Origin of the sequence: Paenibacillus sp. FSL R7-0163 (genome assembly GCF_037969975.1) — a bacterium.
GTDB lineage: Bacteria > Bacillota > Bacilli > Paenibacillales > Paenibacillaceae > Paenibacillus_AQ > Paenibacillus_AQ odorifer.
On the sequence record NZ_CP150224.1, the window covers coordinates 4,440,698 to 4,498,368 of the forward strand.

The window sequence follows — 57,671 nt, forward strand, 5'->3', positions numbered from 1 at the left end:
TAATACTCCCTGTACCACAGCCAAGCTCGGCTACAGTTAACGGCTTGCCGTATTTACTCCATGCGGCTTCAGCAAAGGATATCCAATCTGGATACGGCATATCTGCCATAAGCTCATCGTATACATAAGCAAATTTCCCATAGGAAGACACAATTACACCGCTTTCTATAACAACATTTTATAAATTACGTCTATTGAATCGTAAGCTTAATCCGTCGTTTCTTCTTGCCCTTCGGTTGTTCCTTCTTCATTATCTTTAGCAACAAGATAAGTCCAATTCTCTTTTTGAGTAATATGGCCTTCCTTCATCAGCTTCCCAAGTGCACGCTTGAAGGCGGATTTACTGATTCCGAACCGTTGTTTGATAATATCTGGCGGCGTAGCATCCGAATAAGGCATCGCTCCACCTGGACGAGCATTTAAGAACTCCAAAAGTGCGGCAGAATCTACATCCATCCCCACTTCTTTACGGAGACCCATAGAAAGGTTAACACGTCCATCCTCACGGATATGAGAGACACGTGCTTCAAACTGCTCACCAAGACGCAGCAGACGGCTCCGCTCAGATGAATGGACCATACCGATAATCCCAAAGCCTAGAACACCCGCATCCACAAGTACAAAAGTACCCATTTGCAGCGGCTTATACACTCGGGCTGTTACAGTCTGTCCCATCCAAGATTCAGGTGCAGGCAGAGCTAGTGGAGCAAGCTCCTGTTCTCCGGCCAGCTTGGCACGCAGACGCCCCTGTTTATCATGCTCCATGATCGCAAACACATAGTCTCCAACCTGCGGACGCAGCTCTGGAAGCTCTGGAAGCTCACGGATAGGCAGCAGCAGCTGACGTCCAAGACCCATCTCCAAAAAGCAGCCCAGACGCGGATGAATATCAGCCACTTCCAATAACGCCATCTCGCCCAGCGTCAAAAATGGTTTTTTCATCGTTGCCGCAAGACGGTCCTCGGTATCAAAGAAAATGAAAACTTCAACTTTATCACCGGCTTTTACCTTCTCTGTCAGCTCCGTATAATGCAGCATAACATCTTGGTCTCCAGCATTTAAAAAGAATCCGTATGGGGAAACTTCCCGCTCTACATGAAGTGTAACCGTAGTTCCTGCAATCAGGCTCATACAGTCTCCACAACCTTGGCATCGGACCACAGACGCTCGATATTGTAATATTCACGCTCATCGCGGTGGAATATATGAACGATAACATCGCCAAGATCCATCAGCACCCAGCGTGCTGAATCCATGCCTTCAATCCCTTTGATGACTCCGCCTGCTTCATGAACTACTTTACGGACTTCGGTAGCGATCGCCTGTACCTGAATATCCGAGTTACCGTGACATACGATAAAGTAATCACTGATTGGTGAAACATTACGTAGATCTAGTGCCACGACGTTCATTGCTTTTTTATCTTCAACAGCCTTAAGGGCCAGTTCTAACAGCTTGCTTGGTTGTACACTCATATTTTATCCTCCAATATTCTAACTAAATCATTACGCGCCAGTACCGTTAAGGGGAAAATCACCCGGCGTTTCTCCAGTAACAAACTAATCGTAGAATCGAACCCAGCGACTAATCCTTCTTCCAAACTTACTTGTGCCTTCTCGCGTATCTTATCAACCCCGGGAAAATCACGCCCAGGCTCGATGTAGTCAGCTAGGCAGACGATTTTTTCAAGTAAACTCATGTCTTCACGGCCTGAGGTATGGAAACGAATCGCATTGATAATATCAGGATCCGTAATCCCATAGTCTTTCTCAGCTACAAAGGCGCCTACTTCCGAATGCCACATCTGCTTGTCATACACCAGAAGATCCAAATTCAATTGATTTTGTTCAATGATCTCCTTCATTCGCTCAACCGGCCAATACTTGGCCACATCATGCAGAATCGCTGCTGTCTCTGCACGTTCAGGGTCAGCACCATATTGCTTCGCCAGTTGAATAGATGTCTCCATCACGCCGAGTGTATGCTTCCAGCGCTTATCAGGCATCTGTGTGGAGACCGCCTCAATCAGCGCTTCGCGGCCGTATGCCATACAATCCACTCCTTTGAACATAATCGAACACTGCCTCTGGAACCATATAACGAATAGATTTACCTGCTGCCGCCCGTTCTCTTAACATCGTTGACGAAATATCAACCAGTGGCATATCTGCAAGCAATACCTTTTTTGCTATAAAGTCTGGCAATGCATCTAGATCAAGAGGTGTTCCCGGACGACCCACACCAATAAATGTAAGCCGCTGCACCAGTTCTTCAATCTCGTTCCATTTCGGCAAATACTGGACCATATCCGCTCCAATGATGAAATAAAGATCGAAATGCGGATACTCCTCTTGCAGACGTCTTATGGTCTCATAGGTATAGGAGACGCCACCTCTGACAACTTCCCAATCTAATGTGCAAAAAGCTTCGTGATTCTTCACCGCTTCCTGCACCATTGCTAGCCGGTCTTCTCCAGATACACCTGCCTCATGTTTATGAGGCGGGATATGTGAAGGCATAAACCATACCTCTTGCAGACCATAAGTATCTCTTGCGGCTTCCGCTGCCATCATATGACCGATATGAAGAGGATCAAAGGTACCTCCCATAATTCCAACTTTCAAGAGGACGACCTCCTCGGTAAGGTATACTTACAGCTATTAACGCGGCAGCTCAATGGTTTTGTTATCACGTGATTCTTTGTATAGAACGACAGTCTTACCGATCACTTGCACAAGCTCAGAACCCGATTGTTCAGCCAGAGCAGCACCGATTTCCTTGGGATTCTCAATATTATTGCTCAGTATACTAATCTTCATAAGCTCGCGCTTCTCAATAGCTTCTTCAATATGGCGTACGAGGTGATCGTTTACTCCACCTTTGCCCACTTGAAAAATAGGATCGAGATGGTGCGCCAATGAACGAAGATACCGTGTTTGTTTACCAGTTAACATAAATGAATAACTCCTTAATTAACATATATTATTACCTATTATTACCCTAACTTAATGAATCCATTTCTTACTCATTTCCACCCAAACAATCCAGAATGGTCTGCCGCATGATTTCCGTAGGAGCAGGCTGCCCTGTCCAATACTCCAGAGCATAAGCTCCCTGATAGACAAACATACCAAGGCCTCCATGAATCATGCAGCCCCGTTCGAGTCCTTCCAACAATAGCCGCGTGCGCAGCGGATTATAAATCAGATCGCTTACGACCATTCCTTCACGAAGCAGTCCAGGATCTATCGGTGTCTCATCCATATGAGGATACATACCTACGGAGGTAGTATTGATCAACACGTCTACACCACTTAGCATTTCTGCTACTTCGTTCATGCTAATCCCGATGACATTCCCTTTGCTCCGGCACTGTGTCGCCAAGTCCTCTGCCTTCTCAGCGCTGCGATTAGCAATAATGATTGAAGAAGGTTTCTCTTGAAGTAGTGCGGCAACAATTCCTCTTGCTGCTCCACCGGCCCCGATAACCATAATCTTCGCACCAGACAAATCAGAAATAGCTTCCGCTTTGAGCGAACGCACATAACCGATTCCATCCGTATTATATCCGGTGAGCACTCCGTTATCATTAACAATCGTATTGACTGCACCAACGGCTACTGCACTCTCATCTAATACATCCAAATACTCCATCACCGCAACCTTATGCGGAATCGTCACATTCACTCCACGGAAACCAAGCGTACGGATCGCTTGCACCGCATCGCCCAGCTTCTCCGGGTGGATATGAAGCGGTACATAAGCACCCGGAATTCCCAGCGCTCGCAGCGCTGCTTCATGCATAATTGGAGATTTGGATTGTATAATAGGATCTCCCATTACACCGAGTAGAATATTACCGCTATTGTAGCCTTCGACTGCTGTTGTAGACAATAGATTATCCTCCCTCGTTAAATCATCGAAGGGCGGGTAAGCACCTTCACCCCACGCGGAACGTGAATGGCCACAACTGCACCTTCAGTTCCATTAACCTTAATCCAGCCCAGACCCGAAATGTACAGATCGGTTCGGCTGCCCCGATTAATCCGGAACTCATGCCGCTGCCAAGGTGGCAGCTTGTCCATCCGGTCACTTCCCGGTGGAGACAGCATTTCACCGCGATGATCCTGATAGAGGGAATCTGCGCGTTCCAGCTTCGTGCGATGGATTTTTAAAGTACCACTTATAAAGCAAGTGAAGGATTGATGCGGGCCTTGTACGAAATCAAAACGTCCCAGTCCACCGAAGAATAGAGTCTGTCCTTCGTTCAACTGATAGACTGTTGGCTTCAAAGGATTGGCAGGCATAACTGCATCCAGATCCTGACGCTCTACTAATTCACTATAACGCCAAGGATACACAATCCCTGGAGTATCTATAATGTAGTGGCCGTCATCCAATGGAATTTTGACCGTATCGAGTGTTGTGCCAGGGTAACGTGAAGTCGTTAACTCCTGCTCCAAATCGCTATAGTCCGAAATCAGACGATTAATAAGTGTGGATTTGCCCACATTGGTAGCACCCACGACATATACGTCACGTTGGCCGCGCAACTCCGTTACGGCTTCCAGCAAACGGTCAAAACCTTGATTGCGTTTCGCACTGCAAAGTACGATTTCAGCCGTCCGCAAGCCTTCCTCTTTACAGCGCTGCTGCATCCAGTTACGCAACTTGTTCCAGTTTGTAACTTTCGGCAGCAAGTCACATTTATTCACTGCAAGAATAACAGGGTTATTGCCAACAAAGCGCTGCAGGCCGGAAATCAGACTGCCTTCAAAATCGAAGATATCGACAATATGAATAACAAGCGCATTCTTCTCTCCTACTCCACTCAGCAGGCGAAGAAATTCATCCTGATTCACCGAAACAGATGAAGCCTCATTATAATTTTTAATCCGGAAACAGCGTTGGCAAATCACCGGGTCCCGTTCAAGTGCAACCTCCGGAAGGTATCCTGGTTGATCCTTATGCTCCGTCTGAAGCTTGATGCCGCAACCGCTGCACTTCTCAGGACGCCGTGTTTCGCTTTGTTCGTTCATTACTATTTTTCCTCCTCGTGCCACAATCCTTTTTTGCGAAGCCGTGTCAGAGCAACCCGCTCTACCCGGCGATTAAACCTTGTGCCGAACCCCTCATCCTTGACGGAGATTGGCAGTACCAAAACAGTATACAGGCCAAGGCGATTGCCGCCGTATACATCTGTAAGCATTTGATCTCCCACCACAATCGTTTGTTCAGGTGGCAGCTCCATCTGCTTCATCGCTTTGAGAAAAGGAGCATTACTCGGTTTACGAGCCTGGTGCACAAATTCAATATTAAGCGGTGTTGCAAAGCGTGACACCCGTTCCATGTTATTGTTAGATACGATGATGAGCTTAAAGCCCAGTTCCTTCACCTTTTCGAACCATAACAACAGCTCCGGAGTAGCCACAGGCGCTTTGGCACCGACCAGTGTGTTATCCAGATCCGTGATGATTCCGCGATATCCCTGTCTATACAGCTCGTCCAGAGCAATATCGAATACCGTATTCACCCGGAGTTTGGGAACTAACATTTCAAACAATACGTTCACCTCGATTTCATACAAAAAACTATAACATACTCCTTGCGCATCGCAAATAAATCTGTAGCTATACTTTCACGCAAAGTGTTATTTCTTGGATCTCATTTTTCTCCGCACCCACAAAGCTTCAGTATACACGCTCTGCCAGTCTTTGTCTTCAATAACCTCAGGGCTATATTTCGCCTTTTCGAACATTGCTAGTAGTGAGGATAGATGATCAGCCACTGCCGGACGTTCTCCACTCCAGCGATCTACGGCTTCACGCAAAGTTTCGTGCTCTTCTTTTAGCATTCCCTTGCGGTGCAAATACCTTACCCAACGCTCAGTTTCCGCCACTACTTTCTGATCTGGCGTTAAAGGCCGGCCATTGCGCAGCTGCTGCATGAAGAAGCGAAGCTTAAAGCGTCTATGCCAAACTATAAAAATCGTCCAGGACAGCAACACCGCTACAGCTGCCACAACAACCCAAAGACCTACATGAAACCCTTGATCTTCTTGTGCGTTATTCACAGGCGCTGGTGTAGGTTCTGCCTGTTCTTCTTGATCTTCTGACTCGACTTCAGGGGTTTGCTCATTCTGAGTTAAAAGCGGAATATTAAATCCAGGTGTAGCTTCAACTGGAATCCAACCATAATCACCAAAGTAAACCTCAGCCCAAGAGTGGGAATCCGCATTGGTAATTGTATAATTATTATTCACTGTGCCTGATTGCTGTTGTGCCGGATTCATTGGGATTTCTGGCTGTTCCCCAGGTGCGTACCCCTTAACCCATCGTGCAGGGATGTTCAGAGAGCGCGCCATAGTAACCAGTGCCGTAGAATAATAATCACAGTAACCTTCCTTTAACTCAAACAAAAACCCTTCTACAAAATCGTTGCTTGTGACACGTGATATATCTGGATTATTGGTATATGGAAAGGTTTGTTGTAAGTATTGTTGCAAAAGCGCTGTTTTTTCATACGGCGTTTTTCCTTCAGCCGTGATTTCCTCAGCCAGCTCCCTGACTCTTTTAGGAAAATCGTTAGGCAGTTGAAGAAACATTTTCTCCAAATCGTTCCCTTTATATAGCTCCTCATACGTCTTTGTTGTCAATTCTTGAACAGGAATTACAGGAACCTCAGACGTCACCTCAAAGGTAGACGGATAAGCGAGTTTCTTCCCATCCACATCCCAGATCAGCTCGCTGTCCCGGCTTCTCCAGGAGAGTCCATTTCCAGCTTTTTCCCCATTTAAAGAATCCACCGAAGATACTGAATAAGTGCCAAACAGCACAGGAAATTCATTATTATTAAGCACGGTTACTGTTTGTTTCAGTGTTCGTGTATTCACTTTAGAACCCACACTGCTCTCTAAAGATTCACCTACATCCACCGCTTCTAGAGGTCCCCGATTTAACCGATCTCTATCGACCCAGCCTCTTCCGGAATATAATCTGCGCGTTTCTCCCCGCATATAAATACGCAAATCAGAAACCACTGTCATCACCGGTGTATAATCGAAGGTAAAGCCGCCGCCTAGTTGATCATCATTCAGACTGTAACCTGACGAAGTATTGTTAGTAGGGGAGACAGAACCCATCTCAGATTTCGTGGTCCCAACTGTGCCCTTCCCAGAAGACTTCCCAATCCCATTCCATTCTTGCCAAGCGGTATAAGGATCGGTTAGGGTAGGCCTTACCCCAGGCATATTCACTCCAATTAGGATGACCAAAGAGAAGACGATGGCAATATTAATGACAATTTTCGTGGGATATTTCAGCAGATGCACCCAACCACGCGGATAATGTAGCTGGAAGCTTCTCAGATGATGGCTGACCAGCCAGCCCATCCCCGCAAATACCGTCCAGGCTACTTCCTGCCACAAAACGATAGATGTAAAGGAATCCAAGGCAGCAAAAGCCACTATGTTCATTCCTATAAACCATAAAATACGTCTTTTTGAGGATGCCCACCAAGACGACAACAGCAGCAGGGCTGAGGCCCCGAGAGCAAACCAGATATAGGGCACCATATGAACTGCAATATCCTGCAGTCTGTCCGGGAGGGTTGTTGCCCAAGGATCAGCGACGTATATACCATAATTGATAAGTATACGATAAACGATATAAATAATAGCTGCCGCTTCAATAAAGAGCCTTATTTGAACTTTAACAGGAATTATGATTTCCATAACAGTGATCGTTATTAATGCAGCCCACACAACAGCAGTTGTCTGTCTTAACCAGATAGGCTCCGTATAAGAGACCCACTGGTGGGCTATAATCAAAAGCCACAATAGACCTAAAGAACGATGCCATGAGAATTTCATCTGATTCCACCAGTTTTTCATATCAGACTTCCCCTCCTAATACTATGGGAAGCTCTTGCAGTGAATTAATGCTGTAGCCTGTAATCCCCCGAGATCTTAGAACGTCTGTCCAATCTGTGCTGCTGTTCGTTTCTGATAAATTCCCTATATGAATGTGAGACGGAGTCATCCCTCTGCTGTCAGCCCAACGTAATGCATCCAGTACAGGTTGGCCACTTTGAGGACTAATTAGCACGAAGTATGAGCCTTTAGGGAACATACGATATCCTTTTTCCAAACGGGAAATGAGTGGACCATGCCCTTCGGCGTTAAGATCGATCAAATATTGAATCATTTTCTGACGTTCAGCAGCACCTTCAACTGGTGCAAATACCTTCGTGGTCTTATCCAAGCAGCAAAGACCGATCCCTATCCGCTCTCGAATACCGAATCCAAGAAGTGAAGCTGCTACAGAGACTGCGAGTTCAAATTGATTCGAATTCATATAAGCAGAAGCAGAGCCGTCCAGAACTAGAATGGTTTTGGGAATCGACTCATGCTCGAACTCTTTGGACTTCCACGAGCCTGTCTTTGCCGTTGCATTCCAATGTATGCGTGTTAGGCGGTCGCCGTATACGTAGTCGCGTACACCGTTAATTTGGGTGGTCTCACGACGTGATTGAACAACAGAGGTCTGTGGTCCAGAAAGACGGGATTTTCTTTCATATAACTGCCAGCGCGGAACATAGATTGCACGAGGCAACACCTGAAACTGTCCTTCAGCCAGAAAAGTACCTTTATGCTCGACAAGGCCAAAAATATCTTGGCTGATGATATCCGTATCTGAAAATGTATAAGTGCCCCGTTCCAGAACCGGTGTCTGAAACCGCAGTTCCCCATGCCCTCTGAGGCTGGGAATCAGGCTTTCCTCAAATACCCATGATTCGCCATTATGCCGTTTCAGAACTTCCCTTACAACCACATAAGGTAAAGGCAAAATTCCCGGGATTGTGACCTTCAGACCTACACGAAGATACCCACCGGCAGAGAGCAAATCTCCCTTATCCTGTTCGGCATAAAAACTGCGAACACCCTTAGCCCGCCGAACGCCTCCTAAACCTCCAGCAATCAGATATGCAATAAGTACAGAGACCATAATAAACAACATAAATGCAGTTTTACCGCCCTGAAATAGTACATATAAGAGCGTAATACTCCAAATTACAAGGATGCTGGCGAATTTGGTAGGCTGAATGTGAGCTGCCACCGTAGACAAATAACGTCTCATATTATTGCCTCATCGTAACAGGCACATGAATGCTCTGCAGAAGCTTTTGAAGCAGCGAATCTACGCTAATATTATCTAGCCGCGACTCTGGACGCAGCAATATACGATGACCCAAGGCAAATGGAGTAAGCACCTTTACGTCATCCGGAAGAACATAATCCCTTCCCTGTAGGAAAGCATAAGCTTTACAAGCCAGCATAAACGATAACGAAGCACGTGGACTTGCACCTAGCAATACAAGCGGATGCTCTCTTGTCTGGCGTACAATATCTAACAAGTAATTCAGTACAGGATCACTCATATAAATCTCACGAATCTCCTCTTGAATACTAGCGATCTGCTCCATACTAGTGACAGCTGTAAGCCTGTCCACTGGTTGACCTTCTTGATGGCTCAACAATAGATTTTTTTCGGTTGCTGCATCAGGATAACCAAGACTAATTCTTAGCATAAAACGATCCAACTGAGCTTCCGGCAGCGTGTAGGTTCCCTCAAAATCTATCGGATTCTGGGTGGCGCACAACATAAATGGATGCGGAAGCGGATAGGTCTCCCCATCTACGGTTACATTACGTTCCTCCATCACTTCCAGAAGGGCGGATTGTGTCTTTGTCGTGGCTCGGTTAATTTCATCAGCCAGCAGGATATTCGTCATCACCGGACCTGGGCGGAAATGAAACATCTCGTCCCTCGGATGATACACAGATACACCGGTAATATCACTCGGAAGAATATCCGGATTACATTGTATCCGGCGATACTCCCCGGACATTGATCTGGAAAGTGCGCGAATAAGCTGGGTCTTTCCTGTTCCCGGTACATCCTCGATCAGAACATGACCACCGGCAAGCAGCGCTGTTAGCAGCAATTGTATTTCAAATGATTTTCCAAGTATGCAGGATTCTAGATTATTACGGACAGCATTCATGATGTGCATTGATTCTTGACGAACGGGCATATATGATCCTCCTAGGTCAGAATAAGCAGTAATATTTATATTTTACATGATTAGGGGACCCAAAGTACATTGTTGAAGCTTACGAAGTGTAAACAAACCAAAAACCCGCAGGACACAATGTCCCGCAGGTTCTAATCTAAAGCGCTAGAATCCCATTATCCTTTAGGCCGGACAACCAATGCAGCCAGGAAAGAGAACACAATCGCTGACGAAATCCCTGCGCTCGTGATATCAAAAATCCCTGTAACTACACCGATCCAGCCATCCCGTTCCAGCTCTGTCAATGCCCCATGGACCAAAGAGTTACCGAAGCTTGTGATTGGAATGGTTGCGCCTGCACCCGCAAATTTCACAAGTGGATCGTAGATGCCAAAAGCATCAGCAATCGCTCCGGCTACAACTAATGTACTCATCGTATGTGCAGGTGTCAGCTTCAATACATCAAACATCAGCTGGCCTATAACGCAAATGGCTCCTCCGATCAGAAAAGCCCATAAGTAAATCATCATTAAACTCCACCTCCACTTTCTATAGCAACAGCATGAGCCACACACGGAATGCTCTCTCCCTGCTGGTATGACAATGGGGATAATAAGGCTCCAGTTGCCACAATCAGCACCCGTTTAAGCTCACCTTTTTTAATACGCTTGAGTATATGACCATAAGTCACTACCGCGGAACATCCACAACCACTTCCTCCGGCGATCACATACTTCTGTTTCTCCAAATCGTAGATAAGCAAACCGCAATCATCAAAGGTTGTTTGCTCCATTGGAATCCCTTCTTTAGCTAATAAGGTTTTCGCAATGGGCAAGCCTACAGATGCAAGATCGCCTGTTACAATTAAGTCATAATGCCCGGGGGATAGTCCGGTATCCCGAAAATGCGCAGTAATCGTATCCGCTGCCGCCGGTGCCATCGCTGTTCCCATATTAAAAGGATCTGTCAAACCGAGATCCATTATTCGTCCAAGGGTAGCCGAGACCACTACCGGATTGTTGCCAGTCCCATCATTCTGACCTACTACAGCACAGCCCGAGCCTGTGACCGTATATTGCGCTGTTGGCGGCTTCTGTGAACCGTATTCGGTAGGATAACGGAATTGCTTTTCCACCGTACAGTTATGGCTGGATGTTCCCGCGAGCACGTATTTGCTCCCTCCGGAATCAACGATCATAGAGGCAATCGCCAGGCTCTCCATGGAAGTGGAGCAAGCACCAAAGACTCCAAGATAAGGCACACCTAATTTTCTTGCCGCGAAGGAGCTGCTGATAATCTGGTTCATCAAATCTCCGCCAACAAAAAACTCCAGCTTCTCCTTATCGAGGTTTGCATTAATCAGTGCCAGTAGGGAAGCTTTTTCGAAAAGAGCCCGCTCGGCCTTTTCCCATGTTTTTTCTCCCATTTCCAGGGAGTCAAATATAAAATCAAAATCTGACGTTAATGGACCCTCTCCCTCTTCAGGCCCCACTACAGCGGAAGAGCCTAAAATAACGGGACGGCTCGTGAACTCCCAAGTCTGACTGCCAAGCTGTTTCATGTATGTGCACCTCCACCTACGCCTAAAAAGAGATAGACGATACCAATTATGAAAGCAGCGACAGCACCAAATACGATGACTGAACCCGCCAGCTTGAACATATTGCCACCCACACCGAGCACAAGTCCTTCCGCACGGTGTTCCAGAGCTGCTGAACACATACTGTTCGCAAAACCAGTAACCGGAACCGCAGTTCCTGCACCGGCCCATTGGGCCATTTTGTCATAAACGCCAAAGCTGGTCAGAATTACAGAGAGTAGAATCATCGTCGCTACAGTTGGACTTGCAGCTTCTTTGGAGGTCATATCGAATATGGCCATATAAGCCTCCTGAATCCCTTGTCCAATTACACAGATTAGGCCGCCAGCAAGAAATGCTCGCACACAGTTTTTGAATACGGGCCTAGCGGGTACAAAGGGCTTGGACAATTTCTCGTAATCTTGCGGGGTCAGGGTATCAAGCTTCAGCTTGACACCCGATTTTTTCGTTTTCGCCGGCATTGAGAGCACCTCCTGAAAGTTAGGCGAAGGGGGCTGACAAGCATCATAGTAGTACTCACTTTGAGCCCCTCAAGTTGTTTCTTCGCTTAGAAGTTTTCCTTATTGTTTGCCATACCCCGCTTCGTTATGTCCCTCCAATTCAGGAAAAATACAGTAACACAACTATCAGCAGCAGGAACAGCACAAGAATAAGCACCGCTTCCTTTTCCAGAGAGTTGTGGCGCCAGTAACGTCTGCGCGCTCCGCTAACCTTTAGGTTTCTTTTGGAGTATCCTCCCTGCACCCTTCTTTTGGGTACACTACCTGCTACCCTCATTTCCTTCGCATCCTTTCTAAAGCTCCTGCCACCAGAGCCCCTATTGCATTGTATTCGCGGAGCGTTCACCGGGTGTTCATTTGTCTCTTTAGCATGGACAAGTGAGCTCACAATGTTCATACTAAGTGGCAGGAAGAAATAACGTTGTCGTCCATTTTGGATGGCAACCGTTTCTCGTAGAACTATAAGGATGATGTATAACGCAAAGCTTATACGTCCTTATATTTTAATAAAGGAGTGATTTCAAATGAATCAAGAAACATTGAATCTATTCAAAACACTTACCGAATTCCCTGCAGCCCCGGGCTTTGAGCGCGAACTCCGCGCTTACGTCAAGGATTCTATGACACCTTATACCGAAGAGTTCGTGCAGGATCGTCTCGGAAGTCTGTTCGGCGTATTGCGCGGTGAGGAAAACGGGCCAAAAATTATGGTCGCTGGACATTTTGACGAAGTGGGCTTTATGGTCACCGGAATTACTAACACCGGGATGATTCGTTTTCAACCGCTAGGCGGCTGGCTTGCTTCTGCTGTTGCTTCCCAGCGTCTCCAAATCATTACACCAAAAGGCACATTGACTGGTGTTGTTGGCAGCACCCCTATCCATCTACTAAGTGCTGAAGAACGCGGCAAGACGGGCGAAATCAGCAAAATGTATATTGATATCGGTGCAGACAGCCGTGAAGAGGCAGAAAGCTTTGGCGTCAGACCAGGTCAACAAGTACTGCCCATCTGTCCGTTCACCCCGCTTGCCAACCCTAAAAAAATCATGGCTAAAGCGTGGGATAACCGTTACGGCGTAGGTCTCGCCATTGAGCTGGTTAAATCATTACACGGCAAAAAGCTGCCTAATACTGTTTATGCTGGAGCTACCGTACAAGAGGAAGTTGGACTTCGTGGAGCACGTACAGCCGCTAATCTTCTGTCCCCAGACATCTTCTTTGGCTTGGATGCGAGCGCTGCTGCTGATATGACCGGTGATAGCCAAGCCTTTGGCCATTTGGGTAAAGGCGCTCTCCTGCGCATTTTTGATCCAACGATGGTTACACATCGCGGCCTGATCGAATATGTACAAGACACAGCGGATACTCACAAGATCAAATACCAGTATTTTGTCTCCCAAGGTGGAACAGATGCAGGTCAGGTTCATGTAAGTGGAATCGGCGTTCCTTCCGCAGTCATCGGAATATGCTCCCGCTACATTCATACCGCTTCATCAGTTATTCATAGCGATGACTACGAAGCTGCTAAAGAGCTGTTAGTTAAACTCGTAGAAGGCCTCGACCGCACTACACTGCAAACGATTATCGAGAACAGTTAGGTTCTTATTTTTAAAAGAGCAGCAATCCTTTTTGAAGGATTGCTGCTTTTTTTTTGGGGTCGTGGCTTACGGACCTGTGTCACTTGCGCCCCAGTGGTGTTTACAAACCCCGATATTACTTTTAAAAACCAATTGTGCTTATGCTTATCAATCCCATTGCTCGCTGATCCCGCTATAGGTACTACGACGGACCCATGATGCTTACGAACCCACGTTGTTTATTGTTTACGCTCCCAAGTTGCTTGCTTACGGCGACACGTTGTTTATTGTTTACGCTCCCCAAGTTGCTTGCTTACGGCGACACGTGGTTTATTGCTTACGCTCTCAAGTTGCTTGCTTACGGCGACACATTGTTTATTGCTTACGCTCTCAAGTTGCTTGCTTACGGCGACACGTTGTTTATTATTTACGCCCCCCATATTGCTTCGGACTCAGATGACGCTATTTGCTAATTTAGAGCCTTTTGAGTAAAGTTGCGGACCTCAGAGACACTATTCCAGAGAAATGGGCTCATAATCGGTGTCATTTATGCTAATAGCGACTATGGTGTCCGATATTCCTCCAAAAGTGGCATAATTCTGCGTTTAAGATCATCTGTGTCCTATAGAGACTCCCCCTATCTCTTTTCATATAAAAAAAGCCCGCCTCAACGGCGAGCTCTTTGACAATTCTCAGACAGCTATATCAACTCATATCCAGCGGCACTTTCCACGAAGGTATCGGGAAAGCCTCATCCAGCTTCCATCTTTCTTCTTCACTCAGCGTAATTAAACCTGCAGCAGCATTCTCAATTACATGCTCACGTGAAGAAGCTTTTGGAATCGTAATGATGTCCTCCTCGCGGATCGTCCAAGCTAACATAATTTGTAGTGGGGTTGCGTTATGAACACGGGCAATTTCCTGAACCGCCTCACTTTCGATAACCCCTTTGCGGAGCGCGCCTGCTTGTGCAAGCGGAGAGTACGCCATTACGGGCATGCGGTGACTTTTCTGCCATGGCAGCAATTCAGCTTCGATGCCTCTCGACCCTAAATGATACAGCACCTGATTCATAGCACAGTGAGTTCCCCCAGCTATACTAAGCAGCTCTTTCATATCGTCAACATCGAGGTTCGATACACCCCATCTTGCTATTTTACCTTGAGAGACCAGTTTCTCCATGCCTTCCACAGTCACTTCAAGCGGAATATCTCCCCGCCAGTGCAGTAAATAGAGATCCAGATGATCCGTATTCAGTCGTTGCAAGCTTTCTTCACAGCTGCGAATAAGATTCTCGTTGCCGGCATTATGTGGGTATACTTTGGATACCAGGAAAACGTCATCCCGAATACCTTTAATAGCATCACCTACTAAAAGCTCTGAGTTTCCTTCCCCATACATCTCCGCCGTATCTATCAAATCCATGCCTAATTCCACGCCTAATCTAAGAGCAGCAATTTCTTCCTCTCTACGGGAAGCATCATCACCCATATTCCAAGTTCCCTGTCCTATTCTAGGCACAGAGGTACCGTCTGGAAGCAGCATGCGGTTAGCTCGGTTCACTTTCACAATTTCAGCCAAATGCTCGATTGAATCCTTAGTCATTGTAAAAATCTCCTTACCGATAAATTGTATACTTACTTTATACGACCTTTATGACCCTTTCGAAACATCTGAATCGTGTCTAATTTATAACTTATCTTTCCTTTAGGAGAGAAAAAGCAACAAATTGGTTGCTAACTACGCTATCAACTTCAGCCCCACTGCGGCTCCCAGTATCATAAAAATACAGATAACCCGCCGCCAGTCTTTGGCCTCCCCATATAAAAGCATCCCCAAAATTGCTCCACCGGATGCACCGATCCCCGTCCATACCGCATAAGCTGTGCCCATAGGCAAACTTTTCATTGCAAATGATAGAAAAAGAAAACTTCCTCCAAAACCAAGGAAGAGCAGCAAAAACGACTGCAGATTCCGGTATTTATTCAACCTGTTGATCATAGCCACTCCGAACATTTCAAACAATCCAGCAACAACCAAAAATGCCCATGCCATTTAAGACTCCCCCTTTATTTCAGTTTCTTTGATACCTTTAGTTTCGTTAGTTACCATTTTCAGACCTATAACTCCTGCCAGCAAAATAACCACCAGTACCAGCTTCATTAGCTTGAAGGGTTCACCGAATAAAACCATGTCCGCAATGACTGTTCCTGCCGTCCCCAGCCCAACAAATACAGAATATACGGTACCCACCGGTAATTTACTGCTTGCTGAAATAATGACATAGAAACTTATGATTATGGCTACAACTGTGATCAGCCACTCCCACACGCTTGAAGCATGCTTTAAACCTATGACCCACATGACTTCGAAAATCGCAGCGCCAACCACCTTCAGCCACTCTGAATTCTTTTTCATTTCAAGCCCTCCTTCAATTCTCCATAACTTATGATTGCCCACGGACAAACAAATAAGCCCGGAAGGTCATCGCCAAATGGCGATACCTCCCGGGCTTTTATCCCTCCGTGTAGACACAAACTTAATGTTCGTGCGTTTTCCCTCGGACCAGACCAGCTGTGCACCCGCTGCGGAACCCTAGAAAACAAATAAATGATTAAGTTACATCGTATGGTAGCAAATCGGGCGTATAAAAGCAACCTTTTCTATTCCGAGCGTAATTAAATCATAGTATAAAATTCCATAAAATTATAAAATAGATATAAATTTCATTCGATTATCTAGGAAAAGAGGGTAATTCATGTTTCTTTCCAGACATTTTAACTGCGTCCCTCTAGTGGAAGGCATTTATTGCCTTGAAGCGAAGGAGCAAGGCGGAGCCATGAGTAATGCCGGTTTGATAGATATGGGTGATTACACATTAATCTTTGATACATTCAACACTCCACAAGCTGGCAAAGATCTTAGGGATGCCGCTCTGTATTATTTTAATAAACCTATCAAATACATCGTCAACAGCCATTGGCATGGAGACCACGTTAGAGGGAACCAATTCTTCTCGGATGAAGTAATCATATCCTCCAGTAGAACTAGAGAGCTCATGATAAAAACTCAACCAGACTGGCTTGCCCGAATGAAGAAACTGCTTCCTAATCTTGAAGAAGATCTTACGAAGCTTAATACATCTCTCGAGCTCGAACTGAACGATTCCAAACAACGAGAGCTCCTTTCGCAAATAGGTTATTTACAAGAAATCAAAGAGTCTATACTAACGCTTGAAGTAACCCTTCCCCAACTAACTTATGACCGCAAAATGACTATACATGGCTCGGCAAGGACCGTTGAACTCCTATCGGTGGGTACTGCCCATACGGAATGCGATTCTATTCTATTTTCTCCATCCGATTCTTTAGCTTTTGTTGGAGATATTGTCGCAGTTGATAATCATCCATTAGTAGTAGACGGTAATCCCTTATCCTGGTTGGAGGCACTTACTTATGTCGAGCGCTTAGATGTGAACATAATTGTTCCCGGTCATGGGCCCGTTACTCAAAAACATTATCTACAGCAAATAAAACGGTATATAAATGATATAATCCATATTAGCGAATCATTGATACGCGAAGACATGAATGTGAATGTGAACCATATAGAAATTCCCGAGCCTTATCTGGGCTGGAATTATGGGAGTATTTTTTACAGAAATCTTGAGTTTTTGACGAAAGCAGCTAGTAACTAATTTTTGGAGTTGAAAGGAGCGGTTCGTTATGGTTTTTGGGATACTATTTGTAGGTTTTGCTGTATTTATTATTATACAAGCCGTAATACGTAATGGCTCGAGCTCAAACAAAAGTACCTTTGATAGAAATAGGCAAAATGATGCCGCCAACATGTCTTTTATGGCTGCCAGTCATCCGGATCTGCTGGATCCAAACCACTCTAACCACTCTAATCATTCTAACCACCACCATAATCACCACGGAGATCACTCGCATCACCATTCTGGACCTGACAGCGGGGGGCATAGCTGGGGTGGAGACGGCGGACATAGTGGCGGTGGAGACTTCGGTGGGGGTGGAGATGCTGGCGGGGGCGGTTGTGATTAATTGAAAAGAAACGAAAAGGACATCCCTGATCCTTCAGGAATGCCCTTTTTTTAATGCTCATTTATGATACTGAGAATTTTAGCTTGAGTTTGGCTTAATAACTTTTCGGCACGGAGCGCTCTAGCTTATCTTATTGATTAAATTGAAAACGGCTAAGCAGTACCTCACCATTAAAGATGAGATAAACATCGGTAGTTTCAGATTCCACGGACACTTCACCAGTAAGTGTGTTCCACTGCTGCAACACGCCACCCGACGGTACAGTCACAGATCCAACCAGCTTCCCTGCTGGGCTGCCCGTTCTGATCTCAAGGGTGCCTCCTTTTGCAGAGGATACCAAGGCTTCAAAAGCACCTGCCCCTTGCTCGAACAATACATCTTTAAAAGCAATCCAAGCGCCATCTTTTACCGGATGTATGGATGCATCGCCTGCTTTGCACTCGTCCAGATATACGCCTTCGTAGTCATCGTAATTCTCTGCTTTGGTATTGATATACAGATTACGCGACGGAATAACGTCCCCTTGAACTGATAGTTGAGCGGATAATTGGATATCAGCAGATGAACGGCCGATCAGAACCATGTACTCTCCATTTTCCACGCAATATTGCTCACGGGTAACATCCCAGAATGCCAGCTCGGCAACCGGCAACGTAAACTCTATGGTTTGCGATTGACCTGCGGTTAGGTTTACTTTTTCAAAACCCTTCAACTGTTTAATCGGACGTTTCACCCGGGAATTCAGAGCTTGCACATATAGCTGCACCACTTCGTCCCCATCAACAACGCCTGTATTCTCTACTTGAATGGAAATTTTAAACGTGTCATCCGCTTGCAGCTCCTTAGCACTTAGGCTTAGGTTGCTGTAGGAAACTTGGGCATAACTTAAGCCGTGTCCAAACGCATACAGTGGCTCTCCGTCAAAGTACATATATGTTCTTTTGCCTTTGATAATATCATAATCCATCAGCTCAGGCAGCTGTTCTACAGAACGGAACCAAGTCATGTTCAGCTTACCGGAAGGACTGTAATCGCCGAAAAGAACTTCTGCCACCGCATTGCCCAGCTCTTGTCCACTGTGGGAGGTATACAATACAGCCGGGATGTTCTCGTCAATCCAAGTGGAAGTTATCGGGTAACTGCCGACAATGACTACAACTGTATTCGGGTTCGCTTCATAGACAGCCTTGACCAGTCGCTCTTGCTCCTCTGGAAGCACAATATCCGGTCTGTCGATTTCTTCTTTTCCGTTAAGGAGTGGATGGTTGCCCACAAAAACCACAGCGATTTCCGCAGCCTTGGCAGCTTCTACTGCAGCCTCTATGCCGTTAGTTACGATGTTCTTTTTGAAAAGACGTGCTTCCGCATTAGCATCCTGATCTGCCATCTGTAGCGTTCCATCTTCCGGATTCACCGAGATCATTTTATCATTCCAGGTCCGCAAAGATACCGTATCTTCGCTTTCCGGAACGATGTTAATCGATTCTTTTACAAACCAGCCGTAAATTTCATCAGCAGATGCTGTGAGAGTCTCTGCTTCGCTTAAAGTTACATACTGACCGCGACTTGTCGCCTTCAGAGTATTGCTAGTCCAGCCCCAAGCTGTATGTTGGAACAATTCTCCGTGCTCTGCTATGTCATGCTGTACAGCCAGTCTTCCGTCCTCACCTGTGATTCCGATAGCTTGGCCGTTTGCAGCTGAAGTAAGAATGATCTGATCTGCGCCACTCTCAAAAGTAACGTGTTTACCAGGCAGCTTTTTGCTAACACCCTGCAAAGGAGTCACTCCATAAGGTAATGTGCCAGAATACCAATCTCTAAAGGCTTCATCACCAAGCGGACCAATAATCGCCAATTTGCTCAGACTGCTTTTGTTCAATGGCAATGTGCCTTGTTCATTCTTCAACAATACTATAGATTGTTTCGCAGCTTCCAAGGAGAGTGCGGTATGTTTTTTGCTAAGAATAACGGAATCGTCGATTGCATCGTATGGGTTCCCCTCAGCCGGATCGAACTCTCCCAGACGGAAACGAACTCTGAAAGTGTTGGCAAGCGCACGATCCAAATCTTCCTCTGCTAAGAGGCCTTGGTCTAGCGCTTCGTGAAGAACCTTGATTGTCTCTGCGGTTTCTTCTGTTACGCTGTCAATTCCATTTTTGATAGATTCAGCCATCGATTGTGCAAAAGATTCATAATACTTGTGGTCCTTCACGATCCCAAAAAGATCGCCGGCATCGCTTACAATAAAGCCATCCATTTCCCATTCGCCTTTAACCACATCCATTACTGCCGGATGAAGAATAACAGGCACGCCATTCACCGAGTTATAAGCGGTCATCATGGACTGTGCGCCACCTTCTTGAAAAGCAGGCTTAAACGCTTCCAGATAATACTCCCGCATATTTCTCGGATCGATGCTCGCGGAGCAGTTCCCGCGTTCAATCTCATTATTGTTGCCGAGGAAATGCTTCAGCGTTGCTACCGCTTTCAAATAGACCGGGTGATCACCTTGGATTCCCTGCACTAGTGATGTGCTGAGTCGGCCGGTCAACTCTGGATCTTCACCGTAAGCTTCCTCAGTTCTTCCCCAACGTGGATCACGTTCCATATCCACCGTTGGCGCCCATAACGTCAGACCGTTCACCGTTGGATTCTTTTTATAAAAGGCTCTAGCTTCATCTCCGATGGCCGAACCAATTTCCTTCAGCAGCTCTGGATTCCAAGTACAAGCCAGTCCGCTCGGCTGAGGAAAAGAAGTCGCTTTTCCAAGCCAAGAAATCCCGTGCGCCGCTTCCGTACCATGCTTGTAGGCCCCAACACCCAAACGCTCTATGGCAGCTTGATACTGAGGCATCAGGCTTACTTTTTCATCAAGTGTTAGTCTGGAGATCAGATCCTGCACTCGCTCATTTAAAGGTAAATCAATCTGTTGAAATGGATATTTAGCTATATCTGTTCCCATCAAAATCGCTCCTTCGTCTCTTGTTGATAGCGGTTTCATTCATTCCCGAGGACAATCCTTCAAAAAAACTCCTATACGTCCTATCCATCTAATCATAGAAGATTCCCCTCCTCCGCAACACCTTAACAATCTAAATAGAAATCAGGTCATAATTAGAGATTTAGGGGGATGATGTGAGTACGTAGGTTTGCTCGTTATTCGCTCCATCTCCACAATCTACGGGATTTATACCGTTTATTTGCTCACTTCCCACTCCACGCCCACAATCTACGGGATTTATACCGTTCATTTGCTCACTTCTCGCTCCACGCCCACAATCTACGGGATTTATACCGTTCATTTGCCCACTTCCCGCTGTACGCCCACAATCTACGGGATTTATACCGTTTATTTGCCCTATTCTCGCTGCACGCCCACAATCTACGGGATTTATACCGTTTATTTGCCCTATTCTCGCGCCACGCCTCCAATCTGCGGGATTTCTACCGTACATTTGCCCTATTCTCGCTGCACGCACACAATCTACGGGATTTATACCGTTCATTTGCTCGATTTCCGCTGCACAGCTACAATCTACGGGATTTATACCGTTCATTTGCTCACTTCTCGCTCCACGCCCACAATCTACGGGATTTATACCGTTCATTTGCCCAATTCCCGCTCCATCTCCGCAATCTACGGGATTTATACCGTTCATTTGCCCAATTCCCGCTCCACGCCCACAATCTACGGGATTTATACCGTTTATTTGCTCACTTCTCGCTCCACGCCCACAATCTACGGGATTTATACCGTTTATTTGCTCACTTCTCGCTCCATCTCCGCAATCTACGGGATTTATACCGTTCATTTGCTCACTTCTCGCTCCACGCCCACAATCTACGGGATTTATACCGTTTATTCACCACAGCTGAATATCGTTAAGTGAATGTACATATTCATAGCGACAAACCCTCCCACTCACCTGGGAAACTATCGGCTTAAACTTACCTTTCTCACAAAGCGACCTCATACATTTCCTAACTGTACGCAGATCAATGCCAAGCTCCCTCACCAAATCAACAGGCCGAATGTCCCCGTTCGAACGCACCGCAATTTGCAAAATATCACGCTCCAGTCGACTAAACGCCTCCTTCTCTTCTGTCCTCAAAGCGAGGTACGGCATCAGCAATGATCTCAACAAAAAAATAGTATTCTCAGGATTGGCTTCCAGATCATCATATGGTATCGCCACTACCCGATAACCCGCGATTTGTAGATAAGTCTCTCGATTCAATTCCTGCCGATAACGCGTCCGATCTGTGTTTTGCACATGTGGGCCGTAACCTTTTACCTCAAAAGCAAACTTAACCTGCCCAGGCTTCCACGCAAAATCAACAAAATAAGGCCATCCCCGCCAATCCAACACTTCATATTCAGGATGGAGATCATCAAAATGACCCATCATCGGCCACCAAACCTTCTCCGCAAACATTCGCTCACCATGCCCATGTCCCCGCTCCAATCTCCCCCGTCTTTCTCCCGTTCTTCGACTAATATGATCTTCCACCCACTTACGATGTTCTTCCGTAAATCCCATAACGTTCCCCTCCTCCTTGGCATAAAAAAATCCCGCACCCAATTATGGATGCGGGACGTGCTTCGTCCTATTACTCAAAAGTATAGTATTCGCCTTCTTATGCTGTCAATGACACTCTACATTCAACGTTAGCATCGAGCTAAATATACTTGCCTATTAAAAAATCACATTGGTTAGAGTATGTTGCATTAAAGTAATTTCAGCTACAGTTAGATCACTACAGTGAGTTCAGCTAGAATTGGATCACTACAGTGAGTTCAGCTAAATTTAGCTACAGTTAGATCACTACAGTTCAGTTAGTATTAGCTCAGCAAGAGCAATCTCGGTTAAGTAAACTACTTTTGAGTTAGACGACTAGACTTAGCTCAATATAGTATGTTTTGTATAGTAGGTTCAGTTAAAGTAATCTCGGTTTGACTAAGTTCCCCTAGAATAATATTATTCGACCTACCTTTTTGAAATTGTCTAAAATCGTCTCCCATTCTCTACTATTCACTGGCTATCGACCTGTGATTTTTCTATTTAATTGTATTTCATGCAACTATTTAACCCTTATCCCCCTAAAAGTCCATTTAGTTGTACTTTCTACAACTAAAAAAGGAGATATAAGGTAGTTACGCGTAAATGATCAAATTTAGATGTACAAAGTGCAGTTAATTGTTACTTTTCCTAAAACTACTGAAGTTTAGCTGCACAAAATGCAATTAAAACTGAGTTCGAGTGAGGCTGGCTGGATTGCGTCTTAGTTACATCACTTAGCGCCCTAGCTACAACATCGACTTAACTACATTGATTTAGCGACCTAGCTACAACATCGACTTGGCTACATTGATTTAGCGATCTAGCCACAACATCGCGACTTAGCAACATTGACTTAGCGGCCTAGCCACAACATCGCGACTTAGCAACATTAATGTAGCAACCTACCTACAACATTGCGACTTAGCAACATTAATATTGCGACCTACCACAACATCGCGGCTTAGCATCATTAATATAGCGACCTAGCCACAACATCACAACTTAGCACCATTAATATAGCGGCTCAACTAGAGTGACATATTGCTCCTCTTCGCTGCTCTCCCTCACCTAGCAAATGTGCATGCCGAGCGCCTCACCCATAGGCATCATAAGAGATCATTCCAACGACACCCTGACTTCGACACCCTAGCTTCAATCCGAGACGGGAAATCAATGATCATAAATCCATTATCCTTCACAACAACCTTTCACAGAAATGTCGGAGAGCGTTCTTTTGTTCCCTAACAAATCACCGTTTACCGCATATAACTTACGAAATCCCTGCTTATAAAGAATTCGCGCAGCTTTATTTCTTTTGTAGTAACTTCCTGCAAGAATTAATATTGAATCGCCTGGAGATAGACAGTGCTGCCAGACATAGGGTAACCGCCCCAGCGATATATTTATCGAACCACGGATACTGTCCTTCTGGTAATCAACGGCATCCCTGACATCGAGCATTTTCATAGCCAATGATTGATCCGCTAATTCGCGAACCTCACGGACTTCTATATAAGTAAGTGAACGAACAGGCCATGCATAACGTAAAAACCTCAAAATACTAAAGACTATTACGATACTCAGTAGGATCCGTACCATCATGCTCATGCCATTACTCCCGTACCAAAAAATCATCCGTCCAAGCGCCTAATCCACCCGTCATGTTCACAACGTTATACCCCTTTTCACTCAGCAGCTCACAAGCCAGTCCACTACGGCCACCACTTAAGCACATCACAATTATCTCTCCATGAGGATCCAGTTCATCTATGCGCATCAATAGCTGTCCAAGCGGAATATGCTTAGCACCCATTACATGTCCCTCCACCCATTCGGCTGGTTCGCGTATATCCAACATGGTAGGAGTCTCGCCATTCTTCAAGCGTTCCGCAACTTGCTGTGGGGTAATTTCCTTTGAAATTTTAAAAGACATCGAGCATCTCTCCTTCACCTTTATAAAAATAACTTGATTTCCATATCACTATATCATAATATTACGATATAAGGATATTGTAAAGCGAGGTGTTCGTTACCATGGACAAAAATTTTAAAGCTTATAACCAAACCGCCGAAACCTTAAAGGCTATAGCTCATCCCGTGCGCTTATGCATCATCAAAGGACTTCTGGAAAAGGGCAGCTGCAACGTGAGCTTCATGCAGGACTGTCTCGACCTTCCCCAATCTACGGTGTCCCAGCATTTACAGAAGCTTAGATCACTAGGCATCGTTGAAACCGAACGTAATGGGCTAGAAATTAACTATTCTGTTAAAGACGAAAAAATCAAACATCTGATTCAGTTATTTTTAGGGGAGGAATAAGTCATCATGAGTAAAAAAGTATTGATTGTTGGTGGAGTTGCAGGAGGCGCATCAGCAGCAGCCCGACTTCGGAGATTAGATGAAGATGTGCATATTGTAATGTTTGAGCGTGATCCGTACATTTCTTTTGCCAATTGCGGACTTCCTTATTATATCGGGGGTTCCATTCAGGACCGCTCCAAGCTGCTAGTGCAGACACCGGAGGCGATGCATAAACGTTTTAACATCGATGTTCGAATTCAAAGTGAAGTAGTGTCTATCGACCCCGTGAACAAAAAAGTGCGAGTAGAAAGTATAGAAAAAGGCTCCTATGAAGAGAGTTATGATGCGCTTATTTTATCGCCAGGTGCTAAACCGATTCGTCCGAATTTGCCTGGTATCGAGAGTTCCAAAATACACATGTTGCGTAACATTCCCGACACTGACAAAGTCAAAGCTAAAGTCGCTGCGGAAGGCACACGTTCGGCCGTGGTGATCGGTGGTGGATTTATCGGTGTGGAAATGGCTGAGAACCTTAGAGAAGCTGGTCTGGAAGTTTCCTTAATTGAAGCAGGACCACAAATATTAGCTCCATTCGATACTGAAATGTCTTCTATTTTGGCAAAAGAACTTGACGAGCATGGTGTTAATCTTATTTTTTCCGATATGGTCCAAGGGTTTGCTGAGGTGGGAGAACAAATACAGGTGCAATTAGCAAGTGGCACTGTACTGCAAAGTGATATGGTTCTGCTGGCTATCGGCGTTTCTCCGGATACCTCTTTCCTGAAGGACAGTGGCTTAGAATTCGGTCCCCGTGGCCATATTGTAGTCAATGAGCGGATGGAGACAAATCTGGATCAAGTGTACGCTGTAGGTGACGCGGTTGAGGTGGTTGATTTCGTAAACGGAACAAAAACTGCCATTCCACTAGCTGGTCCTGCCAATAAGCAAGGGCGCATTGCTGCGGACAACGTCAGTGGTCTCGGCACAACTTACAAAGGATCACAAGGGACTTCTATTATTAAGGTTTTTGGAGTCACAGGTGCTTCTACTGGAAATAACGAAAAAACACTACAACGTTTGGGTCTGCCGTATCACGTGATTTATATACATCCAAGCTCACACGCAACCTATTATCCGGGGGCAACTCCGATATCTATGAAGCTGATTTTTGATCCAAAAGGTACGGTGCTAGGAGCACAAGCTGTGGGTTACAGCGGTGTAGATAAACGTATCGACGATATCGCTACAGTTATTCGTTTTAGAGGTACGGTCACTGATTTGACGGAGTTGGAGCTATCTTATGCCCCTCCTTATTCTTCCGCAAAAGATCCGGTGAACATGGCCGGCTTTGCCGCTGAAAATATTTTGCAAGGTTTGACTACGGTATTCGTCCCTAAGGATTTAGAGGGTCGTGACAAAAACAACACCATTTTAGTTGACGTACGTTCGGAAATCGAACATGCCAACGGTCATATTGAAGGGTCCATTAATATCCCTGTGGATGATCTGCGTGGTCGGCTAAACGAGCTTGACCCTAGTAAAGAAATTTGGGTGTATTGCCAAGTTGGACTCAGAGGCTACACCGCTTCCCGGATTTTGCAGCAAAAAGGTTACCGTGTGAAGAATCTGACCGGCGGTTATAAAACCTATCAGATGAGCCAATTTACGCCTAAAAAAAAAGATAACTTGACGCCAAACGTTGATACAGCCGTAGCCATTAAAGAAATCGCAGCAACGGGAGCAATGACGGAGCCTGAGACTGGGACTGGCACAGTTACACCAACCGTCAATGCTACAGCTTTCACTGCTAACTCCAGCACAATAGGTGCCCCTTCATCCAAAATAGAAACGGAACTAGCACCTGATTCCGTGCTTGATGCCTGCGGACTGTGCTGCCCAGGGCCGCTGATCCAAGTTAAAATGAGCATGGACCCGCTCTTGGACGGCCAAGTCCTGAAGGTAACTGCTTCCGATCCCGGATTTTATGAGGATATCAAGGCTTGGGCTCGTATGTCCAACCATACGCTTTTGCAGCTAACAAAGCTGCCTACTGGTATGATCGAAGCTTATCTGCGCAAAGGAGTTATCGAGGCTTCAGCATCAGCACCAACCGGAGCAGGCGAACAAGTAATTCAAACTAGCAACGCAAGCACAATGGTTGTTTTTAGCGGGGATTTGGATAAAGCGATCGCTTCCTTCATCATTGCCAACGGAGCAGCATCCAGCGGCAAAAAAGTCACGATGTTCTTTACCTTCTGGGGCCTCAATATTATCCGCAAGGATGAGAAGGTGCATGTGAACAAGAACTTCATCGGTAAAATGTTCGGTGCCATGATGCCACGCGGCAGCCGGAAGCTGACGCTTTCAAATATGAACATGATGGGCATGGGTTCGAAGATGATCCGCTCTCTAATGAAGAGCAAAAATATCTCTTCCTTGGAAGAATTGATTCAGATGGCTATCGACCAAGGTGTGGAAATCGTCGCCTGCCAAATGTCCATGGATCTTATGGGCATCACTCGTGAAGAACTGATTGACGGTGTCGGAATCGGCGGCGTTGGTTATTACCTCGGCCAAGCCGATCAGTCGGGTCATAATCTATTTATCTAAATACCTTAACATCGCAAAGGGACTCCTCTATTTAAATAGAAGAGTCTCTTTCTTATATAAAAATGAACTCACGAGAATCGGTGATATAGATTTGAATAACCAAAATGCAGAAATTGGCTGGATCTGGATACAGAATCTAAAACCTGCTATCCTATTTAATAGGCATTCATCCGAACAACGACCTATTTTAGGTGGAAAAAGGAGATTAAATGAATAACCCGATACATATTCTTGTTGCTGAGGACGACAGCGACATCAACCGATTGCTGTGCAGCATTATTAAGAAAAGCGGCTACATTCCCCAACCCGCTTACTCGGGAACGGAGGCACTTCTCTATCTGGAGCAACGTCAATGGAGCATGCTGCTACTGGATCTGATGCTGCCTGGCATGTCGGGAGAGGAACTACTTGAGAGGATTGCCGGGCGGGACGATATGTCGGTAATTATCATTTCCGCCAAGGGTGAGCCCCAGACCAAGGTGTCTGCCCTACGGGCGGGGGCGGATGATTTCATTACAAAACCCTTCGATGTTGAAGAAGTCTCTGCACGGATCGATTCTCATCTACGTTTGTATTCGCGGATTGCGCAATCGGCTTTGCCTAACGTGCTCCAGCATCAGGGCCTTGTACTTCATCGAGATGCGATGTCGGTTACGGCAAATGGTGTGGAACTGACGCTCACAGCTCTAGAGTTTGAAATTCTCTCGTTACTTTTGTCAGCCCCCAAAAAGGTGTTTACGAAAGCGAATTTGTATGAAAGAGTCTGGCACGAGCCATATTTCGGGGACGACAATACGGTCAATGTCCATATGAGCAATTTGCGCAGCAAGCTAACCAAGGCCGCACCAGGAAGCGAATTTATCGAGACGGTATGGGGCATAGGTTATCGGCTCAAGCCTTAAGACATTCTTAAGATTTGGCTTTAGCTCTTCTTATGTTTTCAATTCTATACTTGGTCTATCACGAAAAGGAGGCCAAGACGAGATGTACGAGTATGTATTAAAAACAAATCAGCTATCCAAAAAGTTCAAGGGCCATACAGCGCTGGACAAAGTCAATTTGTCAATCCGTAAAGGCTCTATTTATGGTTTTATTGGACAAAATGGAGCCGGAAAATCAACATTAATCCGGATTGTGACCGGACTTGCTTTTCCGACTCAGGGGACGATCGAGCTGTTCGGAGCCAGTGAAGAGCAAGCCCTGATCCAGGCTCGTAAGCGAATCGGCTCGATTATCGAGAGTCCCGCTTTATTCCCCCATATGACTGCGAGTGAAAATTTAGAAGCAAACCGGATTCTACGTGGTATTCCCGGCAAAGATTGTGTTCCTAGAATGCTAGAGCAAGTTGGACTGCAGGGCGCCGGAAAGAAGAAAGCCAAAAATTTCTCACTTGGAATGAAGCAGCGGTTAGGTCTTGCCATCGCCTTACTGGGAGATCCCGAATTTCTGATTCTGGACGAGCCAACTAATGGGTTGGATCCGATGGGTGTCGTCGAAATGCGCGAACTGCTCAAGCGACTAAACCGTGAGCTAGGCATTACGATAATGATCTCAAGTCATATTCTAAGTGAGCTGCATTTAATGGCAAGTCATTATGGCATTATTCATCACGGTCAGTTGCTTGAACAACTCACTGCGGAGGAATTAAACGAGAAATGTCAGCAGTATTTATTTATCAAAGTGGATGATCCGGGCAAGGCAACAGCCGTCATTCAGAACGAGCTGGGTACGGCCGATTTCGAAGTGATGCAGGATGGAACCATCAAGTTGTATAGCCGTATTGAGCAGCCAGGCAAAGTATCAACAGCTTTATTCAATGCCGGCCTCGAGATCGAGAAGTTTATGCCTATGGGTGAAGACTTGGAAAGTTATTTTACAAAGCGGATTGGGGGGAACCTAAATGTATAATCTGATCAGAGTGGAGTTTTTCAAGCTCCGTAAGAATAGATCATTTTGGACTTTTCTATTGGCACTTTCCGTTCTCTCGCTTGCTTACCCATTGCTATATTATTTTGATCATCGGTCCAATGGGGAACCTCAGATCACCGGCGCTGAATTTCTGACTACCTTTATTTCAAGCAATGCCTACATTATTAAATTCGGCGTAGCCATTCTGGCTGGATTCTTTATCTCTAACGAATATTCCACAGGAGTCATGAAGACGATCGCATCTTCGGGCAACACCAGAGGGCGGCTGTTCGCAGCAAAACTAATCGTATTCGCAGTTGGAGCCATGGCGATTTCGCTCGTCTTTCCTATTGTCAGCACAGTCGAAGTCACGCTGCTTTCGGGCTTCGGTCATCTGCCGGAAGGAAGCACTACACTTTTCATACCGCGAGCTCTCGGGCTAACGTTATTGTACACGGCTGGTTACGCAGCCATCGGGGCGCTGTTCACCGTAATCCTAACCGACAGCGGCAAAACTATCGGCTTCTCAATGATTTTCTTCCTTATGATCGATACGGTTTTGGCTAGTATAGGTTCGAAGATCTCTTTCTTTAGTAATTTGTACGATTATTCCATCTTCAAACGGGTGAGCGATATCGGTAAGCCCAGTATCGACAGCGGAGATTGGCCAGCGCTTCTACTCGTGCCGTTGTTGACAATAGCCGTTTCCGGGGTACTCGGTATTCTCGTATTCCACCGAAAAGAGATCAAATAACAAATGGGGGGTGCAGGAGAGTGTTGCTTATTCTGACAATCATATTGTTTGCGGCAGGAGCTCTCCTGCTTTTCCGTTTCTTAATGTTAAGGCGAGAACTAGGGCGGATAACAGAGCAATTGCATACCTACAACGAGCGAGCATCCGGTAAAAAAATTGATGTGGCTCTATTCGACCAGAAGCTTGAGGCGCTTGCGGGACAAATCAATCGTCAATCTGATTTAATCGTCGAAGCGGAAGCCCAGCGAAAACGTGTCGAACAAGAATTCCGTCAGGCTGTGGCGAATATTTCACATGATATCCGTACACCCCTCACCTCCATCTTCGGTTATATTCAACTGTTGGAGGATGAGTCAATTACCCCTGATGAAAAGCTTGAATATGTTGCCATCGTTAAAAATCGGACGAAACGGCTGCAGGCGCTGCTGAATGATTTTTTTGAGCTTTCCTTGATCGAATCGCTAGATTATCCTCTACATACGGAAAAGCTTGGGATGAGGGCTCTACTCTCGGAAATACTGGTCGGATTTTACGATTCTTTCAACGAACGCAATATTACACCGGATATACGGCTACCTGAGGAAAATGTATCCGTATACGCCGATGAATCCGCTGTGCGGAGAGTTGTCGAAAATTTACTTGTCAATACGGTCAAACATGCGACTGGGTATGTAGAAATCCATTTCGAACGACAGCAGGAAACAGCTGACTTAACAATAGTAAACGATGCGAAGGAACTAGTCGGAAGCGATATTAACCTCTTATTTGACCGATTCTATACCGCAGACCGTACCCGATCTTCTCAAGCTTCCGGGCTGGGTCTCTCCATCGCCAAAAGTCTAATGAATAAAATGGGTGGCACGCTGACAGCCGAACTGGAGGATGATCAGCTGATAATGACCTGCCGTTGGAAACTAGGTGATGCCGGCATTAGCTTGGCTACTTAATTCATTTTATATTTGGTCTAGACTAACCATTGTTCTAACCCGTTTATGGAATGTAGCCCATTCCCGATAGCCAATGGCCTGCAGGTTTTTCCGGACTTCTTCGAACTGATCTCCCACCCGTTCGGGTTCATGTGCATCTGATCCAATCGTGACCTTCACACCATGAAACAGAGCTCTTTCTAGAAAAGCCGTATCTGGGACACAGTTATCGTCAGAAGTATTAATTTCGAGAACTACGTCACTTGCTGCAACGGTTTGCAGGGTGAAATCCAGCGCTTCTGTCCACAAGCCGGAATAACCGGGAAAATACCGCTTTAAAGCATCCACATGGCCTAGTATGTCGTATAAGCCACTTTTAGCCGATTGAGAGACATAATCATAATACAGATTTTTGGTCGCAAGTTTCCCCGCCTGATCCAATCCGTCCCAGTATTCTCCATCGTAAATGCTGATTCCGCCGAAATTATGAATCGAACCAATCACATAATCAAAGGGATAACTGGCGATGACACTACGATATATATCCAGGGAATCAGGCAAAAAGTCCGCTTCAATCCCCAGCATTACATCAATCTGTCCCGCAAATTCTTTTTTTAAAGCTAGAACCTCATCCACGTATGCAGGAAATTCACTCTTCGCCATAGCTCCTCCGGGCCAGGGCAGGTCTTCCTCCAGCGCAAATGCAGGAGTATGATCTGAGATTCCAATAACCTGTAATCCCTTTTCAATGGCTGCAATTACATAATCTCTTACTGTTCCTGTTGCGTGCCCGCAACGATTATGATGTGTATGATAATCAAACTTCATAAGTTCCCTCCAGGTAATAAACTTTTTTATGATTCGCGTTAACCTTTCGATCCAGAAATAACAATTCCTTGAATAAATACTTTTTGAGCAAAAAAGAACAATAACAGCAACGGAAAGACGGTTACCACAGATGCTGCCATCAACAGATTCCATGGTGTTTGTCCATATGCGGCTGTGAAATTTGCTAATCCTAGTGAAAGAGGATATTGACTGCTTTCACTTAAATAAATAAGTGGACCAAATAAATCATTCCAACGGGACATGATTTCTAGAACAGCCGATGTAGCGAGCGCCGGTGCCGACAAGGGCAGGAGAATTCTCCAATACATGACCAGATGTCCTCCACCATCTATCTTAACTGCCTCATCCATTTCCCTAGAGATCCCAAGATAGAATTGGCGTAGCAAAAAGATAACAAATGCACTGCCTGTAAATGCCGGAACGATAAGCGGCAAATAAGAATTTGTCCAATGAATTTGATTAAATAACAAATATTGAGGAATCAAAGTCACTTGTGACGGGATCATCATTGTGCTGAGTACAAGCACAAACAGAAGCATATTTCCACGGGCACGAAGACGAGCGAACGCAAACGCAGCCATAGAGGAGGCAAGCACAGTCCCAAATACTGAGATACATGTGTAGCCTACCGAATTCAATAAATATCGCCCCATTGGAGCATCTATGAAAATTTGCTTATAATTACTCCATTGAATAGAGGATGGCAGCCATATCATCGGGACTTTATGAATGTCGCCCATGGTTTTTAGCGAGGTGACCAACATCCAGAATAACGGGAATGCGAAAAGAATAACGCCGCCATAAAGGATTAGATATAACAGTATCTTCTGAATGGGCTTCAGCTTGCCGTGTAAAAAACTTCGCTGTCTCATGATGTGAATCCCTCCTATCTTTTAGAGTCATATTCATAGTGGACAAACCGCTTCGAACTCCACATGAATACAAGAGTCAGTGTAAAAAGGATGATAAATAGAATCCAGGCCTGAGCAGAGGCATAACCCATCCGAAATTGTTTAAAGGCTGTATCAAACAAGTAGTATACATAGAAATATGAACTCCAGTCCGGTCCGCCTTTCGTAATGACGTAGGATTCAGTAAATACTTGCAGGGAAGCGATCATTGCAATAATCGTATTGAACAAAACCACCGGCGAAATGAGCGGAAGTGTAATTTTGTAGAACTTTTTCCACACACCTGCTCCTTCAATTGACGCCGCTTCATATAGATCACTCGGAAGAGATTGCAAGGAAGCTAGGAATATCACCATGGTTGAACCTGACGCCGTTAACTGCATCAGAACCATAGATGGGACGACCGTCCCCGGGCTCGTGAACCAGCCTGGACCTTCCACACCAAACCAGTCATAGAGTAAGGAATTGACTACCCCGAAGGTCGGGTTAAGCAGCCAAGACCACAGGAAAGACACCGCCACCCCGGAAATAACACTTGGCGCATAATACAGCGTACGAAGTAATGACTGTCCTCGAACCTTCTGATTCAGCAGCAGGGCAATCACCAACGAAGATACAATGGTAAAGGGTACGGACAATAAGGAATAATAGATGGTGACAGATAACGATTTGTAGAACAGCCTATCCTGAAATAACAGCCTGAAATTATCAAACCCTATAAATTCAGGAGACGAAATTACATTGTATTCGGAGAAACTTAACATCAGCGACACGATGATCGGTCCGCCAGTAAACAATATGAAACCGATAAACCACGGCATAATAAACATCCAGAAGGCGCGTTCCTCCCGCTTACTCTCAGTTGCCATTCGCTTCATGAATCATCCTCCTTACGCGGCCGGCTAGTCTGCGATTAGCGGCCGCTTATCCTTCCAGTTCTAGTTAATCCAGTTTGAGTGAACGGAGGTTCTGATCCACTTCCTTCAGTCCATCTTTCAAATCTTTACTTCCATTCCATACAGAAGACATGGTCTGGTTCATGGTTTCTAGAATCGTATTGAACTTTACGATCAGATGATTTTCAGCTTCACGTCCATACTTAATAGCACCCTCATGGACTTGTTTGAATTCCGCTTTATCCATCCCAATCTGCGAGGATATTTTTTCGTACCACAGTTCAAACAAGCTGCTGTCCGCTGGCGTTCTACCGACATCATTCATATAGCGATAGGCGCCTCCATCGGTTTTGGGATCGGCCAGATATCTGACAAATTCCCAGGCTTCATCCGGATGTTTACTTGAGTTTGAGATGCTCCATGGGTCCACAAAAAGTGTCACTTTGCGGCCATCATGGTAGGGAACAGCTGCGACACCCCAGCGAAAGTCCGCTTTTTCATAAGAACCCAATCCCCAACCTCCATTAATGTACATGGCAACTTTCCCCGTCATGAACACATCTCCAAGCTGAGCCGCGGCAGACACAGTCTGTTGGTCCGGTGCAACCTTATACTTGTTAATTAAATCGAGGTTAAATTGTAACGCTTCAATATTTTTGTCATTAAGTAGATCCGGCTCCCCCATAACCCCTGAGGTATACGCTTCTGGCTTAAAAAAATCACCGCCAAATGACCAAGCCATAGCATTCGGACTAAGGCCGCTTGCAAATCCGAATACCTGCTTGCGTACATTACCTACATCATGAGAAAGCTTTTGAGCAATTTCTAACATTTTATCGTAGTTCCATGAAGTGTCATCCCAGTCCGTTGTTGGATAAGGAATACCCTGCTGATCGAATAAATCCTTATTGTAAAACAGATACGTCGCATTGCTGACAAGCGGAATTCCGAAAAATTTATCATCAATTTTATATACATCCAGCAAATCCTTATCCATCGTATCCAGCTCTGGAGCCCCTTTTTCAATGTAAGGCGTTAAGTCCTTCAGGGCACCCATCTTCATATAAGTAGCAAAACCGCTGTCCGCCTGGTTCGGATTCCACACATCAGGAGCGTTGCCGCTTGAGATCATAGTGGTCAACTTCTGATCGAACTGATCATACGGAATATTCTCAAGATGAACTTTAATATTAGGATGAGTGGCTTCGAACGAAGCGATCGTCTCGTCTTGCCAAGCTTTTTTATCCGGATCTGCAGCCATCACCCAATTAATCTCTACTGTCTCTCCCTTATTACTCTGCACACCTGAAGGGTCGATAGTAGATTCCTTATCACCAGATCCGGCACATGCCGACAATGACATTCCGAGAACTGCAACGGGTAGAAATGTAGAAAGAAGGTTCTTTTTTAAGAATTGAGATTTCATTTTATGTCCCACCTTTTTTCATTTTTCGTTTAAAATCGTTCAAAGCATCTCTAATTTCAGCATAAGTTTACATATAGATTACACAATTCGATAATTTAGATAACATTCTAATTTTCTCTTCACACCCCCTTTGCTAAACCATTCGGAACAACTTCATCATAGCGTCTAAAAATATGATTTTCAGCACATATATTCACTAAATATATTGTTTTTCTGCATATATTCTTGTTAATATAGTTGACATATAACTGAATTGGGAGGGATAGCAAATGGAAACCAATTTTTATGAAGTACAAAAATTCGACATCAGTCGAGAGAAAAAAAGTCAATCCAGCATGCCTACACGACATTACCATAACGGTTATGAGGTTTTTTACATGGTTTCGGGGGATATTTGCTATTTCATAGAGGATAAGGCTTATCAGGTTGTCGGGGGTTCTCTATTGCTGATTGACATCAATAAAATTCATAAGCTTGTCAATTCGAGTGGGGAGACCTTTGAACGAATAACACTTGTATTTAAACGCGAGTTCCTCGAAGATCTGTTTCCGAACAATAAGACGCTTGATTTGCTGTCCACTTTTACACGAGATTGTCATCTGCTGCGATTTAATGGTTCTGAACAAAACTTTATCGAGAAATTATTCAATAAAATGGTCTCTGAATTTACGAAGCAACCTCCCGGCTATGAATTCTATCTAAAAACACTAATGTTTGAGCTGCTTATTTATATTTATCGCCACCAGGAAGCGATGCCTCCTGCAATCACTGAAGAAATCAGTGTAGTGAACAAAAAAATATTTGAAATTGTTGACTATCTCAACCGTTATTACGACCAACGTCATTCCATACGCGATATTGCCAACAGATTCTATATCAGTCCTTCCTACTTCTGCAAAACTTTTCGTGATAGTACAGGCTTCACCTTTACAGAATATTTGAATAATGTGCGGATAAAGGAAGCTCGTGCCTTGTTAATTAATACTGCCTTTAAAGTAGCCAAGATAGCTGAAAATGTTGGATTTGATAATATGACTCACTTTGGTCGGGTATTTAAGGAAATCACCGGGCTTTCTCCATTAAAATACCGCCAGACTTATAAAATAGAGAGTCCATGATGTATCTACGAAAAAGGAGCAGCTGCAATCATTTTTATTACAATATCCACACCAAAAAGACTCCTCTATTTATATAGAAGAGTCTTTTTTTGTTGCGACAGGCTAACGGATTATGTTTAAAATCTAACTCAGTAAGTTTAGGCTTGCTTCTTCAAGCGATGGTATAAGAAATTTATGATCGATTGGCGATGACATCACGATTAGAATCGTGTAGGTACCGTATTTATCACATTGATTTCCGAACTCCTCTAGGGCTCGTGTAGAGTCGGTTACTACTTTCAATAAGTAGTTGTGTTCCCCACTTATACGGTAACATTCGACGACATCAGGACTTGAGCGGCAGAAATCAAGGAATGCATTACAATCCCTAGAATGAAATAACATGTAGGCAGCAGCATGTTTCCCAATCTTTTCAGGAGAAATTATGGTGCGATATTCGCTGATGATGCCTTTTTCCTCCATACGCCTAACTCTCTCCGTAACCGCAGGTTGCGATAAACCGACACATTTCCCCAGCTCTGTCATAGAAATTCTTGCTTGATTTTGAAGATGGAAAAGAATTTGCTTATCAACATGGTCCATCAAAATCGCCTCCTTTAAATTTAAGGTGTTCTATATTAACTAGCTTGTAATTAACCGTTATAAGGCTAATTTAACTTAGTTGCCTTATGTAATCAAGATAACTCGTTATATATAATAACCCTACAATAGTAAAGTGTTCCTGGCTTTAACTATTCCGAAGGGATGAAGACAGATGAGTATATTGGATTCAAACAAAATAAATACAGAATGTTTATCAGGTCGCATCGATAGAGTAATCGATCGAACCCTCGCTGACAAGCGTTTGGTCGGTGCTGTCATTAAAGTGATGATAGATGGGGAACTGGTTTATAGCCGTGCTGCCGGTTTTGCCGACCGCGAGATAGGCCGACTTATGCGAGAAGATGCCTTATTCCGGCTAGCTTCAGTTACTAAACCTATCGTTTCAACGGCAGCCCTAGTATTAGTTGCGCAAGGTCGTCTACAGCTGGACGACCGCGTTGATCGTTGGCTTCCAGAGTTTCAGCCGCGTTTGCAGAATGGCGAGTTCGCGACCTTGACGATTCGTCATTTGATGACGCACACCGCAGGCCTGTCTTACCGATTTTTTCAAGAAGAGAAGGGTTCCTATCAGTCAGCAGGGGTATCAGATGGTATGGATCAGCCCGGCATCACGTTGGAAGAGAACCTGCGTCGTCTTGCCTCTGTCCCCCTCCTTTATACGCCAGGTACCGAGTGGAAATATTCCATCGCGACAGATGTGCTGGGAGCAGTAATTGCAAAGGTCACAGAAACACCGCTCAGTGAAGCTGTACATTCACTCGTGACAAAGCCGCTTGGCATGAGCGACACGGGTTTTATTGCAGTTGACCGAGAACGGCTGGCCACTTCCTATGCCAATGATACTCCAGAGCCACGGCCCTTACTTGAGCCCGACAGTATTGCCTTTGTGGAGGGAACGGCTGGGTTCCTGCTTGCCCCTAGCCGAGCATTTGACACTACTGCCTATCCTTCTGGAGGATCTGGCATGGTCGGCAGCGCCGGAGACTTTTTGCAACTGCTGGAAACATTACGTAAGGGCGGAGCGCCGCTGCTACCGGAGTCACTGGTTCACGATATGACGACCAACCAGATCGGTGATCTGCCAATGGCCTTCTGGCCAGGACGAGGCTTTGGCCTAGGCATTACGGTACTAAAGGATCCTGTCGCCGCAGACACTCCGGAATCCCCGGGTACTTGGCGCATGGGTGGCACTTATGGTCATTCGTGGTTCGTCGATCCGAAGCAACGCCTCAGTGCCGTGGCTTTCACTAATACTGCACTGGAAGGCATGTCGGGTCAGTTTACTGTTGACCTTTGTGATGCCATTTATGATAGACGTAATAAATAGAGCAAGAACACAAGGTGCCTGGGTCCGGAATGAACCGGCCTAGGCTCTCTGTCTAGTAGACCTATTCGTCGTGTGTATCATTGAGTTTGCTAAAATTATATAAGAGAGGGGCTTCTCTATGAGCCAAAACACATCTTCTGCCACACAAAGTGCCTCCAGCACTCCCTCTTCTGAACGTCTGCCATGGGCTGGATTACTCGCCCTAGCCATGACGGGGTTTATCTGTATTCTTACCGAAACGATTCCGGCCGGCTTGTTGCTCCAAATAGGTGAGGGGCTTGGAGTCTCCGAGGCCCTTGCAGGTCAACTTGTCACTTTGTACGCCCTGGGTTCACTGTTGGCGGCGATTCCCTTAACTACCGTGACGCGTGGATGGCGGCGGCGACCACTGCTACTAATGTGCATCCTTGGTTTTCTCATATTCAACACCGTCACCACTTTTTCTTCCAATTATATACTTACGCTGACAGCTCGGTTCTTCGCAGGCGTATCCGCTGGAGTCTTATGGGGGATGATAGCAGGTTACGCCCGGCGCATGGTTCCGGAGTCACTCAAGGGACGAGCAATGGCCGTAGCCATGGTTGGCACGCCTCTCGCTCTGGCACTCGGTGTCCCTGCGGGAACACTTCTTGGCACCCTTGTAGGCTGGCGCTCTATCTTCGGGATCATGTCGCTATTGGCTCTGATGCTAATCGCTTGGGTGTTTTGGAAGCTACCGGACTATCCAGGAGAGGCCCCTGATAAGCGACTCCCTCTCTACAAGGTTTTTGTTATTCCGGGGGTACGGCCGGTACTGTTTGTTGTTCTGGCATGGGTACTGGCACACAACATCTTGTATACCTACATTGCCCCTTATCTTACTCAGGCCGGGCTAACCCAGCGCGTTGACTTGGTACTGCTTATTTTTGGCATTACAGCGCTTGTTGGCATCTGGGTCATCGGTATTTTGATCGACCGCAAGCTGCGTCCATTGGTTCTGATCAGCCTCGCTGCTTTCGCCTTATCATCCATTGTACTAAGCATTAGTAGCAGCCAGCCCGTAGTGATCTATTTAGTGGTTGGTGTATGGGGGTTGACGTTTGGAGGAGCGGCTACTTTGCTACAGACAGCCGTTGCCGAAACCGCTGGCGAAAGTGCAGATGTGGCCCAATCGATGTTGGTGACGGCATGGAACCTAGCTATTGGCGGTGGCGGCGTGATGGGAGGGATTCTTATTGAAACACTTGGTGTCCGCTCCTTCCCGTGGGTAATGTTTATACTATTGATTCTTGCGCTGCTAGTAGCGTGGCGTGCTAAAGATTACGGATTTCCTTCAAGGAAGCGTTAAGCACACACATAAGAAATCCTGCCACAATCATCGAGTTTACAGATAACAGTAGCTGAACAAGAGATTTTTTAAAAAATAAGCCAGTGGTGCATATTAGATAGGACTAATATATGCCACTGGCTTTCTTATATTAGATTTTATAAAATCAACCCTTGATAAATTCTTGCAGATCCTTGGCCGAATTACAGATCTGTGATCGCTGCCAGAACGGTATTATTGAAATAATCAACATACATATTTTTAAATGGCTTCTGGTGATCCAGCTCTACGGATAAATGAACCGTCACCGTCTGATAAATCGGATCCACACAGAGGAATGGACCTGCCGCCCCCCAGTGTGAATAGGCATCAGGAGAGAGCAGATCTCCGCCGTCACGCTTCGTGCCATTAATCGCCCATCCGTATCCCCAGTACGCTTCAGGAAAAACTTCATCTCTATATTGTGAGGATACGCCCGGAATTTGATTGCGGGTCATTTCTTTTACTGTTACCGGACTAAGGAATCGTACTCCGTTATAAATTCCACCGTTAAGGAACATCTGGCCAAAAACAGCCAAATCCATAGCCGTTGAGTAAGCGCCGCCCCCCGCAGATACAGAATTCAAATTGTATTCGCTGTCTACCCATTCCGCGCATGCTGCCTCAGGAGCACGTCTAACTACTCTGTTCCGCACTTCCATTGGCACATGATAATATGTATTTTCCATTCCCAGCGGTTTAAAAATGGTTTCCTTTACGAATACATCATAAGCTTGTCCACTAACACGCCGTATGATTTCACCCAACAGCTCATAACCATATCCACAGTAAGACATCACAGTACCTGGCTCATGGCTAAGTGGTGCATCATAACCGCCATATAAGTAACTATGCAGTTCTGGATCTTGATTAGGTTCGTGTGGAGGATATTCCTCTTGCGCCTGTTTGGCAATTCCATTAGAACGAATCACATCAACCTCAATTCCAGAGGTATGTGTCAACAAATGATGTACGCATACCTTTGTTTTGTTTTCCCCTGTAAATTCGGGGATGTAATCAGAAACCGGCCTATTTAGACCCACTTTCCCTTGTTCCACTAACATCATAATAGCGGTTGCAGTAAATAGTTTTGTTATGGAACAGAGTGGAAATATAGCATCCGCGGTTAATTCCGCTGCGTCTGCTTCAGGGCCTGTTTTTCCATTCGCTTGATGGACCAGCAGCGTCCCCTTTCTCGCAGCAACAATAACTTGCGCAGGTGTGATATTGTCTTCAACCATTTGCGCGGCGGCTGTACGAATGCGCTCCACACCAAAGGCCGAGACACCCGCCTGTTCTAAAGAATTAAATACTAACCCTCTCATCGGTAGCCCTCCAATATGATTCATTTAATACATATATAAACTATTATACAAATATATTAAATAATCCTGCTAGCTTACTATTATCCTGTGCCTGAATTGTTGCTAAAGCTGACCCCGGCTTCTCCCGAAAATCAGCTTAGCTTTGTTTTACTAATTGACCGCTACCTTAAAAGCATCCACATTAAATGTTGTCCCGTTGATGGATAATGTGGCATTGTAATAACCCCGATCGCCATTTGTTTTGCATTTATATTCCCCGGAACATCCGCATACAAAAAATTTAGTTTTGTTGTAACCGGGATATATATTACTAAGTTTTTGGTAAAACAGATGTCCATGATGCGTAAAAATAGCTAGCACCTTATCTCTCACTTTTGTAGGAATGGATGAAAAAAACTTATTCGTCTCCGATGCGCTTAATACATGGGTTGGGTCCACCGTAATCCCGCTCACTTTGAGGGGCCAATGAAAATCTATAATATAATAAAAACTATCATCTAAATTTTTCAACAAATTTATACTACCCGGAGTGAACCGTCCAAGCGCACAATTAAGCCATACATACTTGACCTTCCCCTGAGTACCCGGGAAATTCATTTGCCCTTCATCAGCACCTAAATATTGTCTGAATAAGGACTGTGTACTTGCCTCCCAATTTCCTATAGATGCTTTATAAGGAATACTCCCGAGCGTGCTTGTTACCGTATCCTTGAAGTCCTTGTAGTAAGCATTCGCATTATTTCCATGATTAGCTCCCGCTTGCGTATTATCTCCTCCAAAAATAACAAATCTCTTATTCCCGCTATTCACAGCTTTAGGCAAAAGATTCCTAAAAATGCTTGCGCTGTTTCCATACCCCACATGACTATCACCAATAACCGCAAAGTTAATGATTTGTGCTTTTGCCTTAAGAATTAAACTACGTTTAGGCTGCAGTCTGGAGGCAGGTCTTCTTCTCCTACTAGGTTTCACCTGTCTTTTCATCTTAGATTCACCTCTTTTAAAATGGATGAAGGATCATAGTAGTATTTATATTCGCTTTACCTTAGGGACTCTTGGACCAATGGATTCATCTAGGAGATTAGTTCCTCTTATACTTTGTGGTCATTTATGCGGCTTGTCCCAAACTGGAGATTATAATTAGTCCCATAGAAATGAATAATATAATACCATTCATAGACTTATTTATTGATTAAGAAATAAATAAGCATATAGAAAAATCAAAAAGAGGTAACTCAGAAGCCACGAATGGCTATTGAGTTACCTCTTTTAGTTAGAACACTCTTACTTAAATCTTCATGTCCTTACCCGTATAATCTACAAACATGAAATGACCTTCCGGTGTTGTCCGCTTCTCGATCAAGTCCATGATGCCCTCAGCACTTTGGGTCGGATTCGTTGGCGCCTCTGCCCCGCCCATCTCCGTATGCATCCAGCCAGGATGTACGCCGAGTACTTGTACCCCGCGTTCTTTTAAATACACATGCAGCTGCTGTGAGAACATATTAAGTGCCGTTTTGGAGATGGAATATGGATAGTCTCCCGAATAAGCATTAGTAATGCTGCCTGCTTCCGACGATATATTGATAATCGAAAGTTTGGGTTCAGTGAGCAGCGGCAAGAAATGCTTAACCACCCGCATCGGTCCGTAAAGATTAATATCCATCGTGGTAAGCATATCTTGGAAATCCAGCTCTTCAATCTGTGTGTCCCTGGCGGTCAGCACCGCCGCATTATTAATAATGGCACCAAGTGTCCGGCCTTGTCCTTGCAGATTCGCAGCAAGCGCCGCGATTCCTTCTTCATCCGTCACGTCCAGCGCGGCCACAGTCAGCTTCTCGCCATAGGTCGCAGCAAGCTGGGATAGTGCTGTTTGTTCCTGATCAGGACGGCGAACCCCGGCAATGACTCCATGCCCCCGCTTCAATGCCTCAGCCGCCAGCTCATAACCCAATCCACGTCCGGCACCAGTAATTAGTATATTCACTATAAATCCTCTCCTTTATCCTTATCGTTCTCCAGCAGTTCCACAATCATCTTTAACTCCTTGAACGTGTCCAGATAAGCATAACGCCCCCCGGTATACTCACCCTTTTGCTGGAGTGGGAACCCTTTGCCTTCGAGCAGCGTAATCTTCTCCTTCATTCCTTCAACCACAAAAGCAATATGATGAGGTCCCTCACCATGCTCATTCAAATAATCACGCCACGTACTGGGCTGCTGATCTGGCTCAATCAGCTCAAGCTGCAGGGAGCCCATATCAAAAAAAGCCAGCTTAGCCCGCGCCACCGTCGCCTCGCCATTATACCGAGTCTGCGCCTTATCTTCTGTATCTGTAACGATAATTTCCGGCTTCTCCATTCCAAAAAATTCCGCATAAGCCGTGCTTACCTTTTCAACATCATTCACCAAAATTCCAATCTGCGTAACAAAATGATTCCCCAGCCATCCTGACATGTACTCTACCTCCCATTTGTCTGACAAGTCCACCATACCGATTCTTTGAAAAGGCTGTCAAGCCTGAAAATAAATCGCTCCGAGCCAGTGAAAATTATCCAGAGAAAGTCCAGCCGACTTCGGCGCTATCATAGGCATTTATACCTCTCCAGATGCCGCAACTGGTTAAGAATATTTGGTGCGTGATGTTACTTTTTGTTTCGGTTAATGACCAATTCGGTTATAGAATGAAAAGTTTAAATTAACAAAAGGGGTGAGGAACGATGGACCATAGAAAAAGATCACGCCTGATGCAGCAGTTTATTTTTGTCGGGCCAACTTCCTTGTTTTTCTTTATTATTGTGCTGATTCCTTTCTTTTTGGGACTCTATTATTCATTTACCAGCTGGAACGGAATCTCGCGGCATGTCGAGTGGACCGGACTGCGGAACTATCTACATATTTTCACCAAGGATCCTTCCTTTCTTAATTCATTCTGGTTCACGGCGAAGTTCACTTTCTTCGGTCTAGTGCTGACCAATCTACTTGGCTTCGCACTCGCTTATGTGCTGACGCGTAAACTGTTCACACGTAATGTCCTGAGAACGGTATTTTTTGTACCGCATGTCATTGGCGGACTTTTGCTCGGGTTTATTTGGCAGTTTATTTTTGTCAGAGGATTCTCCTCTATTGGGCAGGCCACCGGCTGGTCCTTCTTTAATCTTCCATGGTTAGGCACCGGAGGGACAGCATTCTGGGCGATTGTTATCGTATTTGTCTGGCAAAATGCGGGATATCTGATGGTGATCTACATCTCTGCTATCAACAATGTTCCCCAAAGCCTAATTGAAGCGTCCAAAGTGGATGGAGCCGGACGTTTTCAGGCCTTGCGCCATGTCACTCTTCCACTGGTCATGCCCGCTGTAACTGTTTGTCTATTTCTATCTATCTCTTGGTCATTTAAGCTGTTTGACCTCAACCTGTCGCTGACCAAGGGTGGACCCTTTAAAGCTACCGAATCTGTAGCCTTGAATATTTACAATGAAGCCTATACCATCAGTCGGTTCGGAATGGGCTCGGCCAAAGCGATGGTTTTCTTCGTCATCGTGGCTTTGATTTCCCTATTACAGGTTAGAGCAACCAAGAAAAGAGAGGTGGAGCTGTAATGGAGACTACCGCCAAGAAATTTAATGTTCCCCTGCTTCTCATCGAAGTGATTGTAATCCTGCTGGGACTTCTATTTTTAGTGCCATTTTACTTTTTGCTGGCTAACTCAGTGAAAAGCTATAGTGAAATACTATCAGACTCTGCTGCGCTGCCTTCAGCACTCCAGTGGAGCAACTACGCGGAAGCTTGGAAAGCTACCAATTTCCCTCGCGCTTTCCTGAACTCTTTTATCATCACGGTGATTAGTAATATTCTGCTAGCATTCCTTTGCTCCATGTGCGCTTACAAAATGGTCCGCAACAACAGCTTGTATAACCGTGTGCTCTATATTGCATTAGTAGCCGCCATGGTTATCCCATTTCAATCTATTATGATCCCGCTGGTGCAGGTCGTCAGCGGCTTGGGCGTTATGGATTCAACCGCCGGTTTGATTTTAGCGTATCTTGGGTTTGGCGCCCCGATGACTGTTTTTCTATTCCACGGCTTCGTCAAATCGGTACCTCTCGATATAGAGGAAGCTTCAAGAGTAGATGGAAGCAGTCCTTATGGTACCTTTTTCCGGATTGTTCTTCCGCTTATGCAACCGATTATCGTCACCGTCATCATACTGAACACCCTGTGGATCTGGAACGATTACTTGATGCCATCGCTTATTCTGCAGGATCCGGTGCTCCGCACCATTCCCATCGCCACTTATAGCTTTTTCGGACAATATACGAAGCAGTGGGATTTGGCGCTTCCAGGACTTGTGCTCGGGATTACGCCGGTGGTCATCTTTTTCCTAGTAATGCAAAAATATATTATTGAAGGCATTGCCCAAGGCTCCGTAAAGGGCTGACGATACATGTTGCTTTCAGCCAGAGAGGATGAATGAATATGAGAACAAAATGTGGAATTCTCCTCGCATGCTCCCTGCTGCTGGCTGCTCTGACAGCCGGTTGCGGACGCAGCAGCGACAATGCAGATGGAGTAAAAACCGTGCATATCTACCAATTCAAGGTTGAAATATCCGAAGCGCTGGCTTCGCTCAAGACCGAATTCGAGAAAGAACATCCCGATATTAAGCTTGAGGTGCAAAGCGTGGGAGGCGGGACCGATTATGGCGCCTCGCTGCGTGCCAAATTCTCTTCCGGAGATGAGCCGGATATCTTCACCATCGGCGGCAACAATGAACGTGATATGTGGCTGGAATATCTGGAGGACCTGAGCGGCGAAGCTTGGGCCAAGGATGTAAAGCCACTCGCAGCAGAACAAATGACCATCGATGGCAAACTCTATGGGATGCCGATGAATCTGGAAGGATACGGCTTCATCTATAATAAGGATCTATTTAAGAAAGCCGGAATCACCGAGAAGCCATTGACGCTAACCGCTCTGCGCGAAGCCTCCGAGAAGTTAAAAGCGGCAGGCATCACACCTTTTGCGAATGGTTACCAAGAATGGTTCGTGCTTGGCAATCATAATGTAAACGTACCTTTCGCCCAGCAGCCTGATCCGGAGGCATTCATCGCCGGACTTACAGACGGTTCCAAAACCTTCGCCGGAGACCCTATTTTCTCCAAGTGGATCGATCTACTTGACCTTACTGTAGAGTACGGCAATAAGAACCCGCTCTCGACCGACTATAATACTCAAGTCACTATGCTAGCGAGCGGCGAAGCTGCGATGATGCAGCAGGGTAACTGGACACAAGGACAGATCGACGGCATCGATCCCAATCTTAATCTGGGCCTCCTGCCCATGCCCATTGACGACACTCCCGAAGACAACGACAAGCTTTATGTAGGCGTACCCAGCAATTGGGTTATCAATAAAAACTCTCCCGTTAAGGAGGAGGCCAAGGTCTTCCTGAATTGGCTCGTCACCTCCGAGACCGGAAAAAAATATATCACCAAGGAATTCCAATTCATCCCTGCGCTCGACAACATTAAGGGAACCGAAGAAGATCTTGGAGCACTAGGTGCTGAGGTGCTGGCCTATACCGATAAAGATCAAGCGCTGACCTGGAACTGGACCCGTCTGCCGAACGGGATGCCACAGGAATTATCCAGCAGCATACAAGGGTATCTCGGCGGCAAGCTGACCAAAGAAGGGATGTTGAAGGAATTCCAAGTCAACTGGGATAATCTCAGTGTGCAGTGATTTACCTGCTCTAAATACGACAAACAGCCGCGCAACGATGCGTGGCTGTTTGTTCGTGTTCATTTAATTCCTCTCCGTTCATTAGTCGGAACCCGTTGCTAGTTCGCACGCAGCATACTAATTTGTCTGGCAAGATACACAGGCGTATAGGGCATGTCATCTCGGAGCCAAGAAATAACCGTGCCGATTAGAGCTGCTGAACCGTACCAAACGGCAATGTCCTTTTGTATCGGCGTCTTTGAATGATCAGCAGTCCCCTCCTTTTTCTCCTGGTGCGCAGAAATGATTTCCGCCATCAAATTAAACAGGCGATCTGTAAAAATCGGGCTTCGTTTGGATGTGAGTATGACCTTGTAGAATTTTGCATTTTCCCCAATATGCTTAAGCAGACTTTCTAATATCCTCAAATTCTCTTCATCAACCGACTGGTGATGGTTGTCATCGTTGTTCACCACTTGTAGAATGTCCTCCACCATCTCATCCGCCATCTTTTCCAGCATATCCGGGAGATCCCGATAGTGCAGATAAAAAGTAACCCGATTGATTTTAGCCCGCTCTGCAATACGATTTACTGATATTTTCTCAATATCCATTTCCTCAAGCAATTCAATCACAGCATCTCTAAGCAATTGACGTGTTCGAAGTACCCGGGGATCTGTACGTTGCGTTGTGTTATTCATCTTGTACTCTCCAATCTTTTACTTTCATATTGTAAGCTACATATTTTAGATAATTGTTGTTTTTTAAAAAGAAAAAACTACATTTTCAGAACGAATGTAAACTACTTTACATTTTTTCGCAAATTGTTGCTTGATTACATGAAAATTTCATTTATAATCTAATTCATGCATTGTAAACTATACAACACACTGTAAATTTAGTCCATGATCGACGAGTTGAAAGGATGGAGTGGAGTGAGTACAAAGACAGAAGTAACAAGCAGTTCCGTGAAAAAGGGCCCCATCTTATTCATTATGATTTTGGGCGCCTTTCTTGCGACACTGAATCAAACGGTAATGAGCGTTGCCGTTCCGGAGTTAATGCATGATTTTAATATCTCGGCGGCTACAGCGCAGTGGCTGACAACGGGGTATATGCTGGTTAATGGTGTTCTTATTCCAATTACAGCTTATCTAATGCAACGATTTACGACGCGAGAGCTTTTTCAAGCTTCTATGTTTATATTTTTGGCTGGAACGATCGTATCGGCCCTCGCGACAAACTTCCCTGTTCTGTTGACCGGGCGTATGATTCAGGCAGCTGGTGCCGGGATTATCATGCCACTGCTCACGAATGTCATCTTGACCCTGTTCCCTCCTGAAAAGAGAGGGGCTGCCATGGGGATGGTAGGGCTAGCCATTATTTTCGCACCTGCGATTGGACCTACTCTGGCTGGATATATTTTGGAACATTATTCTTGGGAGACTATGTTTTATGGCATGATTCCTTTGACCGTCATTGTAATCATATGCGGATTTATTTATTTAAAAAATGTATCAGAACGCATCTTTCCCAAGTTGGACATTGTTAGCGTAACTCTTTCTACCATTGGTTTTGGAACCTTGCTGTATGGCTTCAGCCGCGCTGCCAGTGCAGGCTGGTCGAGCGCAGAAGTGTTATTGTCTTTAGCAGCAGGTGTGCTTTCCCTTGGCTTATTTACTTGGAGACAGCTGGCTTCCCAAAATCCACTGCTTGATCTCCGGGCCTTTAAATACAATATGTTTTCCTTAACGACTGTCATCAGTATCGCAGTTACAATCGTGATGTATGCGGATATGATGCTGCTGCCTCTGTACCTGCAGAATGCCCGCGGTTTTACAGCGATGGAGTCCGGTTTGCTGCTGCTTCCCGGTGCACTCGTAATGGGATTGTTGATGCCGGTAACCGGAAAGCTGTTCGACCGGTTCGGAGCGAAATGGCTCGCCATCATCGGATTGTTAATTACAATTGCAACGACTCTAAGCTTTGTGAACTTAACCGACTCAACCAGCTACATGTATCTGGTATACATGTCAACAGGCCGCCGGATCGGGATGGCTCTCCTTCTCATGCCTATACAAACCTTGGGTCTAAATCAACTACCCGCCAAGCTTAGTGCGCATGGTACAGCGATTTCAAATACCATTCGACAAGTAGCTGGCGCCGTCGGGACTTCCCTGCTCGTCACCGTAATGACGAGCCGTACTACAACGCATATGAAGGATATGCTGGCCTCTGGCAGCACACAGAACGGAACACAGGAACATATGATTATGGAAGCATCCATTCAAGGGATCAATGATTCCTATCTAGTGATTGTGGGAATTGGCATCCTCGGTCTGCTGCTATCTTTCTTTATTAAACGTGTTGGGCAAGCGCCTGATCCTGAGCAAGAACCCAAAGTGAAGCTAAAAAAAGTCATTGCCAAAGAAGCTTGATATATAGAAGTTATCAGCACTGTTTAAGAATCATAAAAAAGAGATCAACGATGAATGACATCGTTGATCTCTTTTTAGTTTGATCTTTATTACAACAATTAGCGACCAAACCATCTGCTAACTTGCATAACTATTTCAGTTTAAAATAGATGGACCTTTTGTCGGACTCAAGCTTGCTATCGTTTCTATAAAGAACAAGGTTGTTCTCCTTGCCTTTGATTATTGGCAGAATAACTTTACCCGAAGCTTCAAAAGAACCTGGTTTACTTGGGGTGACTTCAGGAAAATCAGCTAACAACTTTTCGATATTTTCTCCGAGAGATCCCTCAAAATAATCACTAGAGCCACCAATATAGTATTGTCCACTGGATGTTTCTACCCCCCAAATGGTAGGTGTAAAACTTGAAAGGAACTTCCGCCCTTGGTCCTGACTACCTTTTACAAGAGTGGCGTTCTTCACCTTAAGCGTTACATCAAGCAGGACATAATCTACAGCTACATCGGGATCAGTGACATGTTCCTCAAACCCAAGAGCATGTAATTGTCCGAGAGTAGTCGACGTAACCTTATTGATAGTGAAAGTATATTGAACAGATGTTGAATCACCTTTAGGGCTATAATTGTTATCAAGGTCCGTATAAGTAAAAGAAGTACCTAACTTCACTGCATCTGCAAACGAAGCGCCGCTGTTACTGGAAGTCGTAGCGGAAGATGAGGCAGCAGGCTTTGGTGTTGCCTGCGGTGTGGACTCGGTTGCAGGCGGAGTAGATACGGTTGCTGGCTTCGCAGTAGCTTGTGCAACGGTATTGTCCTTATCCGGGACAACGGATGTAGATGTTCCGCCGTTCGCCGATGTGATCACAACAGCTTGACGACTGTTATCCCATTTCACGGTTGCCCCCAGTGCTTCAGATACAGCCTTGGCGGATACATAGCTATGTCCCTCATAGATAATTGGGTACATTGTTCCTTCACTACTTGACAGGTTCACTTTCTGATTATCCACTTCAATGCTGATGGCCGCATTCTGATATGCAGAAATCTTCTTCAATGTCGTGTCTGCGTAAGCGACTGCACCCACAGCCAACAGCATTGAGCTAACTGTAATAAATGACATGACTTTTTTACTTGTTACCTTTAGCATCTTACACTCTTCTTTCATGCTTATGTATATGAATCTCGAAAATTATATAACTTTATATCGAATATTGTAAATATTGGAATGATAGGATATTCGTTCTTTATTTGTGAATACTTAAAAAAGACACATTTCCATTGCCAACGCCACATTTCGCTTTTAATCTCCTAAATAGCGTGAATACTATAGATCTTTATACTCAAACCAAAAAGCAGCCCTGGGGGCTGCCTTAATCAAATTAATTAGTAAGTGTCTTAGAATCATTCTACGCCGAAGCTTCAATGATCTGTCCTGCCAAAGCAATCAAATCCTCCTTGGTCAGGTGTCCACCGGTTTCCCGAATAATATAATTGACACGGGTCTTTGGATTCATCCATGCAACTGACTTGTACTCCATCTTATCAATAGGTGTGTATACCACCTCTTGGCCACTCACTTTTAGCTTCTGCGACTGTGCATTTGCTGGTTCGGATTCAACAGTCGTATCCTTAGGTCCTGCAGGTTCGGCAGCGATGGCAAGAACTCCTCTTTTACCATTTTTCTCTGTGGTCATATTATAGATGATGTTGATAGCTGTACGCTTCTCCTGCAATTTCTTTACATATATTTTCTTATCGGACGCCTTACCCTCGGCGATCACTTGATAGTATATCTTATCCTGTTCTTTTTTCGTCATATATGGAGAAACAATTGCCCTGAAAAAATTGTAGCCTTCCGGAGGCTCTTGCAATTGCAGTGGCATGGAGGTATTGCCGGCAGCATACTTTTCCACATATTCATTATACGTATTAAACGAAAGGGAATAATATGCACCCGCAGTGGGTGATCCCTTAGCATAGGCTTGATATTCCTTGTCATTAATATACACATATCTGATTTCTCCAGGTTTAAGCTCTTCACTTAATGCTTTCTGCTGCAGATCTTTGAGATTTTTGAATTTTTTTTGTTCCTGATCTGTTTTCGCTTTGGCAGCTTCATCGATGCCCTGAGCTATATATTTGACTTCCGCCTTAATGGCGGTTTCTTCCACAGACTGAGCAACAGACTTCTCGGCGTAAGCTTCTCCTTTGAAGCCATAACCTAAACCGAACATTAGGGTCATACTGGTCATGGCAATGAGTGTTTTTCTATTATTCATTAAAATACCTCACCTTCCTGTATATGTAGTACTCTTACATAACACTTACGTTACCGGATTTGTGACATCAAATTTCTATACTTATTTCATCATGTCGGCAGCAATTCGGATAACCTCCTCTTTGGTTAAAGAAGAAGACTCCGGTGCAGCAGTCATATCGTATACTACATTTTGTTCTGGATCCGTCCAGACAAGTCTGTATCTATACCCCAACTTTATTTCATTGTTTGTAGTTTCCGTATAGATCAGTTGGGTTCCGTTAACAAGAATATTCTGTACGATTGTGGTGTTCGTCCTTAGTAAGCTTTCCACCGTTCCGGACTTTGCCTTGATGTGTTTGGCATTAATTCTTACCATACTCTCCCCTTTTTTGTATCTCATCGACGAATAGTCATAATTAATACTGGCCGTAGCTTCTTTTTTCCACATAACCCGGTAACCGCCTTCCAGCTTTATACCATCAGTAAGGGCAAGCAGTTCCTTCTCGTTGACCTCAAAATCAGGTTGTATCCATGCTTGATCAAAAACATACCCTTCTGGCAGATACTCCGGACGTGGCAAATATGGCACCTTATACTCTTCTGCTTTGGCTAAATAACTGGAATAATCATTAAATAGCATCGCAGGAATAACTCTACCAAGCTGAGGACGTTCATCTCCAGCACCTTCCTTTTTTAACACGTAAGAAGCGCCCTCTCCCGGTAGTAATAATTTCTCTACAACTCTATATGCCTCTAAATTTTTTTCACTCAGCAGCTCTTCTTCTTTGGTCGCCACTCTCTGAGGAATTTTTACCTTTGAAGGAACTAACGGATTCTTAGATACTTCAATCGTCCCCCCTTCCTTCGTTGCAAGAAGCGGCTCGTATGGCAGCACCTCATATTGAAATTTGGCAGCTTGCCAGGGACTCTCCTTAAACAAGGAATAGCTGCCTCCTACCAAGACAACCAGGATCAGCACCGCTGCCCATCTCCTTACAGGCCTGCTCCACATGCGCTTACGGTATCGTTTGGCATAGGTTTCTGGCTCCACTCTATGCATAATATCTGGGATGTCCCCCTCCTGCTGGTGAGGTACAGGCTTAACAGCAAGGCGACCATTACCTAGCCCGATGGCTTGCATTACAGAATCATGAACATCAACCAGCGGAAGTTTGGCAGAATTACCCCCCTCCTTCAGAAACAACTCTTCGGAAGTCAATTCGTCCTTGCGCATAGTTGTTTCTCCTTTCTTTCAATGACTTCTCTGAGCTTGCACCTTGTCCGCTCGTACCGTTTCCTAACTGTGACCGTACTTTTACCCAGAATTTCACTAATTTCTGCAAATGATTTATCTTCAAAAATGCGCAAAATCAACAGATTGCGTTCCTCCACGCTAAGCTTTTCCAGGGCAGAGGCCACGGATTCACTGAACAACTGATTTTCTACCATTTGTTCAGCGCTTTTAGTGGTTACATCCTGTCTGAGTAACTTTCGCAGCTGATTTTGAAATTTCTTCCGGCGCAGTTGATTCAGGCAATGATTATAGGAAACCCTGTAGAGCCATGAGTTAAAACTCACCTGAGACTCAAAATGGCCGATGTTCTGATAAGCCTTAATAAATATGTCCTGAACCGCATCCTCGGCTTCTTCCTTATTGTTCAACAAGCGAAAGCAGTAGAGGTATATCCGTTGTTGGTAGAGTCTGATAATATCTGAAAAAAGGTAGACTTCCCCCGCTTGTACCCGCTTTATCTTTTCTTCAATAGAGTCCACGACTGTCTCCTTTCTACTATCAGTACAGTTATAACACTTGAGCGGTCTGTTTCGTGACATTTTTTTCCGTTTTAGCTCCGATTTAACGGAACATACACAAAAAAATCGCTGCTCCTCTCCGCAGGGAGGTGAGCAGCGATGCTTAAAACAGAAGAACGCAAGGGATGGTTATACACGTATTTCCGCTCTTCAGATTAAAAATGAACATGAGCTAATTCAGAGTTTTTTTCTCTGCTGCCGGGACTACAGCTTCCAGATACGGTACAGGATGACTGCCGCTTCAGCACGGGTAAGCGTATCGTTCGGCGCAATTCTATTATTCTTTCCGTTTACGACTCCGGATTTGATCAACAATGATGCGCTGTCTTTTGCGTAGCTGGATATACTTGCTTCATCTAGATAAGCAGCTACAGTACCGCTCGCCTTAACTTGCTTGCCGGCTGCCGCCAGCGCGCGTGCTGTCAGCACCATCATATCTTGTCTGGAGATATTGCTATTGGGTCTGAACGTATCATCTTTAAAACCTGTAGCAATTCCCAGTTCCTTCGCGATGACCAGTTCATCATAATAATAGTCCGTCTTTTGGACATCGTTGAACATTATTGCACTTTTGCCCGTTCCCTTCAGTTCAAGCGCTCTTACGAGGAGAGCAATGAAATCCGCTCGTTTGATTGAATCTGCAGGTGAAAAGCTGTTCACCGACGTTCCTTTGATGATATCGCGAGCCGCCATAACGCCTATAGCTTGTTTAGCCCATGACAGATTCTGCAGATCTCCGAAGTCTTTCTTTACGAAGGTTACTGCATAAGTGCTGAAGTGGGTTGTTTGAAAGACAACCGTTTGGGTTGCAGCATCATATCGACCGTTCGGAACCGGCATTACGTTGCCTTTGCCATCGATGTACCAAACGACGATAAGCTCTGGATGGTTAAGCTCCTCCGCTGTCGGCACGTAAGGAATGGCTATCGTTACAGGTGCGTTAGGGTTATTCCAAGGAATAACTTTGTCACCTGCTACTAAGCTTAGACCGATAATTGGATGGTTGCCAATCATATTGCGGGTAGCTGCTTCCAAGCTGTCCGTGGTGACTTTATTTATTCGTATGGATACTTGTTCAGCACTGTCTGTTACATTGGACAACATATTGCTTGGAATTTGAATTGTGGTTTTTTCCGTCTTAAGCAATAGTTCATAGTTTTCTTTCCCCATTAGACTTTGGGTCGGTAATTGTATATCATACCCTTTCGTGTCCGTTTGCTTTGGCACTTCAATGATAATTTGTTTCTTGCCGTTTGCCGCTACACTAGCCAGTTCAAGCGCTTTTTTCATGTTGTCGCTGGAGATCGTACCTATGACATACCCATTATCGGACTTTACCTCCAGTTTAATCGTAACAATACCATCTTTGTTTGTAATGGCTCCAGGTTGTGGAGTTGATACAACATTACCGGTGCTGCTACCCGTTGGTGCATTTGTTGGCGCTGGCGTCGCTGTTTGAACAGGTGTCGGGGTTGCCGATGGTTCCGTTGGGTTTGTTGGATCCGTTGGATCTGTTGGGTCAGTTGGGTCTGTTGGATCGGTTGGGCTCGTTGGTGTCGGTGTCGGTGCTGTTGTCGGCGTTGGGGTTGGTTCCGGACCGGCAGATTTCCCCTTTAAAGTAAGCACACCATAAACGGATGTGTCCATATACCCAGTTCCACTCGTATCGTTCCAAGCCGCGACACTTTGACGTGAGCCCTCTTTAGCATCGTTGATCTGTACATCGAAACCAAGCTTTTTATCGTTGTCCGGAGTGATCCCTTGAAGTGGAATCTTCACTTCAACCGTATAGTTTGTTCCGGAAATCTGGGTTGCCGATTCGAAGCCGGCTGCGATACTTGAAGGATTAAATGAAGTCTCGTTGTCAAAATTGACTCTGTACTGGCCATCATCATCTTGATAAAACGTCGTTTTCCCATTATTTTGGTCCACGAAGATTTCGACCGAATCCTGTTCATGTGCATTCACGCTGCTCTTATCAAGCTGCGTATCACTCACCTGGACTAGGACATATAAATATTGATCATCCCAGAGTGCTTTTGCTACTCCACTCGCTCCTTGCCAAGCGGTTTGATACCGATTGACCGGAATCTCAGCGGTTTGGCTCCAGATCTCGTCAACTGTTCCGTCTATAACAGGTGCAGCGAATTTGGCAGTAGATTGATTGGCTTCTACTGATTCAGGTTCATGCTCTTCAATGAAGGTATCAGGATCGATAACGCCATAGTAAGCCGGCTTAGCTTGCAGATTTTTATCGAATAACAACGGATTGGATGAAGCTCTCCAGCTTGTGTTATCATCCATTCCCCAGAAGGTAACACGTTTGATAGAATCAGCGTGATCCCTGAAGATATTTAACAACTGTGCATACAGATAACCCTGCGCATTAGCAAGCTTTTCAGAAAGCTGATAGTTGCTTCCGGCCTGAATGTCCAGCTCAGTTATGCTTACTTCGACACCCAAGGAAATGAACTTTTCCAAGGATAGCTTCACATTCTCTGGGTTCGTATTGATGCTGTAGTGCCCCTGCATGCCAACCCCGTCGATAAGCAATTTGCCAGGGTGAGTCAGCGCGTACCTATCATTGATTTCTTTGACCATACTGTAGATGGCCTGCGCTTTATTCTGATTGTCTTCGTTATAATCGTTGTAATAGAGCTTAATATCCCAATCTGGATGCGTGTCCAGCACTTCTCTTGCCGCCAGGAAGGCTTGCTCTACGTAATCTGCTCCAATAGCACTTTTCCATGGGGCGGAACGCAGCGCAGTTTTCCAATCTGTTGGGTTGGATGGGTTATCGCTCATCGCCTCATTTACAACATCCCAGGAGATCACCTTGTCACCAAAATGCTCCATAACGGTTTGGATATGGGTCTGCAAATTCATAAGAGCTTCATCCCGTCCCAAGGGGATCGTGTTGTTAGCTGCGTCTGTTGTTGTATTCAGCCATGCAGGCGATTGTTGATGCCATACCAACACATGTCCATGCATCTGCATGCCCTCAGCCAGTACTTTATCTACAATTGTATCTGCCGCGGTAAACGTGAAGTTGCCCTTCGTAGGCTGCAACGCGTCCGGCTTCATGGCATTACCTGCCGTAGCAACATTGTGATGCATTTTCAGAAGCTCAAGTCTGACACCTTCCAGATCCTCAGCGGTTATCGCATTTCCGATCAGAAAATCACTCTGGTAAGCATCCTTAATCGGCACAAGATCTTTTTCGATATCAACCGGGCCAGAGCCTACTTTTTCAAAATTAATATCATCGATATAAAATGAGGCTGCGCTATTACTGGAGCTTTCCACATAAATGGTCAAATACTCACTGCTTACATTGTTATAACGGTAAGTTCCCTCGAACTGAATCCAGCCATCGCTTGCGCTGATGGTTTTAGGTGCGAGCTGCACATAATTGGCGCTGCTTCCATCGCCAACCTGCGTGGACAGCTGAAGCTGCGAGCTTGCAGGCTGGATCAGCTTGACCCATAACGAAATTTTATATTCGTAGCCTTTGTCCACATACTTCTCCACACGTAATGTCGGCCCATGCCATGTACTGGTTCTGCCCTCAACCTTCAAAGCGTATAAACCACCATCTGTATGATTCGCTTCATTAGTAACCGTAAGCGTTTCAGTACCTGCTCTGCCTTCAAAACCACCTGCCGTTTGATCCTCAAAAGTAACAGTGGTAAAAGGTAAAGCTGGGTCTCTAGGTGTTTCTGGTGTTGGAGTTGGCTCTACTGTAGCCACCTTTTCTGTGACCAATACATCCCCAATGTAGAACGGAACCGTTTTCCCGTCATCGTTGGATTGAACACGCAGTGTTGTATCTTTGTCCGTATCCACGGTAAATTCTTTCGTCAAGGTGATTGCTTTGCCTGCTTCATAACTCACATTTGCCAAAAGAGCGTAGCTGCCTATCGCTTGAAGATAAGCTTGGGCACCACTAGGTACAGTCACATCAGCGTCTACATACACGGATGCAGTTACCGTGTAGGTTTTGCCGTTTTCTAGGCCCATATCCCTGAATTTAAAATCAACCGCGTCCCAGTTATTCGCTCGGTTGCTTACATATAAAGCTGCCCCGTCAGCATTGCCAGTAAAAACTTTATCGGTGACAGGGGTTAGGTTAGCGCTACCTGATTGTGAGGCTAAACCTTTGCCACTCGCAAAAGTTTCGTGATAGATTTCTTTATCCGTTTCCGTCACTGCTTTTTTTGCTGTAATGAGGAGCTCCCCAATGTAGAACGGAACCGTTTTCCCGTCATCGTTGGATTGAACACGCAGCGTTGTATCTTTGTCCGTATCCATGGTAAATTCTTTCGTCAAGGTGACCGCTTGGCCTGCTTCATAATTCACATTTGCCAAAAGAGCGTAGCTGCCTATCGCTTGAAGATAAGCTTGGGCACCGCTAGGTACAATCACATCAGCGTCTACATACACGGATGCAGTTACCGTGTAGGTTTTGCCGTTTTCTAGGCCCATATCGCTGAATTTAAAATCAGCCGCGTCCCAGTTATTCGCTCGGTTGCTTACATATAAAGCTGCCCCGTCAGCATTGCCAGTAAAAACTTTATCGGTCACAGGTGTAAGGCTAGCACTGCCTGCTTGAGCTGCAATACCCTTGCCACTCGCAAAAGTTTCGTGATATACCGTTACCGTATCTGATGATACTGTCGTATCCTGCGCCGCAGCTTCAGTAACCGGAGCGATCCAGCTTGTCGGAATAAGCAAGGCAGCTGCGAGTAAAATCGAGATTACTTG

The 57,671-nt window shown here is 45.2% G+C and carries 55 protein-coding genes and 1 riboswitch (2 of these 56 running past the window's edge); of the genes, 17 read left to right on the forward strand and 38 right to left on the reverse strand.

Annotated elements, in window-relative coordinates; genetic code table 11:
• From NST45_RS19640 to NST45_RS19715, 16 genes are all read right to left on the reverse strand, one after another.
• A protein-coding gene (locus tag NST45_RS19640) for a class I SAM-dependent methyltransferase (RefSeq protein ID WP_036675696.1) crosses the window boundary here: on the reverse strand, positions 1-151 show its beginning. The gene continues 620 nt to the left of window position 1, outside the view; the window shows 151 of its 771 coding nt (coding positions 1-151); the start codon lies at positions 149-151; its stop codon lies beyond the left edge, outside the window.
• Between the two features lie 56 nt (positions 152-207).
• Entirely contained in the window at positions 208-1,131 is a 924-nt protein-coding gene (locus tag NST45_RS19645) for a S1-like domain-containing RNA-binding protein (RefSeq protein ID WP_036675697.1), read from the reverse strand.
• On the reverse strand, positions 1,128-1,475 hold the full coding sequence (gene rsfS / locus NST45_RS19650) for a ribosome silencing factor (protein WP_036675699.1): 348 nt from the start codon (positions 1,473-1,475) through the stop codon (positions 1,128-1,130). The genes NST45_RS19645 and rsfS overlap by 4 nt, the downstream gene beginning before the upstream one ends.
• Entirely contained in the window at positions 1,472-2,050 is a 579-nt protein-coding gene (gene yqeK, locus NST45_RS19655) for a bis(5'-nucleosyl)-tetraphosphatase (symmetrical) YqeK (RefSeq protein WP_036675700.1), read from the reverse strand. The genes rsfS and yqeK overlap by 4 nt, the downstream gene beginning before the upstream one ends.
• A complete protein-coding gene (locus tag NST45_RS19660) occupies positions 2,022-2,624 on the reverse strand; it encodes a nicotinate-nucleotide adenylyltransferase (protein WP_036675702.1) in 603 nt (200 codons plus the stop codon). The genes yqeK and NST45_RS19660 overlap by 29 nt, the downstream gene beginning before the upstream one ends.
• A gap of 36 nt (positions 2,625-2,660) precedes the next feature.
• Positions 2,661-2,954 (reverse strand): ribosome assembly RNA-binding protein YhbY, encoded by a 294-nt coding sequence (gene yhbY, locus NST45_RS19665; RefSeq protein WP_036675703.1) that lies wholly within the window; start codon positions 2,952-2,954, stop codon positions 2,661-2,663.
• Positions 2,955-3,021: 67 nt separating this feature from the next.
• On the reverse strand, positions 3,022-3,894 hold the full coding sequence (gene aroE / locus NST45_RS19670) for a shikimate dehydrogenase (RefSeq protein ID WP_076297819.1): 873 nt from the start codon (positions 3,892-3,894) through the stop codon (positions 3,022-3,024).
• A 17-nt stretch (positions 3,895-3,911) separates the two neighbouring features.
• A complete protein-coding gene (gene yqeH, locus NST45_RS19675; protein WP_326047456.1) occupies positions 3,912-5,039 on the reverse strand; it encodes a ribosome biogenesis GTPase YqeH in 1,128 nt (375 codons plus the stop codon).
• Positions 5,040-5,041: 2 nt separating this feature from the next.
• Positions 5,042-5,563 (reverse strand): YqeG family HAD IIIA-type phosphatase, encoded by a 522-nt coding sequence (locus NST45_RS19680; protein ID WP_076213420.1) that lies wholly within the window; start codon positions 5,561-5,563, stop codon positions 5,042-5,044.
• A gap of 87 nt (positions 5,564-5,650) precedes the next feature.
• Positions 5,651-7,891, reverse strand: a complete 2,241-nt coding sequence (locus tag NST45_RS19685; RefSeq protein WP_076141202.1) for a transglutaminase domain-containing protein — start codon at positions 7,889-7,891, stop codon at positions 5,651-5,653.
• A 1-nt stretch (position 7,892) separates the two neighbouring features.
• Positions 7,893-9,137, reverse strand: coding sequence for a DUF58 domain-containing protein (locus tag NST45_RS19690; RefSeq protein ID WP_076317308.1), 1,245 nt, complete (start codon positions 9,135-9,137; stop codon positions 7,893-7,895).
• Position 9,138: 1 nt separating this feature from the next.
• Entirely contained in the window at positions 9,139-10,095 is a 957-nt protein-coding gene (locus NST45_RS19695) for a MoxR family ATPase (protein ID WP_036675712.1), read from the reverse strand.
• 155 nt (positions 10,096-10,250) lie between these two features.
• Positions 10,251-10,601, reverse strand: coding sequence for a stage V sporulation protein AE (gene spoVAE, locus NST45_RS19700; protein WP_036675923.1), 351 nt, complete (start codon positions 10,599-10,601; stop codon positions 10,251-10,253).
• Positions 10,602-10,603: 2 nt separating this feature from the next.
• Positions 10,604-11,635: a stage V sporulation protein AD gene (gene spoVAD / locus NST45_RS19705; RefSeq protein WP_036675714.1), complete on the reverse strand. Its 1,032-nt coding sequence runs from the start codon at positions 11,633-11,635 to the stop codon at positions 10,604-10,606.
• Positions 11,632-12,135: a stage V sporulation protein AC gene (gene spoVAC / locus NST45_RS19710; RefSeq protein ID WP_036675716.1), complete on the reverse strand. Its 504-nt coding sequence runs from the start codon at positions 12,133-12,135 to the stop codon at positions 11,632-11,634. Before spoVAC ends, spoVAD begins: the two co-directional genes overlap by 4 nt.
• 139 nt (positions 12,136-12,274) lie before the next feature.
• Entirely contained in the window at positions 12,275-12,451 is a 177-nt protein-coding gene (locus tag NST45_RS19715) for a hypothetical protein (RefSeq protein ID WP_155288103.1), read from the reverse strand.
• A gap of 247 nt (positions 12,452-12,698) precedes the next feature.
• On the opposite strand from NST45_RS19715, the gene NST45_RS19720 reads away from it, so the two are divergent.
• Complete coding sequence (locus tag NST45_RS19720; protein WP_076141200.1) at positions 12,699-13,772, forward strand: M42 family metallopeptidase; 1,074 nt, start codon at positions 12,699-12,701, stop codon at positions 13,770-13,772.
• Positions 13,773-14,456: 684 nt separating this feature from the next.
• Here NST45_RS19720 and NST45_RS19725 read toward each other — a convergent pair.
• The 3 genes from NST45_RS19725 to NST45_RS19735 form a co-directional block, all read right to left on the reverse strand.
• A complete protein-coding gene (locus NST45_RS19725) occupies positions 14,457-15,356 on the reverse strand; it encodes an aldo/keto reductase (protein WP_076098851.1) in 900 nt (299 codons plus the stop codon).
• A 135-nt stretch (positions 15,357-15,491) separates the two neighbouring features.
• A complete protein-coding gene (locus NST45_RS19730) occupies positions 15,492-15,806 on the reverse strand; it encodes a multidrug efflux SMR transporter (RefSeq protein ID WP_076125196.1) in 315 nt (104 codons plus the stop codon).
• Positions 15,807-16,169, reverse strand: a complete 363-nt coding sequence (locus NST45_RS19735) for a multidrug efflux SMR transporter (protein ID WP_076141199.1) — start codon at positions 16,167-16,169, stop codon at positions 15,807-15,809.
• A gap of 84 nt (positions 16,170-16,253) precedes the next feature.
• Positions 16,254-16,361, reverse strand: a riboswitch (guanidine-I (ykkC/yxkD leader).
• 148 nt (positions 16,362-16,509) lie between these two features.
• Here NST45_RS19735 and NST45_RS19740 point away from each other — a divergent pair.
• On the forward strand, positions 16,510-17,448 hold the full coding sequence (locus NST45_RS19740; RefSeq protein WP_076141198.1) for an MBL fold metallo-hydrolase: 939 nt from the start codon (positions 16,510-16,512) through the stop codon (positions 17,446-17,448).
• A gap of 28 nt (positions 17,449-17,476) precedes the next feature.
• Positions 17,477-17,815 (forward strand): hypothetical protein, encoded by a 339-nt coding sequence (locus tag NST45_RS19745; RefSeq protein WP_076141197.1) that lies wholly within the window; start codon positions 17,477-17,479, stop codon positions 17,813-17,815.
• A gap of 130 nt (positions 17,816-17,945) precedes the next feature.
• Here NST45_RS19745 and NST45_RS19750 read toward each other — a convergent pair whose 3' ends face one another.
• On the reverse strand, positions 17,946-20,777 hold the full coding sequence (locus NST45_RS19750) for a glycoside hydrolase family 3 protein (RefSeq protein ID WP_076141196.1): 2,832 nt from the start codon (positions 20,775-20,777) through the stop codon (positions 17,946-17,948).
• A 187-nt stretch (positions 20,778-20,964) separates the two neighbouring features.
• Here NST45_RS19750 and NST45_RS19755 point away from each other — a divergent pair, with 187 nt between their 5' ends.
• Positions 20,965-21,705, forward strand: coding sequence for a hypothetical protein (locus NST45_RS19755; protein ID WP_339192786.1), 741 nt, complete (start codon positions 20,965-20,967; stop codon positions 21,703-21,705).
• On the opposite strand, the gene NST45_RS19760 is transcribed toward NST45_RS19755, so the two are convergent.
• The 3 genes from NST45_RS19760 to NST45_RS19770 all read right to left on the reverse strand — a co-directional run bounded on the left by NST45_RS19760 (position 21,679) and on the right by NST45_RS19770 (position 24,310).
• A complete protein-coding gene (locus NST45_RS19760) occupies positions 21,679-22,356 on the reverse strand; it encodes a winged helix-turn-helix domain-containing protein (protein WP_036675732.1) in 678 nt (225 codons plus the stop codon). The two genes, NST45_RS19755 and NST45_RS19760, sit on opposite strands and share 27 nt — an antisense overlap.
• 1,209 nt (positions 22,357-23,565) lie before the next feature.
• The gene (locus tag NST45_RS19765; RefSeq protein ID WP_076141195.1) at positions 23,566-23,985 is read right to left on the reverse strand and encodes a rhodanese-like domain-containing protein; all 420 of its coding nucleotides are present in this window, start codon (positions 23,983-23,985) and stop codon (positions 23,566-23,568) included.
• 4 nt (positions 23,986-23,989) lie between these two features.
• Positions 23,990-24,310: a rhodanese-like domain-containing protein gene (locus tag NST45_RS19770; RefSeq protein WP_076141194.1), complete on the reverse strand. Its 321-nt coding sequence runs from the start codon at positions 24,308-24,310 to the stop codon at positions 23,990-23,992.
• A 101-nt stretch (positions 24,311-24,411) separates the two neighbouring features.
• Between NST45_RS19770 and NST45_RS19775 the strand changes: the two genes are divergently transcribed.
• The 6 genes from NST45_RS19775 (at position 24,412) to NST45_RS19800 (ending at position 30,897) form a co-directional block, all read left to right on the forward strand.
• Positions 24,412-24,696, forward strand: coding sequence for a metalloregulator ArsR/SmtB family transcription factor (locus tag NST45_RS19775; protein WP_036675735.1), 285 nt, complete (start codon positions 24,412-24,414; stop codon positions 24,694-24,696).
• 6 nt (positions 24,697-24,702) lie between these two features.
• Positions 24,703-27,288 carry an FAD-dependent oxidoreductase gene (locus tag NST45_RS19780; protein ID WP_076141193.1) on the forward strand — a complete coding sequence of 862 codons (2,586 nt, stop codon included), beginning with the start codon at positions 24,703-24,705 and terminating at the stop codon, positions 27,286-27,288.
• A 209-nt stretch (positions 27,289-27,497) separates the two neighbouring features.
• The gene (locus NST45_RS19785; protein WP_076141192.1) at positions 27,498-28,190 is read left to right on the forward strand and encodes a response regulator transcription factor; all 693 of its coding nucleotides are present in this window, start codon (positions 27,498-27,500) and stop codon (positions 28,188-28,190) included.
• A gap of 82 nt (positions 28,191-28,272) precedes the next feature.
• Positions 28,273-29,196, forward strand: coding sequence for an ABC transporter ATP-binding protein (locus NST45_RS19790; protein ID WP_076141191.1), 924 nt, complete (start codon positions 28,273-28,275; stop codon positions 29,194-29,196).
• Positions 29,189-29,950 (forward strand): ABC transporter permease, encoded by a 762-nt coding sequence (locus tag NST45_RS19795; protein WP_076141190.1) that lies wholly within the window; start codon positions 29,189-29,191, stop codon positions 29,948-29,950. Before NST45_RS19790 ends, NST45_RS19795 begins: the two co-directional genes overlap by 8 nt.
• Before the next feature lie 20 nt (positions 29,951-29,970).
• A complete protein-coding gene (locus NST45_RS19800; RefSeq protein ID WP_249267682.1) occupies positions 29,971-30,897 on the forward strand; it encodes a HAMP domain-containing sensor histidine kinase in 927 nt (308 codons plus the stop codon).
• Positions 30,898-30,903: 6 nt separating this feature from the next.
• Here NST45_RS19800 and NST45_RS19805 read toward each other — a convergent pair whose 3' ends face one another.
• The 4 genes from NST45_RS19805 to NST45_RS19820 all read right to left on the reverse strand — a co-directional run bounded on the left by NST45_RS19805 (position 30,904) and on the right by NST45_RS19820 (position 34,958).
• Positions 30,904-31,704, reverse strand: a complete 801-nt coding sequence (locus NST45_RS19805) for a histidinol-phosphatase HisJ family protein (protein WP_036675745.1) — start codon at positions 31,702-31,704, stop codon at positions 30,904-30,906.
• A gap of 38 nt (positions 31,705-31,742) precedes the next feature.
• On the reverse strand, positions 31,743-32,597 hold the full coding sequence (locus tag NST45_RS19810) for a carbohydrate ABC transporter permease (RefSeq protein WP_036675746.1): 855 nt from the start codon (positions 32,595-32,597) through the stop codon (positions 31,743-31,745).
• 14 nt (positions 32,598-32,611) lie between these two features.
• On the reverse strand, positions 32,612-33,514 hold the full coding sequence (locus NST45_RS19815; RefSeq protein WP_036675748.1) for a sugar ABC transporter permease: 903 nt from the start codon (positions 33,512-33,514) through the stop codon (positions 32,612-32,614).
• Positions 33,515-33,578: 64 nt separating this feature from the next.
• Positions 33,579-34,958, reverse strand: coding sequence for a sugar ABC transporter substrate-binding protein (locus NST45_RS19820; RefSeq protein ID WP_036675749.1), 1,380 nt, complete (start codon positions 34,956-34,958; stop codon positions 33,579-33,581).
• A gap of 269 nt (positions 34,959-35,227) precedes the next feature.
• On the opposite strand from NST45_RS19820, the gene NST45_RS19825 reads away from it, so the two are divergent.
• Entirely contained in the window at positions 35,228-36,076 is an 849-nt protein-coding gene (locus NST45_RS19825) for an AraC family transcriptional regulator (protein ID WP_036675751.1), read from the forward strand.
• Between the two features lie 123 nt (positions 36,077-36,199).
• On the opposite strand, the gene NST45_RS19830 is transcribed toward NST45_RS19825, so the two are convergent.
• On the reverse strand, positions 36,200-36,658 hold the full coding sequence (locus NST45_RS19830) for an Lrp/AsnC family transcriptional regulator (protein ID WP_036675753.1): 459 nt from the start codon (positions 36,656-36,658) through the stop codon (positions 36,200-36,202).
• 172 nt (positions 36,659-36,830) lie between these two features.
• Between NST45_RS19830 and NST45_RS19835 the strand changes: the two genes are divergently transcribed.
• Entirely contained in the window at positions 36,831-38,006 is a 1,176-nt protein-coding gene (locus tag NST45_RS19835) for a serine hydrolase domain-containing protein (protein ID WP_339279643.1), read from the forward strand.
• 118 nt (positions 38,007-38,124) lie between these two features.
• The gene (locus tag NST45_RS19840; protein WP_076104732.1) at positions 38,125-39,333 is read left to right on the forward strand and encodes an MFS transporter; all 1,209 of its coding nucleotides are present in this window, start codon (positions 38,125-38,127) and stop codon (positions 39,331-39,333) included.
• Between the two features lie 182 nt (positions 39,334-39,515).
• Here the strand turns inward: NST45_RS19840 and NST45_RS19845 are convergent, their stop codons facing one another.
• The 4 genes from NST45_RS19845 to NST45_RS19860 form a co-directional block, all read right to left on the reverse strand.
• Positions 39,516-40,676, reverse strand: coding sequence for a serine hydrolase domain-containing protein (locus NST45_RS19845; protein ID WP_076098874.1), 1,161 nt, complete (start codon positions 40,674-40,676; stop codon positions 39,516-39,518).
• A gap of 150 nt (positions 40,677-40,826) precedes the next feature.
• Complete coding sequence (locus tag NST45_RS19850; protein WP_076098875.1) at positions 40,827-41,660, reverse strand: metallophosphoesterase; 834 nt, start codon at positions 41,658-41,660, stop codon at positions 40,827-40,829.
• Between the two features lie 304 nt (positions 41,661-41,964).
• Entirely contained in the window at positions 41,965-42,663 is a 699-nt protein-coding gene (locus NST45_RS19855) for an SDR family oxidoreductase (protein ID WP_036675756.1), read from the reverse strand.
• The gene (locus tag NST45_RS19860; protein ID WP_076144491.1) at positions 42,663-43,133 is read right to left on the reverse strand and encodes a VOC family protein; all 471 of its coding nucleotides are present in this window, start codon (positions 43,131-43,133) and stop codon (positions 42,663-42,665) included. Before NST45_RS19860 ends, NST45_RS19855 begins: the two co-directional genes overlap by 1 nt.
• Before the next feature lie 263 nt (positions 43,134-43,396).
• Here NST45_RS19860 and NST45_RS19865 point away from each other — a divergent pair, with 263 nt between their 5' ends.
• From NST45_RS19865 to NST45_RS19875, 3 genes are read left to right on the forward strand one after another with little or no spacing between them, the layout of a single operon-like run.
• Entirely contained in the window at positions 43,397-44,278 is an 882-nt protein-coding gene (locus NST45_RS19865) for a sugar ABC transporter permease (RefSeq protein WP_036675760.1), read from the forward strand.
• Complete coding sequence (locus NST45_RS19870) at positions 44,278-45,117, forward strand: carbohydrate ABC transporter permease (protein WP_036675762.1); 840 nt, start codon at positions 44,278-44,280, stop codon at positions 45,115-45,117. The genes NST45_RS19865 and NST45_RS19870 overlap by 1 nt, the downstream gene beginning before the upstream one ends.
• 38 nt (positions 45,118-45,155) lie before the next feature.
• A complete protein-coding gene (locus NST45_RS19875; RefSeq protein ID WP_076098876.1) occupies positions 45,156-46,421 on the forward strand; it encodes an ABC transporter substrate-binding protein in 1,266 nt (421 codons plus the stop codon).
• Positions 46,422-46,519: 98 nt separating this feature from the next.
• On the opposite strand, the gene NST45_RS19880 is transcribed toward NST45_RS19875, so the two are convergent.
• Complete coding sequence (locus NST45_RS19880; RefSeq protein ID WP_076098878.1) at positions 46,520-47,101, reverse strand: TetR/AcrR family transcriptional regulator; 582 nt, start codon at positions 47,099-47,101, stop codon at positions 46,520-46,522.
• Between the two features lie 294 nt (positions 47,102-47,395).
• Here NST45_RS19880 and NST45_RS19885 point away from each other — a divergent pair, with 294 nt between their 5' ends.
• Positions 47,396-48,838: a DHA2 family efflux MFS transporter permease subunit gene (locus NST45_RS19885; RefSeq protein ID WP_235219372.1), complete on the forward strand. Its 1,443-nt coding sequence runs from the start codon at positions 47,396-47,398 to the stop codon at positions 48,836-48,838.
• A gap of 130 nt (positions 48,839-48,968) precedes the next feature.
• Here the strand turns inward: NST45_RS19885 and NST45_RS19890 are convergent, their stop codons facing one another.
• The 5 genes from NST45_RS19890 to NST45_RS19910 all read right to left on the reverse strand — a co-directional run.
• Positions 48,969-49,982: a stalk domain-containing protein gene (locus NST45_RS19890; protein ID WP_339823589.1), complete on the reverse strand. Its 1,014-nt coding sequence runs from the start codon at positions 49,980-49,982 to the stop codon at positions 48,969-48,971.
• A 259-nt stretch (positions 49,983-50,241) separates the two neighbouring features.
• Positions 50,242-51,114 (reverse strand): hypothetical protein, encoded by an 873-nt coding sequence (locus tag NST45_RS19895; RefSeq protein ID WP_038569409.1) that lies wholly within the window; start codon positions 51,112-51,114, stop codon positions 50,242-50,244.
• 81 nt (positions 51,115-51,195) lie between these two features.
• Positions 51,196-52,329, reverse strand: coding sequence for a DUF4367 domain-containing protein (locus NST45_RS19900; protein ID WP_076098880.1), 1,134 nt, complete (start codon positions 52,327-52,329; stop codon positions 51,196-51,198).
• Positions 52,311-52,868 (reverse strand): RNA polymerase sigma factor, encoded by a 558-nt coding sequence (locus NST45_RS19905; RefSeq protein ID WP_036675772.1) that lies wholly within the window; start codon positions 52,866-52,868, stop codon positions 52,311-52,313. Before NST45_RS19905 ends, NST45_RS19900 begins: the two co-directional genes overlap by 19 nt.
• Positions 52,869-53,111: 243 nt before the next feature.
• Positions 53,112-57,671, reverse strand: partial view of an endo-1,4-beta-xylanase gene (locus tag NST45_RS19910; protein WP_339823592.1) — the 3' portion only. It continues 18 nt past the right edge of the window; only the last 4,560 of its 4,578 coding nucleotides appear in the window; its start codon lies beyond the right edge, outside the window; it ends in the stop codon at positions 53,112-53,114.

Bases quoted from the DNA above. Each gene is read 5' to 3' on its own strand.
- NST45_RS19730 (WP_076125196.1), bottom strand. From the start codon at position 15,806: ATGGCATGGGCATTTTTGGTTGTTGCTGGATTGTTTGAAATGTTCGGA.
- NST45_RS19895 (WP_038569409.1), bottom strand. From the start codon at position 51,114: ATGAATAATAGAAAAACACTCATTGCCATGACCAGTATGACCCTAATG.
- NST45_RS19685 (WP_076141202.1), bottom strand. From the start codon at position 7,891: ATGAAAAACTGGTGGAATCAGATGAAATTCTCATGGCATCGTTCTTTA.
- NST45_RS19795 (WP_076141190.1), top strand. From the start codon at position 29,189: ATGTATAATCTGATCAGAGTGGAGTTTTTCAAGCTCCGTAAGAATAGA.
- NST45_RS19780 (WP_076141193.1), top strand. From the start codon at position 24,703: ATGAGTAAAAAAGTATTGATTGTTGGTGGAGTTGCAGGAGGCGCATCA.
- NST45_RS19715 (WP_155288103.1), bottom strand. From the start codon at position 12,451: ATGAGGGTAGCAGGTAGTGTACCCAAAAGAAGGGTGCAGGGAGGATAC.
- NST45_RS19860 (WP_076144491.1), bottom strand. From the start codon at position 43,133: ATGTCAGGATGGCTGGGGAATCATTTTGTTACGCAGATTGGAATTTTG.
- NST45_RS19825 (WP_036675751.1), top strand. From the start codon at position 35,228: ATGGAAACCAATTTTTATGAAGTACAAAAATTCGACATCAGTCGAGAG.
- NST45_RS19690 (WP_076317308.1), bottom strand. From the start codon at position 9,137: ATGAGACGTTATTTGTCTACGGTGGCAGCTCACATTCAGCCTACCAAA.
- NST45_RS19840 (WP_076104732.1), top strand. From the start codon at position 38,125: ATGAGCCAAAACACATCTTCTGCCACACAAAGTGCCTCCAGCACTCCC.
- NST45_RS19760 (WP_036675732.1), bottom strand. From the start codon at position 22,356: ATGGGATTTACGGAAGAACATCGTAAGTGGGTGGAAGATCATATTAGT.
- spoVAE (WP_036675923.1), bottom strand. From the start codon at position 10,601: ATGATTTACTTATGGGCTTTTCTGATCGGAGGAGCCATTTGCGTTATA.
- NST45_RS19765 (WP_076141195.1), bottom strand. From the start codon at position 23,985: ATGAGCATGATGGTACGGATCCTACTGAGTATCGTAATAGTCTTTAGT.
- NST45_RS19850 (WP_076098875.1), bottom strand. From the start codon at position 41,660: ATGAAAAGACAGGTGAAACCTAGTAGGAGAAGAAGACCTGCCTCCAGA.
- NST45_RS19720 (WP_076141200.1), top strand. From the start codon at position 12,699: ATGAATCAAGAAACATTGAATCTATTCAAAACACTTACCGAATTCCCT.
- NST45_RS19835 (WP_339279643.1), top strand. From the start codon at position 36,831: ATGAGTATATTGGATTCAAACAAAATAAATACAGAATGTTTATCAGGT.
- NST45_RS19750 (WP_076141196.1), bottom strand. From the start codon at position 20,777: ATGGGAACAGATATAGCTAAATATCCATTTCAACAGATTGATTTACCT.
- NST45_RS19810 (WP_036675746.1), bottom strand. From the start codon at position 32,597: ATGAGACAGCGAAGTTTTTTACACGGCAAGCTGAAGCCCATTCAGAAG.
- NST45_RS19725 (WP_076098851.1), bottom strand. From the start codon at position 15,356: ATGACTAAGGATTCAATCGAGCATTTGGCTGAAATTGTGAAAGTGAAC.
- NST45_RS19745 (WP_076141197.1), top strand. From the start codon at position 17,477: ATGGTTTTTGGGATACTATTTGTAGGTTTTGCTGTATTTATTATTATA.
- NST45_RS19870 (WP_036675762.1), top strand. From the start codon at position 44,278: ATGGAGACTACCGCCAAGAAATTTAATGTTCCCCTGCTTCTCATCGAA.
- NST45_RS19770 (WP_076141194.1), bottom strand. From the start codon at position 24,310: ATGTCTTTTAAAATTTCAAAGGAAATTACCCCACAGCAAGTTGCGGAA.
- rsfS (WP_036675699.1), bottom strand. From the start codon at position 1,475: ATGAGTGTACAACCAAGCAAGCTGTTAGAACTGGCCCTTAAGGCTGTT.
- NST45_RS19645 (WP_036675697.1), bottom strand. From the start codon at position 1,131: ATGAGCCTGATTGCAGGAACTACGGTTACACTTCATGTAGAGCGGGAA.
- NST45_RS19785 (WP_076141192.1), top strand. From the start codon at position 27,498: ATGAATAACCCGATACATATTCTTGTTGCTGAGGACGACAGCGACATC.
- NST45_RS19885 (WP_235219372.1), top strand. From the start codon at position 47,396: ATGATTTTGGGCGCCTTTCTTGCGACACTGAATCAAACGGTAATGAGC.
- NST45_RS19865 (WP_036675760.1), top strand. From the start codon at position 43,397: ATGGACCATAGAAAAAGATCACGCCTGATGCAGCAGTTTATTTTTGTC.
- NST45_RS19830 (WP_036675753.1), bottom strand. From the start codon at position 36,658: ATGGACCATGTTGATAAGCAAATTCTTTTCCATCTTCAAAATCAAGCA.
- NST45_RS19790 (WP_076141191.1), top strand. From the start codon at position 28,273: ATGTACGAGTATGTATTAAAAACAAATCAGCTATCCAAAAAGTTCAAG.
- NST45_RS19890 (WP_339823589.1), bottom strand. From the start codon at position 49,982: ATGCTAAAGGTAACAAGTAAAAAAGTCATGTCATTTATTACAGTTAGC.
- yqeK (WP_036675700.1), bottom strand. From the start codon at position 2,050: ATGGCATACGGCCGCGAAGCGCTGATTGAGGCGGTCTCCACACAGATG.
- NST45_RS19740 (WP_076141198.1), top strand. From the start codon at position 16,510: ATGTTTCTTTCCAGACATTTTAACTGCGTCCCTCTAGTGGAAGGCATT.
- NST45_RS19815 (WP_036675748.1), bottom strand. From the start codon at position 33,514: ATGAAGCGAATGGCAACTGAGAGTAAGCGGGAGGAACGCGCCTTCTGG.
- NST45_RS19735 (WP_076141199.1), bottom strand. From the start codon at position 16,169: ATGAAAAAGAATTCAGAGTGGCTGAAGGTGGTTGGCGCTGCGATTTTC.
- NST45_RS19845 (WP_076098874.1), bottom strand. From the start codon at position 40,676: ATGAGAGGGTTAGTATTTAATTCTTTAGAACAGGCGGGTGTCTCGGCC.
- yhbY (WP_036675703.1), bottom strand. From the start codon at position 2,954: ATGTTAACTGGTAAACAAACACGGTATCTTCGTTCATTGGCGCACCAT.
- spoVAC (WP_036675716.1), bottom strand. From the start codon at position 12,135: ATGCCGGCGAAAACGAAAAAATCGGGTGTCAAGCTGAAGCTTGATACC.
- NST45_RS19820 (WP_036675749.1), bottom strand. From the start codon at position 34,958: ATGAAATCTCAATTCTTAAAAAAGAACCTTCTTTCTACATTTCTACCC.
- NST45_RS19695 (WP_036675712.1), bottom strand. From the start codon at position 10,095: ATGCCCGTTCGTCAAGAATCAATGCACATCATGAATGCTGTCCGTAAT.
- NST45_RS19805 (WP_036675745.1), bottom strand. From the start codon at position 31,704: ATGAAGTTTGATTATCATACACATCATAATCGTTGCGGGCACGCAACA.
- NST45_RS19875 (WP_076098876.1), top strand. From the start codon at position 45,156: ATGAGAACAAAATGTGGAATTCTCCTCGCATGCTCCCTGCTGCTGGCT.
- yqeH (WP_326047456.1), bottom strand. From the start codon at position 5,039: ATGAACGAACAAAGCGAAACACGGCGTCCTGAGAAGTGCAGCGGTTGC.
- spoVAD (WP_036675714.1), bottom strand. From the start codon at position 11,635: ATGAAACAGCTTGGCAGTCAGACTTGGGAGTTCACGAGCCGTCCCGTT.
- NST45_RS19775 (WP_036675735.1), top strand. From the start codon at position 24,412: ATGGACAAAAATTTTAAAGCTTATAACCAAACCGCCGAAACCTTAAAG.
- NST45_RS19900 (WP_076098880.1), bottom strand. From the start codon at position 52,329: ATGCGCAAGGACGAATTGACTTCCGAAGAGTTGTTTCTGAAGGAGGGG.
- NST45_RS19880 (WP_076098878.1), bottom strand. From the start codon at position 47,101: ATGAATAACACAACGCAACGTACAGATCCCCGGGTACTTCGAACACGT.